Origin of the sequence: Rhodopirellula sp. JB055 (assembly GCF_043100905.1) — a bacterium.
GTDB lineage: Bacteria > Planctomycetota > Planctomycetia > Pirellulales > Pirellulaceae > Rhodopirellula.
In genome coordinates this window covers 1-44876 of sequence record NZ_JBICHO010000162.1, presented here as the reverse complement: position 1 = coordinate 44876, position 44876 = coordinate 1, and the positions used below count along the sequence as shown (strand labels likewise).

Here is a 44876-nt window from a genome sequence, read left to right as displayed (position 1 = left end):
CAAACCCACCAGCACGCCAATGATCGCAATCACGACCAACAGCTCCACCAAGGTGAACCCCTTTCCAATTCGTCGCTCGCTGCCACGCTCGCCAGCTTCCATCGACCCCCACTGCGATTCAACTCGTCCCATCAAAACTCTCCAACGCAACAACTTAGCCGCCACTAAGTTTCAAGACAAAAAAAGACAGAGGGTGCATGACCAACCATCCAGCATGACTGCATCGATGATCCGCCCCGTCCACAATCCTCTTGTTAGCAAGTGCTAACTTGTTTAGGACAGGCTACATCCTGACCCTGAATGGAACAAGTGGGTTTCTTGATCGGTTTCCGTTGTTAGAATGTTTCTTCCCTTGTTTTTCACAATCAGACGGTTTGAAAGGGCCCAATTTGCCATCCCAATCACATCAACGCACACGATCCGATCACGCCAGCGAAGTGGCGGAAGATTATGTCGAAGCCATCGCAGAGGCCGTTTCAAACAATGGAATTTGCCGAGCAGTTGATCTGGTGCGTCACTTTGATGTCACGCATGCAACGGTGAACAACACCATCAGCCGTCTGCAACGCGATGGGTTGGTGACGACGGAACCCTATCAACCCATCTCGCTGACCCCGCGGGGAAAGCGAATGGCCACCAAGGCCCGCAACCGGCACGAGATCGTGCAATCGTTTCTTCTGCGACTCGGTGTCAGTGAAACCACCGCAGCAGTCGACAGCGAAGGAATGGAACACCACGTCAGTGACGAAACACTTCAAGCGATGAAACGCATCCTGAGGGAAGGACTTCCCGCGGCAGAATAAGCACGCCTCGCACCCGCTCAGTCTTCTTCTGGCGATGGCTTGTCCGACGGCGAAACCACCACGTCGGTGAGCAACAATCCGGCGACGATGGAAACCGCGGTCAGCATCATCGTGACGGTCAGTCGAATGCCGCGGGGCAGGTCTTCTTGCACCATGATCTGCGACAACCCCGAGAAGCCTAAACTGCCAGGAACCAGAAGAAGCAACGCCGGCAACAACATCACCGCCGTTGGGATCCCCAAACGATTGGACGCAAAGTGGCTGGTCACACCAGCAACGAACGATGCAATGCCAACCGAAGCGAAAGGCCCGAACGTGGTCCCCGCCAAACGTAGCGCGCCGTAACCGACCAAGGTCGATGCGAGCAACCAAGGGATATCGCGATAGCGAGTTCGAAACGTTACAGCGACGCACAATCCGATGGGCACCAACACCAATGCCGATGCGAAGATGTCAGGCGAATGCAAAGGCAACGAGGGTGGGACCGGACGAAACGCCTGCACCAAACCGTACCCCATCGACACACCAAATACGATCGTCAACAGCGTCGTCATTGCCCCAGCAAAACGTGCTGAACCGGAAGCCCAATTCTGTGTCGCCAGTTCGTTGATGCTGATCGTCAGATGCAATCCTGGAACCAGCAAAATCAACGCGGACAAAGAAGCCACCTCAAAATTCCCCGGTCCGACAAACGCTTGAACACCACAAGCGATGGAACTGGCCACAAACCCCGCGACCAGATTGATCAAGTGGGCTTGATGACGCTGGTGATTCATCCATGCCACCACGATCCCCACGATCAATCCAATCACGCCCGCGGCCAGCACAACGGTTCCATCGCCTCCCACCAAAACACTGATGCAAGCCGCAACGCCGCCCTGCGCAGCGATCTGAATAGCAGGTCCGTACCCGTCTCCCATTTCGTTGATGAGTGCCAATCGATCCCAGGCTTCAGCAACCCCCACCTGCTCGTCCTGGATTGCACGCTGCAATTCAAACAGCGCAGCGTAGCGCCCCAAGTCCGTGTCACTTGGATAGACACGAAGCAACCGAGTCTCGCTGCCACCGAAGGTCACAAACAGCGCTGTGGGCGTCGAAAAAAAGCTTGCTTCGTGCCCCAGGGAAGCCGCCACCTGCTCCATCTCCCAGTCCAACTCGTACGCTGGGGATCCGCAGGCATGCAAGCTTCTCGCCAGTTCCATAATGAGTTCGACAGAGGAAACTCGTGACAACGCTTTGGACCTGCAATGGACGGATGACCAAGAAGCACCCCACCGAAACGAGGCTGTTTTTCGCAGGGCATTAAAACAGGCCGTCCAACGCCTGAACAGCGTCGAGCATACGAGTGAGCCTGACCTTCCCCCTTCCAACCCGCAACGGCCGCAAATCCCCTTTAACCGCCAAGGTCATTGCTCCCCCAGTCGAGGCGGCGTATTTCTCAACAGCGAACTCTCATTCTGCACGTCTGTCACGTGATTCCGATGTAGCGTTTGACAGCCTCATGGCACAGAGGCGTTTTACACTACTATTCCAGCATTGTTCGCGGGGCACGTGACATGTTAACTCAAGAACCACACTCTGGTCAGATCCAGCGTATGGACCTGCAGAAGGTCCATCCAACGACCAGAACAATTCCGCCTTTCCTTTATCGGGTCGCAATCCTGTGGGGATTCATCCTGGCAGCTTTGTTCTTCGCGTTGATTTCTTATGGCAACACGGCGGGTCCTTCTGATCCGCCCCCAGAGACCGCCTTCACCAAACAAGTGGACGGCGTGTCCGAAATCAACACCTCCTCTGGTTGGGAATTGATGATGGCGGTTCATCCCAAATGTCCCTGCACCGTGGCGTCCGTCAACGAACTGCAACATCTGCTCGATCAATTTGGCGACCAACTGAAATGCCGCTTCCTGGTCTACCATCCCGCTGACACCGATGCAGCCTGGATCGAAGACGGCATCACTCCCCGTCTCTCTGAGATCCCTCAAGCGTCCATTGAACCCGATGAAACAGGGAAAACGGCGTTGGCACTGGGCATGCAAACGTCCGGTGCGGTGGTGGTCTTCGATTCCCAAGGGATCCCTTGTTTCCACGGCGGAATCACCGTTTCCCGCAACCACGAAGGCGACAACCTGGGCGTACGAGCGATTTCCATGTTGCTTCAGGGAAAGTCTCCTCCCATCACATCAACGCCGGTTTTCGGTTGTCGGCTGTAATCTCCACACCAGATTGTCATGTCAACACATGAACTCGAAACGAACACTCCTGTAAAGAGTGCGCAAGTCCTCTTTGAGGAGTATTTGCAATCACGCCAAATCAACGCGGACCGTGCTCTCGCGGTGGTTCTCGCGTTGCAGTGGGCCTTTGTCACGGGATGCGCCATTTGGATTTCGCCGTACACCTGGATCGGTTCCCAACGTCTGATCCACATGCACGTCTGGACTGCCATCGCTGGCGGTGGACTGCTGACTGTCTTCCCGATGTTCCTGGCTCTGTATTTTCCTGGTCAACGAATGACTCGGATGATCATGGCCATCGCTCAAATGCAGTTTTCGGCGTTGTTGATCCACATGATGGGCGGCCGAATCGAGTCTCACTTTCATATCTTTGGTTCACTCGCCTTTCTGGCGTTTTACAAAGACCCTTGGGTTTTCCTCCCCGCGGTTTCTACGATCAGTTTGGACCACTTGATCCGCAGTTTTTTCTGGCCCGAGTCCGTGTTTGGCATCCTTTCGCCATCGCCACTCCGAGCTCTTGAACACACTGGTTGGGTTGCCTTTGAAACCGCGTTTCTGATCCTGGGTGTCCGTCAGAACAGACGTTCGCTGTGGCAACTGGCCAAGGTGCAGTCCTCTCTCACCCAACAACGTGATTTACTAGAAGAACGGGTTCGCAGCCGAACCTCTGAGATCGAACAACAACGCCGCATCCAGGACACCATCCTGCAACGCATCCCCGCCGCCGTCTTCTGGCGTGACAACGAGGGCTATTTCCTGGGATGCAACGAAATGTTCAGCGACTTCTTCGGTTTGAAGTCGCCCAATGAGATCATTGGCAAACGAATGACCGACATCATTCCGTCGAACGATCAAACCCACAATCGATTGTCCAGCTTCTGCGATTCTCCCGATGAGAATGTGGAACTGGTCAACATCGAAGAAACCCTGCACAACTATGCCGGGGAAAGTCGGGTCGTGCTGGCGGGCGCCACGTCGCTTCATGACCACGAACACAATTGTTTTGGAACACTCGGAAGTTTCCTTGATATCACTGATCTGAAGCACGCCGAGTCTCGCGGGAAATCACTCGCCAATCTGATTCAAGAGTCGCCCAATGAGCTCTATATCTTCGATGCCGAAACCTTGCGTTTGGTAGAAGCCAACCGCGGATTCCTACGCAGCATTGGCCTCGAACAAGAAGATCTCACTCACTGCTCTCCTCAAGACTTCCTGCGGGGCATTTCGAATCATGATCTGCGGCAGCGGATCATGATTGCCATGGCGGATCCCAGCGAACGGTGTGCCTTCAACGCTGTTCACGTAAGAAAAGACGGAACGGAGTTCCCTGTCCACGTTGACATCCACCGATCGACCTTCGAAGCCAGGCCCGTGTATGTCGCCTTCGCGACGGATTTGAGCGACACGCAAGCCATGGAACGCCAGTTGGCTCAAGCGCAAAAACTGGAGTCCATGGGCCAACTCGCCGCGGGGATCGCGCACGAAATCAACACGCCCATGCAATGTGTCAGCGGAAATGTTGAATTCCTCACAATGAGTTACGAGCGACTCTTCCAGTTCACCGACGGACTGTTTGAACTGCTCAAGAACCCTTCGTTGAACACGATCGACGTTCCATCGCAATTGGAAACGTTGACCAAACAGCATCGCTATGACGTGCTGCGTGAACAAACCCCCGATGCCGTCGAAGAAGCATCGCAAGCAGTGATGCGTGTGATCGAAATCGTCCGAGCCATGAAAGCCATGTCGCATCCCGGTCGGCAAGAGATGAACGACACCGACGTGAACACGCTCATTCAGCAAGCCGCAATCATCAGTCGCAACCGATACAAATACGTTGCTGAATTGGAACTGGATCTGGCATCGGACCTTCCGCAAATCCCAGCCTTTGGAGCGGAACTCAGCCAAGTCTTCATCAACCTGATCGTCAACGCCGCGGATGCCATCGCAGAACGCAAGGCCAACGAACCGGAACTCGAAGGCAAGATCTTGGTCACTTCCGCACGAAAAGACAACCAAGTGGAATTCCGAGTCACCGACAACGGAACCGGCATGTCAGCCGACATACGAACCAAAGTCTTCAACCAGTTCTTCACGACCAAAGATGTTGGCAAGGGAACCGGAATGGGACTCTCACTCACTTACAACATTGTCACAACAAAACACAACGGCACCGTTCGTGTGGAGTCCGAACCAAACGTCGGAAGCAGTTTTATAGTGAGCCTGCCGATGGACTCCAGCCAGTCACTCGCTGACAACTCCGACGCAGAACGACCGGACACGTGTTGCGTCCCAGCTCTTCTTTAAGTTCCTTGACCTCTCTTTCTTCCCGATTCAAAGGGCAAATCCTCTTATGAATAATCGCATCTTACTCGTCGATGACGACTACAGCCTGTTGAACACACTCAAACGCAATCTGTCGTTTGACTTCGAGGTCTCGACTTGCGAATCCGGCCCCGAGGCACTGGCGTGCATCCGAAGCTCAGAACCATTCTCCGTGATCATGGTCGACATGCGGATGCCAGGCATGGAAGGCATTGAAGTCATCCAAAAGGCACGTGAAATCTCGCCAAACAGCGTGTACATCATGCTCACTGGAAACCAAGACCTCACCACGGCAATGGAGGCAGTCAACGACGGGCAAGTATTCCGTTTTCTGAACAAGCCTTGCCAGATGAGCGACATCAAAGCCGCCATCAATGCCGGGATCAAACAACACGACTTGATCACCAGCAAAGAAGAACTGCTCAAGAAGACCTTCTCCGGTGCAATCAGCGTTCTGGTGGAGATCATCGAATACGTGGACGACCCCTTGGTCGACACCGACGACATCCTCCAATCTGCCAAAGAGATGCTCGCCGATTCTGGCGAGGATTCCGACTGGCGAGTGCCATTGACCTCTCGTTTGATGGTCGCGGGCATTCCACTGCTGAACACCGACCAACGAGAAACGCTGGCAAAGGCTTCCATCACATCGGACGATCATCGCAAGATTGTCAAAGAAGTCTTTTCCATTTCCAGCCAATTGATTAAGCAAATCCCGCGACTGGAACCAATCTCTGAATTGCTCGACCGAATGGGAAGCGCCGACATCACGACCGAGCAGTGCACCACCGCTGACGACAAGATCGCCCAATCGATTCTGCTCAGCTATTACCAAAGCATGCTGAAACGCCGTGGCGAAACTGCCGATATCGCACTGTCCGAAATCGAAGATCGCTTCCCCGATCTCGACCAAAATTTCAGCGAGCATGTTCGTCAAGCGACGGATGCTCAACCCAAATCGACGATCGAAAGCATCCCTACGTCAGAACTTTTAACCGGCATGATGGTCGCCGAAGACGTTCGCATGCCAAATGGCCTGCTACTGATTGCTTCTGGCCGCAAGCTTTCGCCGCCAATGGTAACGCGACTTCGCAATCTGATCGGGCTGGAAACCGTCGCGGTCGAAATTCCATCCAAGCAATCACCAGAGCTTGCCGCGACATGATTCTCGCGTTCTTGTTTCTTCCACGCCAAAACTCCCGACGGCTGCCCCGTCGTGAACCAAATGCGTCGCTCCCATCCGAAAACGAAAGCGTCACCCACCACTGAAATTCACCTTCATCTAGTGATTTCCAACGTCCGATCGATCTCCATTGGCCCCAGCTCGACCGTCTCACCATCCGGCCACCGAACCGTCACGTTTTGAACTTCTTCGTGCTGCCCCAGTCCAAACGTCAGCGGTAACTCCACCTGTGAGAGATAACTCCTCGTGGGCATCACTTGCTTGGTCAACACCTCACCGCCCACGGTGACATCCACCCAAGCCCCAATCGCATCTCGGTTGCACTTCACACCGTCGCCCACCAATTTCAAACGCAACCAATGGTGCCCGGTTTGTTGATCGTTGCGTAGCAATCGCGGCGCTCGCCCCACCGATGTGATCAACAGATCCAAATCTCCATCCGAATCGATGTCGGCATAAGACGCCCCGCGGCCCACCATAGGCACAACAAAATCGTCGCCCAATTGCTCCGCCCCCACGGGAACAAACTCCGTCTCAAACTCCGGACCAGCATTCCAAAACATTTGCGGCGGCTGCTCATAATGCTGGCTGGGTTGCACTCGATTGATGTCCTCTTCCAAGTGCCCATTTGCACAGAACAAATCCAATCGGCCGTCCAAGTCATAGTCGACATACGTCAAACCAAACGTCAGCAGCAATCGCGTGCTCGGGCCGAGTCCGGTTGAAACCGCTTCATCGTAAAACTGCATCCGCCCGGCTTTGGTCACGTACAATGCCGTCATCTCGTTGGAAAAGTTCCCAATCGCAACCGCCATGCTGGAACGCTCTCGAAAGGAGGTCACATCGATCCCCATGGCCCCACGAGCGTTGCCACTGGAATCAAACGCGATCCCACAAATGGCTCCCATCTCGGTGAATTTCCCTTCCCCATTGTTCCGCAGCAAGCAATTCTGAACCGTGTCGTTGGCCACCACCACGTCCATGTGACCGTCTTGATCAAAATCACATAGTGCCAACCCCAGCGACTTTGACTGCGGCACATTGGTCGACACGTTTCGGATCTGAATGCCAGACTCTTCGGATACATCGGTGAATTGCCCTTCGCCCTCGTTGCGATACAAGTACGAGAAGGTGCCTTCGAAGTTTTGCGGTCGCCCATAGGCCCGACCGCCGCCGACGAGCTGAAACCCCTGCGACTCATCGTATTCGCGACTCCAAACGACATAGTTGCAAACGAACAGATCCAGATCGCCGTCGTTGTCATAGTCAAACCAGCCCGAACTGGTGCTCCAGCGATCTTCCGCGCCGCTCACACCGGCAGATTCGGTCACGTCCTCAAATTTCCCCTCGCCGAGATTCCGAAACAAACGATTCTTGCCAACGGCGGAGATGAAAACATCCACCAATCCGTCTTGGTCATAGTCTCCGACCGCGACGCCCATTCCATACATCTCGACATCCAATCCAGATCCTTTCGACACATCAACGAAGGTGCCTCCTTCGTTTCGGTACAGGACCGACGTGTTGCCCCGACCACTTGGTTCGTCCCAAGGCCAATCCTTCGAGTTGATCAACAGCAGATCCTGATCCCCATCGCCATCGAAGTCAAAGAACGCACTCCCGCCGCCCATCGTTTCGGGCAGCAGTTTGTCGCCCGTCGCACCATTGTTGTGGACGAATGAAATTCCCGCTTCTTGTGTGATATCCGTGAACGGGGTTTTGGGAAGCACCACCTCGGGTTGCTCTCGAATGGCAACCTGTGCCAACTCTGACTCACGCACCGGCGGCGCCTGCTCGGGACGAGTCAGAACGTATGCCGCGACACCGCCCACCAACACGATTGCCACTAACGCGAGCAACGACGCTCGCATCGCGCGACCAATATCAGCTTCGTCACGCAATTCCTCTTCATCCACTTCGCTTGAATGTGGGTCACTCGACATCATTCTTCTCCTTCGGGGGCAGGGCTGGCGACTGCGGCGGTGTCTTCTGTGAAGGATGCGACCGGCAATTCGCGATGCAATGAGTACTTCACCACGGCTTCGGCCGCATGATTCGCAGCGGGATACTTTTCTCGAGCCAAACGAATCGCACGCCCTTGGGCATTGTCGTCCGGTTTGTAAATCTGGTGCAGTTTCCGATGTTTCTCTGCCGACTCCTGATCGCCCAAGCGTTCATAGAGCAACTGCAAATTGTGATGCGCCGACACGTTCTCAGGATCGATCTGCAACGTCTTTTGGTACTGGCTAACCGAGTCCTCCAAGTACGCCAGACTCTCTTCTGGTCGGCGTTGGCGTTCGCGAATATTCCCCAGGTCGAACAGCGTTCGCCCGAGTTGATTGATCACCTCGATATCCAAGCTGAAATCAAAACCGCGGCGTTGCATGTCTTCCGTGCTGTCTTCCAACACGCTTCGCAAGTTCTGCTCGGCCTCTTCCAAGCGCCCCTGTTGCGAATTGATAACGCCTGACAACCACGCCCACGTCCAACGCGGAAACCCTTCCGTTTCGCGATACGCGTCGGCGCGCTGCAAGGCCTCGACCGCTTCATCCAAACGGCCTTCCGTGTTCAAAACACGAGCCAAGTTCAGCGGCCCGTCGTATCGATCCAGTTTTTCCACTTCACGAAACGCATCCTCGGCCTGGCGAAGTTCCGCCTTGCCTTTCAACAGCAAACCGATGCCATAGTCATTCCAACGTTGCCAGGTCGGGATGTCCCGCGATGGGTTCTCAACGTCGTCGCTCACACCTGCAACAGGGAACACGACGGTATCAACCGCCATCGTGGTGATGGGCATTTCGTTCTCGTATTGCTGACCGGGAATGTGCCCCCGAATTTGAATCCCGTGTTCCTCGTTGACTCGGGCCACGAAGTCCATGTACTCCGAATCAAACTTCCGATACAGCAACTTCAACTCCACGCGAATCGGTTCTGTGACATCGTCCGGCACATTCAATTCGTAGTGAACCGTCTGGCCAGCGCCAGGTGGAATTTGGTGGTTGTACAGTGGCGTGAAGATGTCTTCCGCGTTGCGTCGATTGATCCGGTTCCCGTCTTTGTCCAGCATGAACACGTTGATGAAGTGCGACCAAGGATCGACTTCATTCTGTTTGCTTTCATCGATCAATCCGCTGTGACCGATCAACCGGTCGCCACTGGTCACTTTGAGTTGCAACCAGATTTCGTTGCTATCCACGGTTCCCTGCGAGAAAAGGTGCCCCATCTTCATGGTTCGGACCACCGTTTCCAAAAGGTACTTTTCACCTCGCTGAAGCGTTGGCACTTTGGGACGCAATGGCGCGGTCAACTCACCATCAATCTCACCACCTTCGCGAATGCCGAAGATGTCCACACGCATCACGTCCTGCAAATACTCTTGATGCGCCGCGATCACTTCGTCTCGGTCACGCAACCAAGCGATTCCAGTGTTGGCTGACGGGAACATGTGATCGTGCACACTCAGTTCCTTCGCATCGCCAAACATCTTTGCACCAAAGTCATCCGATGCCACCAACGGCATGTGACACTCATTGCAATTGTCGACCGCTTTGGGTGGGTAGTAAAAACTCCTCGCACCGTGTCCCGAAACGCCACTGAACAAATACGGGTCGTAGTGGTTCTGGCCCCGCAAGAATTCTTTGTACCCCGTCAATGCGGCCGGCAGATGCACTTTGTGACAAGTCGAACAGAACTCAGCCGTCTTGTGAAATGGCTTCAAAAAAGTCTTCTTGTGGAACGACGGTTTCGCTTTCACCAATTGATTGTTGATCCACTGAAGCGCCGCGTTGTCACTGTTGGCAAACGGGTAGTGCAGTGGTTCTTCGATCGTGTAATCCGCGTTGCCGCGTACACTGTTCACGTTTGTGATCGCATGACAAACCGTGCAAGTGATCCCCGCTTTTGCAGTCGGGTGATTTGTCATGTCAAAGTTCGGATCGTCAAACGCACCCGAGAAAAATGGCACGGGATCGTGGCATCCCGCACACCAACGCGACGCTTGAACCGAACCATCTCGTTCCAGTGATTTCTTGCGTGTGTCGCTGACACTGGCGAAGTACGGCGCGTTGTTGAACGAACTGAATCGGTGAACGCTGTCCTGCCAATCTTTGTGAATGTCGGCATGGCACTTCAAACAGTACTCGTCGTTCATCAACGCATCGGACGGAATAAAGTTGCCGCTCGATGTCCTCGCCAACGAAGGCTCGAAGTACTGCGTTCCGGAATCGGGGCCGATCGCGTTCCACTGTCGAGGATCCTGCATCTGCAAAATCACCATGACGGCAATGGATGCCACCGCGACGCCGGCAAAGCTCATCCCAATTCGCCATTTGATGCGTGGCCCGGCCAAACGATGCAGCCAATAGAGCCAAATCGCCGAAAGCGGAAACGCAACGTGCAACCAGTAAACCGTGTTCCGAGCGAGCGGTTGCTTTAAGTCAAAACCACCGATCCGAACCAACAAAATGCCTGTCACGAGGATGCCCAAGGCAACCGCAAACAAGGCATAGCCGATTCGCACCGCACGTCGGTTACGGCGGTCCTTGGTGTTCCACATGTGGATGAAACCAAAGACGACAACGGGCAACACCAACAACAATCCCATCACCAAATGAGCGAGGAACATGTATTGGTAGAAGTAATCCTGATACGTCTGATTCTGAAACCACTCCAGGAACGTGAACGTCGCCAGGTATCCGGAGTTCGCCAGCAGCAACGCGAAAAGAACAAAAATGACGTACAGCAGCCTCTTCAGCCGCGGCCCGACCGCGCGAACATACTTCTTGCGAGGCTTCGGCACAGCCGCACCGGATTGTGCAACAGATGACATGAGTCGATTCCAATGAACGGTCAGTTTGCAAACTTGGTGAGCACCCGCGTCATCAAACGAGACGGGGGTGCATCGATCGGATAGCAGCCTGTCGCCACCATCCGAAAACCTTCGTTCACCCACACAAAAGAGTCGCGCAGGCGGCATGGAACAAGCTCTTTTCCAACACGTCGACACCACAGCAGAAACACGCTGTGACAATCAGCCCCGCATCGACACGCTGCACCTCCCAGAACGGAGGCGACGCACATGCAGGCAGACCAACACGAAAGAATGACTCGTTCAAGCCAAAGGAAAATCCGCCTGCGGAGGGCGATCGATCTCAACCGCAACGCCCCGTGGAAGATCAACATCATCTTCCCATCCTCGACACTGGAATCTTCCGCCGCAAAACCTTTGCGACCACGCTTGCCAAACCGCATCGTGATGCGGGCGTTCAGCGGAAGGAATCATCGGTGCTGGGATCGGGAAAATCGGCAGTTGCCCACACAACGGACCATCACAAGGCTTCTTTGGAACCGAATGGCTGGGCAAATTCAAACCGGCCAGCTCTCGCGCTGACAGAGGTCGCCCGGCATTGTCCGCGGAGGCCAACTTTTGCTGCCCACGCTGAGCTGAATCGCCCTCTCTGATTCGCATGGAAGGCTGTTGAACGGCTGACTCAGAAACGCTGCCGGAGTGCTGCAACCAATCCCCGCAACTCGCATCGACTGAACGCGGCGTCAAAACGCCCGCCAGTAGAACAGCGACCACGGATGAAAAGAGAACACGCGACATCTTTTTTTCAGTCGATCCAACTGAGATTTGTGCACCTTAAGAGAAGCATTGCTCGACCGAGAGCGGAGGCGCACACCCCTATGAGCCTAGGCAGGCTCAGCCCCCGAGTCAATCAAGCAAGGGTAGTTTCCGCACCAAAGCAGACAGTTTGTTTCAAAAGGAGGCCCCAATGATCAGGCGGCTTCTCGATCCATTTTGATCCGCCGAGAGTGTTCCATTTTGTCGTTTTCGAGTCCATTTTCTTCCCGGCAGTCTCAATCTGGCAGACGCAAAAAGAGTGAAGCCTGTTACGATGGATGCAGGTTGCAGACAAAATTGGATTGACATGAAACTGACCACCCAAACCGACTACGCGCTGCGGACGTTGATGTACTTGGCAACGAGAGAAACTCGTGCCAACGTCGCTGGCGTGGCCTCGCTGTTCAACATTTCGGTCAACCACGTCGCCAAAGTGGTCAACCTGCTCGCTCGCGAAGGCTACGTACGGAGCATCCGCGGAGTTGGCGGCGGCATCGAACTGGCAGTTCGCCCCGAGGACGTCACCATTGGTCAGGTCATCCAAACAATTGAAAACGACACGCATCTTCTGCCCTGTGTCGGGACCGACCAAAGCTGTGCGATTCACTCGTTTTGCAAACTCAGCGGCGTGCTGGCCAACGCGGAACGCATCCAGATGGATTACCTGAACAGCGTTACACTGGCGGATGTCGTCCCTGCACGCCGCCAATTGGATCAGATCGATACCAAATGAGCTGACAGCGGGCACGCCACTCGCCTTTTACTCCCCTGACAGCCTGTCGCCACCGCCCTCTGCGGAGCATCAGAGCCCGCTATCCGGCTCTTTCGCGGCCTTCGGCTCCCTTCGCAATTCTCGGCGGATAATACTCGACAAAATATATTTCACTAATAATCTATTCAGCAGTGAAACGAAGTCCGTGCAAGCGAATTGCCATGAATCTGCAACAAGAACTGAATCGCCCCAAACCGTTTCGCTGCCTGGATCAAGAAGTGTTGTTGAATTTGCTCCGGATCGGTGACCAGCTCGACAACCGTTTTTCGCGACTTTTTCGTGAGCACGGGCTGACGCTGTCACGGTTCAACATCCTGCGAAGTCTGGCGTTGGCAGAACGGTCGCTCACCTGCGGCGAAATTGGCGAACAGATGATCCAAGTTGTGCCTGCGGTGACATCGCTCGTGGATCACCTTTGCTCGCAAGAGTTGGTCGAACGGAACCGCTGCACCGAAGACCGTCGCGTGGTGCGAGTGACAATCACGCCGAAGGGCAAACAACTGGTGGAAGACACGATGCAGCCGTTGAAGGAGATGGAAGATCGGATCCTGAAGCAACTCAGCGAGGCGGACAAAACCCGTCTTTTGCAATTGCTCAATCAAACTCGTGAATCGATCTCGCACGTCGACGACTGACCTCGCTCGAACTTCTCACTCCCCCGCCCAACCTGCCGCTCTGCCTCGACTGCGCACAGGCGGCCCCCTCTCGAACCTCCCTCCCAATCTTGGACCTCAATCAAACATGACTCCTCCTCACAATCTCAACTTCCTCGGAAAGCTCGCCTTAGGAGCCGGCGTCAGTGGAATGTTGCTTGTTGTCGCTGGGTGCAACCAATCGCCGAGCGGGCCACCTGCGATGCCTCAGCCAACGGTGACAGTGGCGCAGCCCGTTTCGAAAAAGATCGTTGAATGGGACGCCTACAGCGGCCGCCTGGAAGCGGTCGACTTGGTGGAAGTTCGTGCTCGCGTGGGTGGTTACTTGCAATCGGTCCATTTTGACGAGGGACAAATCGTCGAAAAGAACGATCTGCTTTTCATCATCGACCCCCGCCCCTTCGAAGCGGAACTGGCAGCCTCGCAAGCCAAACTTCAACAGGCCGAATCGCAGTTGAACCAAGCCAAGGCGATGACCGAAGTCGCCCGTGCCAATCTGTTGCAATCCGAAGCTCAATTGAACTTGGCCGACGTTCGTTACAAGCGGACCCAGCGATTGGTGGAACGCAATGCTTCTTCCCAAGACGAACTGGACGACCGCGAGGCTGAGTTTTTGAAAGCCAAGGCGGACATCGAAGGCGTCCGAGCGAGCTTGAATTCGGCCGAAGCAGCCATCGCCACCGCACAAGCCGAAATTGAAGTCGCCAAAGCCGGCGTTGAAACAGCGGAACTCAACCTTCAGTACACTCGCATTCGCGCACCAATCACCGGCCGGATCAGCCAGAAATATGTGACCGAAGGCAACCTGATCGCAGGCGGATCGGCCACCTCTTCGCTGCTGACCACCATCGCTTCGGTGCAGCCGATCTACTGTGTGTTCGATGCCACCGAACAAGACGTGCTGAAATACACTCGCTTGGCTCAATCCGGCGAACGGGCAAGTTCACGTGTGGCAAAGAACCCCGTGTATCTCGGCTTGGTCGACGAAGAGGGTTTCATGCACAAAGGCCACATGGACTTTGTCGACAACCGCTTTGATGTCGACACTGCCAGCATGCGTGCCCGTAGCGTGTTCGCCAACGAAGACGGACTGTTGCTGCCCGGCATGTTCGCTCGCATTCGAATTCCTGGCAGCGCCTCTCACAACGCGGTGCTGATCCCTGACTCCGCGATTGGCACCGACCAATCGTCCCAGTACGTGTACGTGGTCGTGGACGGAAAAATCGAACGAAGAACCATCAAGAGCGGTCCCATCATCGATGGCTTGCGAGTCATCCGCGAAGGCCTGGACGGCACGGAACTGTTGGTCACAGAAGGATTGATGCAGGCTCGCCCGGGCGCGGAAGTGAAGACCATCGACGGGACCATCGAAGTTGTCGAAGACGGGCTGCCAGACGAGTATCAGCCCGTTTTTAAAGAAGAATGGATCTCGCCCGCAACGACGGCGGTACCAGTCGCTGATCGCATGACGGAGGTGAAGCGATGAAGTTCCCACACTTCTTCATTGAACGCCCCATCTTTGCCTCGGTGCTGTCGTTCCTGATTGTGCTGGTCGGCGGGATCGTGTATTTCACGCTGCCTGTTTCCCAGTATCCCAGCGTCGCACCGCCAACGGTTTTGGTTCGCGCCAGCTACCCGGGGGCAACGCCCGAAGTCATCGCCGACACCGTGGCGACGCCAATCGAACAAGAGATGAATGGCGTCGACGACATGCTCTACATGGAATCGTCCTCCAGTTCGGACGGCACCATGCAGTTGACCGTGACGTTCAAGCTGGGCACCGACCTCGATGACGCCCAAGTGTTGGTGCAGAACCGAGTCGCGATCGCGGAATCTCGCTTGCCCGAGCAAGTCCGCCAGATCGGTGTCACGACGACCAAGCAAATCCCCGACATGTTGATGGTGGTTCACCTGAACTCACCCGATAACAGTCGCGATCAGCTCTACATCAGCAACTACGCGTTTCTGCGAGTTCGTGATGCCCTGATGCGATTGGATGGAGTCGGTGAAATCCGCATCGCTGGCGGCAACGAATACGCCATGCGAATCTGGTTGGACATCGAAAAGATGACCCACGTCGATTTGACCGCGGGCGAGATAGTCGAGGCGATTCGAGCCCAAAACATCCAGGTCGCTGCCGGTGTGATTGGCCAACCACCGACGGACGAAACCGGTGACTTCCAAATCAACGTCACCACTCAAGGACGCTTGATTCGCGAAGACGAGTTCGGCGACATCATTGTCAAACGAGGCGATGAGGGACGGATCACGCGTCTTCGTGATGTCGCCCGAATTGAATTGGGTGCACAGGACTACTCGCGCCAGAGCTATCTCGATGGCAAGCCCGCCGTCGCGGTGCTGGTCTATCAACGCCCCGGCACCAACGCGGTCGACACGGCCGCGCAGGTCAAGCAGGTGATGAGCGAGATGAGTGAGGAATTCCCGGAGGGACTCGGATACGAAATCGCTTACAACCCAACGGACTACGTCGAAGACTCGATTTCCGAAGTGTTTGAAACGCTTTTCATCACAACGATCTTTGTTGTTTTGACCGTGTTTCTGTTTTTGCACGGCTGGCGTCCGACGATCATCCCCGTGATCGCGATTCCCATTTCGTTGATCGGCACCTTTGCCGTGATGCAGTTCCTTGGCGTGACGTTGAACACGTTGTCGCTGTTTGGATTGGTGCTGGCGATTGGGATCGTGGTCGACGATGCAATTGTGGTGGTCGAAAATGTCGAACGCTTGATCGCCGAAGGACTGACCGCTCGCGAGGCGACTCACAAGGCGATGGACGAGGTTGGCTCCGCGTTGATTGCGACCACCTTGGTGTTGATCGCCGTGTTTGTGCCCACCGTATTTGTCCCAGGGATCAGTGGCCAGTTCTACCAACAGTTTGCTCTGACCATTTCGATCTCCACCGCGATTTCCACGTTTGTTTCGCTGACACTCAGCCCGGCGCTCTGTGCCTTGTTGCTGCGTCCTAAAAACGCACCGAAGAATCGGATGGGCCGGTTCATCGACTTTCTGTTCGGATGGTTCTTTCGTTTGTTCAATCGAACGTTTGATGCCACCAGCAACATCTACGCTTCTGTCATCGGGCAGTTGGTCAAGAGAACGGGGATCGCGTTGGTGCTATACGCATGCCTGTTGGTTTTGACGGGATTCAGTTTCAACATGGTGCCTACCGGATTCATTCCGGACCAGGACCAAGGCTATGTGATTGTTGCCATCAACTTGCCCGACGGTGCCTCTCTGGCGCGAACCGACTGTGTGGTCCGGCGCGTGGCAGAGATCGGGAAAGAGATCGATGGTGTCAAACACGCGGTTGGAATTGCGGGGCTCTCTGGAGCGACGTTCACGATCAAACCCAACTCCGCGGTGACATTCTTGCCTTTGGAGGACGCCAAAGAACGAGCCAAACGGGGGCGTGGGGTCAACGCGATCGTCGCGGACATGCGGCGAGAAGTGGCGGCTATCAACGAGGCTCAAATCTTGATCATCCCACCACCCCCGATTCGCGGGATTGGTCGTGGGGGCGGTTTCAAGATGTATGTCCAAGACCGCAGCGGTGCAGGCCTGGACTCACTCAACGCCGTCGCCCAAACCATGCTGGCTGAAGCGAACCAGCAACCCGGAGTCACGCAGGTGTTTTCGAACCTGCGAATGAATGTGCCGCAGATCTATGCGGACGTGGACCGGACGAAGGCGCAAATGCTGGATATCCCCGTCAACCGCGTCTTCGAAGCCTTGCAGGTCTATCTCGGGTCGGTCTACATCAACGACTTCAACTTCCTGGGACGGACTTACCGTGTCACCGCGCAAGCGGAGCCGAAGTTCCGAGACGATGCCGCCGACATTTCCAGGATTCGAACTCGTAGCGACCGGGGAGCTTCGGTAGCACTCGGTTCGGTCGTTAACATCACCAGGACCGCCGGTCCAGACCGTTTGGTCCGCTTCAACCTGTTCCCGGCAGCGGACCTCAACGGCACCACCGTCCCAGGTTTCAGCACCGGGCAGTCCTTGGCGACCATGGAACAATTGGCGGACCTGAACCTGCCTCCCGGATTTGGTTATGAATGGACCGAAATCGCCTTCCAGGAAAAACAGGCGGGCAACACGATTGTCTTCCTGTTCCCACTGGCGGTTCTATTCGTGTTCTTGGCACTCGCCGCGCAATATGAAAGCTGGTTACTGCCTCTGGCGATCATCTTGATTGTGCCTCTGTGTTTGCTGTTCGCGCTGACCGGGGTTTGGTTTCGCGGGATGGACAACAACGTTCTGACGCAGATCGGATTCATCGTGTTGATTGGCCTGGCTTGCAAGAACGCGATTTTGATCGTCGAATTCGCGAAAGCGGAAGAGGATGCTGGCAAGAATCGCTTTGATGCTGCCATCGCGGCTTGCCGGTTGCGGTTGCGTCCGATTCTGATGACGGCATTTTCGTTCATCCTGGGTGTGGTGCCGTTGTTGGTAGCCACAGGTGCAGGATTCGAGATGCGACGCGTGCTTGGAACCGCGGTGTTCGCCGGCATGTTGGGAGTCACGATCTTTGGTTTGTTCCTGACGCCAGTGTTCTATGTTTTGCTGCGGCGTTTCGCCAAACGCCCGAAACCGGAGACAACTCCTGAAGGCACTTGATGGCTGGGTTCAACCAAGCCCAACCTTTCCTCCTGCATCTGGCTTTTCTTGAAAGCCAGCCAGTCACCGGAAGGCTCGCGTCGCCACCGTCAAATTTGTTGACAGTGCGGCGCGGGCTTTCCGGTTTTTTGTTTGGTTTCGTAGACTAGTCACTCGGCAGGAGCCGGACCAACCGATTCCAATCACCTCGATCCGTTCACTTCAACTCAACTTGCTCACCCAACCATGTTCAGCATTGAAACCCTGATCCTGCTCGCCGGGAGTTTGCTGCTACTGGGGATTGCGTCGAATAAATTTTCGGCGCGAATGGGTGTCCCCGTCCTGGTGATCTTCCTTGCCATTGGCATGCTGGCGGGATCCGAAGGCATCGGCGGAATCGAATTTGAGAACTACACGCTGGCTCACGGTTTCGCCACCGCGGCATTGTGTTTGATCCTGTTCAACGGTGGGATTGGAACGCCCTACACAGCGTTTCAACTGGCATGGAAGCCGGCGTCATTGCTGGCCACGGTGGGCGTGGTGGTGACTGCGGTGATCACCGGTTGGGCGGCGTCTTGGTTCCTCGGCCTGAGTTGGACACAAGGGTTACTGCTGGGCAGTATTGTGGGTTCGACCGATGCATCGGTTGTGTTTTCGGTGCTTCGAGGAGGTGGCGTCAACATCCGCCCAAGATTGGCCAACACGTTGGAAGTCGAAAGCGGGTCCAACGACCCCATGGCGATTTTCTTGACCGTCGGTTTGATTGAGGTTCTGACCGGCCAAACACCCTTTGGGTTTGGGTTGGTCACGCTGTTTCTCAATCAAGCCGTCGTCGGCACTGGGATGGGATTGGCAGTGGGCTGGATCGGTGCGTGGTTGTTGCAGCACATCCGCTTGGAGGCAGCGGGCTTGTACCCCGTGATGGCGACCGCTCTGGGTCTGTTCTCCTTTGGCATGGCCTCTGAACTCGGCGGAAGTGGGTTCCTGGCGGTTTATTTGACCGGGGTGGTAATTGGCAATCGACGCCCCGTCTTCCTGCGAGGCATTGTTTTGTTCCACGACGCTTTGGCGTGGATGTGCCAGATCCTGATGTTCACGGCGCTTGGAATTTTGTCCTTTCCCAGTCGGCTGTGGGATGTCGCCATTCCAGCTCTCTTGATCTCGTCGGTGCTGATTTTTATCGCCCGCCCCATCGCAGTGTTCCTGTGTGGACTCCCCTTCCAATTCACGATTCGCGAATTGTCGTTTTTGTCTTGGGTGGGGTTGAAAGGAGCGGTGCCCATTACGCTGGCAACCTTCCCGATGATGGCAGGACTTCCAGCGGCCTCTGTCATCTTTGACACCGTGTTCTTCGTCGTATTGATCTCCGCACTCGTGCAGGGGTGGACCCTGCCTGCGGTGGCCCGCGCGCTGAATCTGGAAGTCCCCAAGAACCAGAAGACGCCGGTCACGCTGGAGATCAGCTCGCTACAAAATGTCGACGGGGACATTGTGGACTACTACATCGATCAAGATTCGCGGGCGTCGGGCTGCATGATCAAAGACTTGGCCCTTCCCGATGGAGTGGTCATTGCGTTGATCGTTCGCGACGAGCAAACCGTATTGCCTCAAGGTCGATCCGAATTGAAGCAGGGCGACCATGTGGTGGTTGTGCTACGTCCGAGCATTCGGGCGATGGTTGATCGCGTCTTTGCTCCCACGAAGGCTCACACGAAAGAATTGCCTCAGGAACTGGAGTTCCCCTTGCGAGGTTCGATCAAAGTCCGTGAACTGGCGCAATTTTATGAGTTGAAACTGGCAGATGATGGCAATCTCACGATCGATGAGTTGCTAAGATTGCATTTGGGCGAAGACGAGATGAAGGTTGGTGCATCGATCCAAATTGACCAGATTGTTCTTCATTTACGCGAACTATCTTCCGATGGAACAGTTCAGTATGTGGGCATGACAATCCTTCCAGAACCGGAGCGAACGCCCGATTCGTCCTTGTCCGCAACCGGCTTGCCACTAGAATAAATTGTCCATTTGGGAGAGTCGTGTGGCTCGCCATCACACTTGTTATCGTCCAATCCAAACTGCAGTTTGTACATTTCTCCAAATCAAATTGAGATGGGTCGCGGCAGCCGCATGATGTCAATCATGATGCTGTGTTTGCTGGCGTTCCCAACCCTGGGGATTTCCACAACTGTCTCCCGCTCGCTGCTGGGCAATGGCCGGCAAACCGAAACGGAGGAAATCGAAGAACGCGTCCCGTGCTCTTCGCACCGGCGTGTTCAGCAACTTCGGTCAACTCAGGGTGGATTTGTTCTCTCTCGAGAACCTTTGGCGGACCAAAATCAGGTCCTTCGGACACGGCCCATTCTTTCAGCAATCGACGGTCACCGAATCGCGAACGGACTGCTTGCGCCAATGCGGTGCTAGGCCACCGGTACGTCCTACCGTTTCGTCTCTGAACTTTTGCGAAGCACCTCCCGCCGGAACATCGTGTTCGGCGGGCCCCGTTGGCACATCAGATCCCAACGGTTGCCCCGTGGCATGATCCGCGAAGACCGAAGTGATCCATCGCTGCGCGGGTGCTGCGTCCAAGTTCGACTGTCTTGATTCGCCTCTTTCACTTGCATCACGACGTTTTCGTTTTGCGAAGGATTTTCCATGTCGACATCCGAAGTCCCCAAACCGACCACTCTTTACACTCCCACTTCCGTCATCCAAGACCTGATCTCGGGCTTGGTGGTTTTTCTCGTCGCGCTGCCTCTTTGCTTGGGCATCGCTTTGGCATCCGGTGCCGATCTCTTTTCCGGGTTACTCGCTGGAATCGTCGGCGGTCTGGTGGTCGCTGCGATCAGTGGATCGCACACCAGCGTCAGCGGGCCCGCGGCAGGCTTGACCGCGATTGTCGCCGCTCAAATCGCGACACTCGGTTCCTTTGAAGCATTCCTGTTGGCTGTGCTGATTGCTGGCGTCATCCAAATTATCTTCGGGATTGCCCGGGGCGGTGCTTTGTCCGCCTTTTTTCCCTCCAGCGTGATCAAAGGGTTGCTGGTCGCGATCGGGGTGATCCTGATTCTGAAACAGATCCCTCACATCTTCGGTCACGACACCGACCCCGAAGGTGAGATGTCGTTCATCCAGCCCGACCAGGAGAACACGTTCTCTGAATTGCTCACCATCTTCGCTGGTGAAATTCATATGGGGGCGATGGTGATCGGCTTTCTCTCCGTCGCCATTCTTTTGATTTGGGATCGAATCCCAACGCTCAAAAAGTCCTTGGTTCCGGCTCCGCTGATCGTTGTGATCGTCGGCGTTCTATTGAACATGGGATTCACCAACATGGGGCAAGACTGGTTGGTCAGCGGTTCGCACTTGGTTCAGATCCCGATCGCACAAAGCTTCTCGGAGTTCTTTGGATTCCTCAGACTGCCTGACTTCAGCCGAACATTTGATCCAGCGATTTACATTGCGGCTGTTACGATCGCCGTGGTGGCCTCTTTGGAAACGCTGCTGAACTTGGAAGCGGTCGACAAGCTCGACAAAGCCAAGCGGAACTCGCCTCCCAGTCGCGAATTGATCGCACAGGGGTGCGGCAACATGGTTTGTGGTTTGATTGGCGGACTTCCTGTGACCTCGGTCGTCGTTCGTGGTTCGGTCAACGTTGCGTCGGGTTCGAAAACGAAACTGTCGGCCATATTCCATGGTGCGTTGCTGTTGATCAGTGTCACTTTCTTGCCAACGTTGATGAATAGAATCCCGCTTTCGGCCTTGGCCGCGATCCTGCTGGTAACCGGTTTTAAACTGGCCAGCCCCACGATTTTCAAACAGATGTGGAAGGAAGGACGCTACCAGTTCACCCCCTTCATCGTCACCGTCGTCGCGATCGTCGTGACGGACCTGTTGATCGGAATCTTGATCGGTTTGGCGATCAGCATTTTGTTCATCCTCAACAGTAATTTGCGTCGTCCAATTCGTCGCATTGTGGAAACGCAAGTCGATGGCGACGTCACTCACATCGAGCTTTCCAACCAAGTCAGCTTCCTCAACCGAGCGGCGTTGGACCGAGTGCTCAACGAAACTCAGCCGGGAAGCAAATTGGTGATTGATGCGTCAGGATCCGACTACATCGATCCTGATGTGTTGAGTCTGCTCCGGGATTTCAAGACAAACATTGCTCCGACCCGCGATATCTCCGTCAACCTCAAAGGGTTCCGGCAAAAGTACCAACTGAGCGACGCCAAGCAATTTGCAGACTTCACTTCCCGCGAATTGCAAGCCAAGGTCACCTCGGACCAAGTGATCAAGATTTTGCATGACGGGAATCAGCGGTTCGCCAGCGGCACTCGGTTGAATCGTGACTTGGGGCAACAAGTCAACGCAACTGCGGCGGGTCAAAATCCGCTGGCCGCTATCCTGAGTTGCATCGATTCACGCGTTCCAACGGAATTGGTCTTTGACCTTGGGGTCGGTGACATCTTCAGCGTCCGCGTGGCGGGCAACATCGTCGGCACCAAGTCGCTGGGTAGCCTGGAATACGCCGTTGGAGTTGCCGGTGTCAAATTGGTCGCCGTCCTCGGGCACACTCGTTGTGGTGCAGTGACCTCGTCGGTCGAGTTGATCGCCGCCCACAAAGATGCCGAAGCCACTACGGGTTGCCAGCACCTGCAGTCGATCGTCGATGAAATCGCACCCTGCGTTCCCGGCGATGCGTCGGAAAAAATCGGACATCTGTCCGAAGAAGCTCAAGAACAGTATGTGGACAAGGTGGCCGAAGCCAATGTCATGCACACTGTCGACGAAATCGTCAAACGCAGCCGCATCATTCGCGAAGCGGTGGAAGACGGACGTGTGAAGGTGATCGGTGCGTTGTATGATGTGAAGACCGGCCACACGAAGTTCCTCGGGGACAGTGGTTCGGGACTCTCAACAGAGTCAACCTCGAATCCTCCAGCAGAAGTGACTGGGTAACGTTTCGAGCGAACGTGTCCACACGATCTGTTCGCATGAAAAACCAGGGCGTGAACCCAGCGTTCACGCCCATTCATCTCCCCCCAAGCGTCCTCTCATGTCGACTCCCTTCAGTGAAGAACGCGTCGAACAAATTTCGCGGCATCTCAAACTGCTGACGTTTCTGTTCGTGATCGTTCCGATTGTGCTGCTGGTGATTTTCATCGAGTTTCGATTTCGCGCGATCGAAGAAAATTTCCCGCCTCAATCTCCCAGCGTTCGTGACGAAGCGAGAGTCGAACTGGACACCATGCCATGGCATCCGGTCACGGGGCAACGACTCTACGTCCCTGCCTATTCGCATGTTTATCACCAAAAGGGTGATCCGTATCTGCTGACGGTCACACTGAACATTCGCAACACCGACGTTGATCATGAAATCGTGATCACGTCCGTGCGCTACTTTGACACCAGCGGAAAAGAGATTCGATCGTTGCTGCAGAAACCATTGCAACTCGCTCCACTCGCGGCCACCGAATTTGTCATTCAACGCGATGACAAAATGGGAGGCAGCGGTGCCAGCTTCCTTGTCGAATGGCAAGCCGGTACGGAAGTGAACCAACCCATCGTGGAGACCGTGATGGTCGACACCAGCAACTCGCAAGGCATTTCGTTCACGGCCTCGGCAGTCGCCATCAGCGAGACGTTGCCGGCGACTGATGCAGAGGATTGATTCCCTCTGACAAAAGAACGAGGCCAAACGACCGCTTGTCTGTCCCGTCAACCTTCTTCACTGCCAACCTTCTTCACTGCCAACCTGATTCACTAAGCGGATCCTTGGTTTATGATGATGAGCCCCATCTACAAGGCCATCCATGAATCGTTGCTTGCCCCCAATGCCATTCGCGTACCTCGTCGCAATCACAGTTGCTTTCACCGCGTCTCCCGTTCTAGCGGATGCTCCCTCGTCGATTTCGAAACCAGTTCGGGTGATCTTGGACACCGACATGTCGGGCGACTGCGACGACGCGGGCGCGTTGGCTCTGTTGCACGCCTTGGCTGATCGCGGTGAATGCGAAATCCTGGCCGTGGTCACCAATCGCCGTGACCTGACCAACGCATCGGCCGCGGCAGTCGATGCGATCAATACCTACTACGGCCGAGGTGACATCCCGATCGGCACGGACAAAAGGGGGCCGACGGCGTTCCAACGAACCAGTCCGTACACGACGGCGTTGCGAGATAATTTCCAGCACGACACACCACCGGATTCAGAAGCCCAAGATGCCATCGACGTATACCGAAAAATCTTGACAGACGCAGCCGATCACAGCGTCACGATTTGCAGTGTGGGAGCGTTTTCCAACCAGGCGGATTTTATCCGCCAAGAACCGGCACTGGTTCGCAACAAAGTTCAACGCTTGGTTGTGATGGGGGGGCACTTTCCGAAATCCAACCGTCCCGAAACCAACGTCATCACTCACATCGAAGCAGCCCAAACGGTGGCCGAGCACTGGCCGGGTGAAATCATTTGGCATGGTTTCGAAGTCGGCAAGCAGTTGGTGACTGGCGCCAGGCTGAAGGCGACTCCCAAGAACAACCCCGTTCGCCGGGCGTACGAACTGCGGCCAATGCCGGGCAACAAAATGTCGATCGACGAAGGCAAACCAAGCTACGACCAAGCTGCTGCACTGTTCGCCGTTCGCGGCGCGGATTCTACGTTCTGGAAGGTCGTCCGAGGGGGGCGCGTCGAGATTGACGACCGAGGAATCACCGCGTGGACAAAAGCGTCCTCTGACACACAAGCAACGGCTCACGCTTACGTCAAAATCAACGGAGCGCCCAAGCATCTGGCTCGCAAGATCGAAGACTTGATGGTTGCTCCCCCCAAGCGTGCAAGCGGAGCCGACGATCCTGCTCAGTGAGTCGATCGTCCTTTCGCTATCGAAAATTTGGATCTCAAATGGATCAAAAGAACCAACGTCTCACGATTCAGCTCGAAACCCAGTTCGCTTGATCCTTTCATCGCCACGGATCCAAATTCGTTCTGGGGGCGGCGGGTGTGAACACCGAACCATGAAGTTTTGATGAACTTCCGCGAGTGATTCGCCGCGTTCCGCTCGTTTGGTTTCGTCATTCACCTGCGAAAACACTCCCTTTTCTTCACTCCGCGTGTAAGGTCGTTTGAAACACAATCGCCGGAGACGGTTGATGGAATTGAATTCGCCTTTCATAACGTAACCAGCCCGCAGCAGGCGATTCAGGAACGAGCGGATTGCGAATCCACCGGGCGTCCTCCTCCTTTCGAGCCACCGCTCTGCACACCACACGGTTTCCCGCCATGATTTTATCCAATGAGAGCGCCGTGGAGCACGCTCTGGATGAAGCTTCGCCCAATCAAATGACCTCCGTGGGCAACCACTTTCAGATCCTGCAGTGGATCGCCATCGTCGCTTTGGGGTACCTGTTGATCTGCGCCGTGGGATTGATCGGCACGGGTTTCCAGACAGCAACCGGAAGCGAAGCCAACGAGAGGTTGTCGTTTGCCACCAATCCGTTTGCGGGTTTGGTCGTTGGCACGGTCGCAACGGCATTGATCCAATCCTCCTCGACGGTCACGTCCATCATCGTTGGGTTGGTTGCAGGCGGTCTGCCAGTCTCCGTGGCGGTTCCGATGATCATGGGAGCCAACGTTGGCACCTCCATCACCAACACCATTGTTTCACTTGGTCACGTTCGCGAGAAGAAGGAGTTTGCTCGCGCGTTTGCCGCTGCGACCGTCCATGATTTTTTCAACCTTTTGTCGGTGGTGATCTTCTTGCCGCTGGAAATGATGTTCGGTGTGCTGGAGCGAATCGGCGGCGTGCTGGCCAGCATTTTCGTGGTGGCCGACGCGTCCTTGGGCAGCGTGAACTTCGTCAGTGCCTCCACATCGCCGGTGGTCAACGGTGCCAAACGCTCGGTCGAAAGTTTGTCCGATGGAGTGGCCGGAATGATCCTCATCGCCATTGGGATCATGGTGATTTTCATGACCATCCATCTTGCCGGCAAACTACTGAAACGATTGATGGTCGGTCGCGCCAAAGACATCATGCGAGCAGCCATCGGAAAAGGACCTGTTGCGGGAATCGCATCGGGGACCCTCGTCACCATCTTGGTTCAATCATCGTCGACCACCACCTCCTTGATGGTGCCGTTGGCTGGCTCCGGTGCCTTCGGGCTGAAGCAGATCTATCGGTTCACGTTGGGTGCCAATATCGGCACCTGCGTCACAGCACTTTTGGCAGCAACTGGCGTTGAGAGCCACCAATCAGCGGCCTTGCAGATCGCCTTCATTCATCTGACTTACAACTTGCTCGGCGTCTTGGTGATCTACGGCCTTCCGTTTCTACGCTACCAACCGGTTCGCGCCGCCGAATGGATGAGTGCCACGGCCTCAGAGAACAAACTGATCGCGTTGGCTTACATCGTCGGGGTTTTCTTCCTCATCCCAGGACTATGTCTGGGCATCTCCAGCAACTTTTAACCACAACCCAGTGACCGATTTCCAAAACTATTCAACGCATACAATCCGCAACCTGATTGAGGACACGGAAACGACGCTGGGGCAACTGAAAGCGGAATTGCAACGTCGAGAAGAAGCCAAACAAAAACTCGAAATCAAGAATCTCGAAACACACCTGAAGAGCGCAGAGTTTTCTTTGCGATCGATTCGCGAATTTTTTGCCCTCCTCGTTGACGATCACCGAAATGAGAAATAGACCCGTGTCTGGAGACTCCCTTCCCACTGACTACGACCGCATTCGCGACGACATCCTGGATTCCATCGACGAAGAGATCGAAGCTGAAATCGGCGATGCGTTGATGGAACAGGCCACCGAACCGCGCACCGATCAGCGTGAGCCGCTAGGTCGCCACGAGTACTTTCGAAATCGGCTGAAACTGAAACGGGAACTGGTCAAACTTCAAGACTGGGTGGTTGCAAACAAAGTCAAAATCGCTGTCCTGTTCGAAGGCCGTGATGCAGCCGGCAAAGGCGGGGCAATCAAACGCATCACCCAGCGGTTGAATCCTCGCGTTTGTCGCGTCGTCGCGCTCCCCGCCCCCAATGAACGCGAAAAGACGCAGTGGTATTTCCAGCGTTACACGCCGCACCTTCCCGCAGGGGGTGAAATCGTGCTGTTCGATCGCAGTTGGTACAACCGCGCTGGCGTCGAGCGCGTGATGGGTTTCTGCACCGACGAAGAGTACGAGCAATTCTTTCAAACCGTTCCGGACTTCGAACGGATGATCGTCGCTTCAGGAACGATCCTCTTGAAGTACTGGTTCTCAATCACAGACGACGAGCAGGAATTCCGTTTTCAATGCCGAATCAACGATCCACTCAAGCAGTGGAAGCTCAGTCCAATGGATCTCGAATCGCGTCGACGTTGGGAGCAATACACCAAAGCCAAGGAGGTGATGCTGGAACGATCCAACATTCCGGAAGCTCCGTGGTGGGTTGTCGAAGGAAACGAAAAGAAGCGAGCTCGACTGAACTGCATCCACCACTTGCTCTCGCAGATTCCTTACGGGGAAGTCGAGCAAGACTCCGTGGAACTTCCTGACCGACTTCACAGCGACGAATACAAACGCAACGAGATCCCCCAAGAAGTCATCGTGCCGATGATTTACTGAAGCTCGAACCGATCTCGGATGAAACCGATTCGAGCCAGATGCAGTGGGCTCTCAAGAGAATGACGACTGGCTTTCAGGCCGGTCCGCATGCTCAAACTCTCAACCACACGCTGCTAAGGAGTCGGTTGCGACTCTTCCCCACAACCGCCAAAGAGAATCGAGATTCTGCGTCCGATTCTGGAAATGCCGCCCTGCCCGTGCTTGAGCAGATCGGCAGGAATGATCGGGTAGAACCTCACGATAGGCGAGTCTCTCTGAGACTCGCAAATGACAGCGTCTCGGAGAGACGCCGCGACGCGATCAAGCTCAATGACTCCCGCTCACGTGCCTAGTATTCACCCTGAATCACTTCGCGACCGGCTCGCGTTCCGAGTGCACGCCAGATCGACAACTCGACTGAATCGGTGACCGAAGAAACACTCCCATCAACCCTGGCGACTTGCACCAATCCAACGTGATAACTGCGAGAGGTGATCATGGCGTAGGTCGGGTTTCCACTTTGACCGTTCTTGCCTTCTTGCCATGAACTAAAATCCATCTGTTCGTACACTTGCCCACCGGTCTCAAATTCGACGTCGCTGTTGGGTGGCAAAGTCACAGTGAATCCAGTGTGGTGACAGCGACCATCCGGCCATTCGGTGTGCCCCGTGTTTTTGAACTGAGCCCCGCTGGCGACGATCAATTCGGCTTGATTTTGATCGGCCGGGATCATCGTGTCTGATGGGCCGCCGTTGCGTTGGTAAGGCGTCCAAGCTTTCACTTCGCCAGTCAACAGCGTGTGACTGCTTCCGTCCAAGCAATCCCGAAAACTGTAGAACTGGTTGGGAGCGAACATTCCATCACCCGCTTGCTTCGTCGTGGGATCAAACACAAACCACTGACCAAAGTTGAACCCATACGTGGTGGGATACAGTGTGGGCCGGCCGTCGGTGAACGTTCGTTCTTGGTCCGTTCCGGGATCACTTGGGCAGGCGTAGGTTGGAATCTTCAAGCCGTCGATGGCAGATTGGTTGTCCCACGCCAGTGACAGATCAATGTTCTCGTACACATTGCCTTGTTCTAGGAACGGCAAAATTCGTCCGTGCACCCCCCAAGACCCATTGTTGCCGGTGGAGGTCACGCTCAAATCAACGAGAGCGGAGGGAGGGAACTTTTTGTAGGCACTTTGATAGTTGTGTACCGACAACGCGATCTGCTTCAGATTGTTGCTGCACTGCATCCGTCGAGCTGCCTCGCGGGCGGATTGCACAGCGGGCAACAACAACCCAACCAACACGCCGATGATGGCGATCACCACCAACAGCTCAACCAAGGTGAAAGCGGAGCGAGAGTCAGCAGCGGAACGATTTTTCATTCAGAGATTCCTTCGTGAGGGGGCATAGTTTCTGTGGTTCACAGATCTCAAAGACGCCGAGCCTCCATGGCCCCCGGGTGGTCAATGCAAGCAAGTCAATCAGGCTGTGAAGCAGAATTGTTGATGCACTCGCTGTGCCGACCCCTCAAAATGAGCAAACCCATCCCCATCATGTTCTGAATGATCCGATTCGGCCCATCGCCCGGCGGGTCTTTCACCACCGGCGGCGAATTTTCCGTCCCGGACATCCAAATAGAATGAGTCCCGTGACATCTCCTCCCCTCCGATCGCTGCGACTTCGTCTGCTCACGCCCATCATCGCCACGGCGCTCTTGGCCGCGGTGCTGGTGGCCGTCGCCTCCTATTGGCTGGGCACCCAGCGAGCGATGAAAGATCTGGAACAGCGTTTTTCGGCCATCCAATCGACACTGTCGGAATCCAACTTCCCGCTCAATTCGATGGTCCTGGAATCTCTCGCGGATCTGACCCGAACGCAACTGATCGGACTGAGCTCCAGCGGTCACGTCACATCGTCCACACTGAATTTAGACGAAGCCGCTCGAGCATCCTTCAAAGCACACCTGCAGGACCAGCAACCACTGCCTGCGACAATCGTTCCCAACGACGACGGGAACCGGTTCCGAGTGTTCGCCTTTCAAACCGTCGGCAGCCAACTTCGACAGGACCGGGTCACGGCCGTCGTGGTTCTGTTTGAAGACGAACAGTTCAACGTCAATCGCCGGCAAGCGGCAATCCTTCCGCTAGCAACGGGGTTGTCAACGATCGTTGCACTCAGTTCGTTGACGTTCTGGCTGACATCCCGGTTGATTCGCCGAATCAGCAAACTGCAAAGACGCGTCGAAGCGGTGGCCAATGGAGACTTCGATTCAGCGGTCTCAGACGAAGCATCCAATGAAGAGGTGCCCGATGAGATTGGTCGCCTCGGCGGCGCAGTGGATTCCATGGCACATCAGCTCAAACAACTTTGGAATCAAATCAACCGCCAGCAAAGCGAAAAGCTCTTGCACCAAATCGCGGGTGGCATGGCTCATCAGTTGCGTAACAGCTTGACCGGCGCTCGCATGGCCGTCGAACTGCACGCGCAAGAATGCCAGGCGACCGACGACGAAGGCATCCGGGTTGCCATCCATCAAATTGAATTGTCTGAAGATTATGTCCGACGTCTGTTGCTGGTTGCCTCCGGTCGCCAAGATGAAGACCGACCGACCGAGGTGCAAACCTGTTTCGACGACGTGCGCACCAGCCTTTCTCCCATTGCGAAACATTTGCGAGTGAACATGCGATGGGATTTGGACGATGACCTTCGTCAACGCCGAATCCAAGATGGCCCGACTTGGGTCGCTGCCGTGACCAATTTGATCCACAACGCCATTCAGGCAGGTGACGAAGTCGACGTTTCCCTTCAACCACTGGACGAAAATCTCCTGCGTGTCACTGTCACCGACAATGGCGACGGCATTCCGGAACAGGTTGCTGGCAATCTCTTCGAACCTTTTGTGACCTCCAAGCCTGAAGGCATGGGATTGGGGCTCCCCGTCGTTCAACGCTCTGCCGAGTACTTGGGCGGATCGGTGCGATGGCGCCGTGAAAACGAACGAACCATTTTTGAGTTGGACACGCAATTGCTTTGCTCGCGAGATCAACAGGACGAACCATAGTTTTTGACATGACCACAGCACACACCATCCTCGTTGTCGACGACGAACCATCCATTTGCTGGGCACTTGAAAAAATGCTCACCAGCGAAGGGCATGAGGTCATCACGGGATCCAGCGCCGAAGAAGGATTGAGACTGGCGGGTCAGAACGATGTCTCCATGGTGATCCTGGACGTTCGTCTTCCCAAAGAAGATGGCATCACGGCGTTGCCTAAGTTTTTGGAAGCAACAGACAACGCTCCGGTCATCATCATCACCGCCTTTGGCGACCTAGAAACCGCAGTGGCGGCGGTCAAGAACGGCGCGACCGACTACCTGACCAAACCGTTCAAGCTCGAAGATGCCCTGCGTACCTGCCGCACTGCGTTACAGAAATCTTCCCGGCGAACGGCCCCCGCAGCGACTCAGCCAATGGACATCGATCCGTCGGTGCTGGTCGGCACGTCGCCAGCGATGCAACAAGTGTTTCGGCAAATCGCCTTGGTCGCCGACAGCGATCTGTCCGTACTGATCACGGGCGAAACCGGCACCGGTAAAGAACTTGTCGCCGCTGCGATTCATCGCCACAGCCGCCGCGCCGACGGCCCCTACATCCCGATCGCCCCGGTAGCACTCAACCCTGATCTGATTGAAAGCGAACTATTCGGCCACGTCAAAGGAGCCTTCACAGGCGCCAGCGACGACCGAGCCGGATTGTTCGAACGAGCCGAAGGAGGAACCGTGCTACTGGATGAAATCGGTGACCTGCCATTGGGCACGCAAGTCAAACTGCTGCGAGTTCTGGAACAAGGGCAGTATTGCCGCGTGGGCGACGTCAAACCACGAACCGCCAACGTTCGCATCCTCGCCGCCACGAACAGCGACCTGCACGAAGACGTCGCCACCAACGCTTTTCGAGAAGACTTGTTTCATCGTTTGACCGGCGTGCAAATTCATCTTCCACCGCTGCGAGATCGCGTGGAAGACATTGGCCCACTTTGCCGCCACTTCCTTTCAGCGATGAAGTACGCGGACATCGATTCAGCAGTGGACGATGAGCTGCTGGAACAACTTCATTCACGTCCCTGGCACGGCAACATTCGTGAACTGAAGAACGCAGTGGGGCACGCCGCCGTGGTCGCTCGAGGCCGCAAGCTCACGATCGCAGATTTCCCCGATCCCAAACCCGGGCGAGACATGCAAACAACGTCGCCGGTTCTGGCGTTGGAAAAGTCCGTTCGAGTCTGGTCAGAGACTGCGATCGAGACCAAGCCTGACTCGGTGACGCTGCACAGCGATTTCCTGGCCGCGACGGAACCCACTCTGCTTCGAACAGTGATGAAGCACACAGGAGGCAACCGAGCCAAAGCCGCAGAGATGCTGGGCATCCACCGCGGCACCCTTCGCGATCGCATCAAGGCCTATGGCATCGACGACCAATGAACGAAGTCAGTGCCCCGAAGCACAGACAAGACTCGCCGTCTCGCTCATCCTTGGGCGCCTCGTCCGGCTTGTAGCAATCCCAGCGGTTCGGCCCGACCGATTCGCACGACGGGCCACAATCCGGCTAGCAAACACAACCCAATCGTCATCGCGAATCCGATCGATAGGTGGGACCAAGGGATGATGAAGTTCGGTGGTCCGGCAAACCAACCGACGTACTGAGCCATCCCGACGCCGCACCAGCCCGCGATCAATCCAAAGATCAGACTCAGCACACAGGCACCAATCGCGATCAAGATCGTTTCGGCAAGCACCAACCGCACAAGCTGCCCGCGAGTCACACCGATCGAACGCATGACGCCAAACTCCCATGTCCGTGATCGCACCGACGCGATGACCGTGTTGGCAATCGCCAACGACATGATTGCCAGCGTGATCAACGGCAGATAGCTCATTCCCCAAATCATGTCGTCGGCCCGAATCTTGATTGCTTTGCGAACATTCTCTGAGGCAGTCATTCGAGCAAACGGGCGGTAGGCTTTCACACTTCCCAAACCACTTGCGACAAAGGTCTCACCTGACTTTTGTTCGGCGATCGATTGCAAATCCGATTCCATCGACGACAAGTCCGCATCGTCTTCCAAATCCATCCAAACGAATTCCGTCCGGTGGAGATGAAAGTCTCGCTGCACGTCTTCGCGACCAGCAAACACCACCGTGGCAGTCCGGACAAAGTGTCGCCTCACGCCCGAAAACTTCGTCACCCAGTGCCAACCGGGCAGCGACACAACACCAGCGATTCGATACGTCACTCGCTCACTTTCAGCGGTCGGCGGAGTGAAGCTCAACTCGTCACCGACGCTCAATCCTGTGCTCATTTGAAAGTCTTCGGAGATCAAACACGAGCCACCGGATTGCAACGCTTCCATCGCAGAAACTCGATCACCCTTCACAAACCCAAAGGTCAAAAACGGATTCTCATCGGCAAACGCCATCGCCGGATCGATCCCAAACAAGACGGCATTGTCGCGTTGCACACGGGAAGGTTGCTCGGCATCACCCCAATCGAAACGAGCCTGCTCAACCGCCAGCGGCATCACGCGATCCGCTCGAACGCCCGACACATCTCGAACATCGTCGATCCCTTCGTCATCCAATCCAACCGGATGGAATGCGACCAAAGCATCGGGCAACCATGTCCCTGGGGTGAACGGCTTCAACATGGAATATCCCCAGGTTTGAGTCGAGGCATACAGTCCCAAGCCAATTGACAGTGCCAACGTCGCCCCAACAGTCCGCCACAAATTGGTGGACAACTGAGTCTTCATCATTCGAGTGTCCAACCCCAACGCGTGAGTCACCCAGGGGCCGATCACCGTTTCACAAAACACGACGATGGCGGGTGCCAGACAAATCATGCCCGCCAACAAAGTCGGGTATGTCAGGAATCCATACGCCCACGCTCGCCATGCATCTGGCATGGGGAGCGCAAACACGAGCAGGGGAGTCAGAGCAGAGAGCAGGGCACCGATGACGCCGAACACCACCCAGGAATGCATTCCGGGAGTGGAGATTTTGGACGTCATCGCTTCCAGTGGCTCGATCCGAGTCGCTCGCCAAGCCGGAACAATCGCGGCCCCGAGTGCACCGACCAACACCGTCACCCCGGACAACACGATGCATCCCCATCCCAGCACCGCGCTCGTGCCAAACCAACCTGGCACCAACCAACTGCCCACGGCCAACATCGCGTAGCCCGCCAACAATCCGCCGCCCCAACCAATCAGGGCAAGCAACAGGCTTTCCATTGCAACGATGGTTGCGATCTGGCCTCGCGTCAACGCGACCGCTCGCAACATCGCGAATTCGCGTGTGCGTTCACTGACGCCCATGCTGAGGGTTGAGAAGATGATGAAGATCGCCGCCAACGTCGCCATGCCCGTCGCCGCCCACGCCTGAGCTTGCTGGCCCGACACGGTTCGAGTTTGTTCCATCCCCGCCCGCACAGTGTCAAAGTCAACCAACAACATCGCGGGCCGCCCACTGGTCAGTCGTTCTTCCCAAACTTCGCGAAACTGATGCACCGTGACCGTGTCACGAATCGCGATCTGCAACACCTGAGGCTTGGAGGCATATCCATTGATCCATTCTGCCAGTTCGGGACGAACATAAATCGCATTGGCGGCGATCCCCTGTGAAAAATTCTTGGGCATTCCCAACACAGTTTGGGTCGTTTCACTCGGCGATTCGTCTGCCTTCGGTTGGGGACGCTGCGGTCTGCCTGGTCGTTTGCCGGACGGCGGTCCCCCACGGCCTCGCGGTATCAAAGAAGGTGCCTGCGGGGCTTGTTCGACAATGCCCACAACCTTCAGTTGAACTTCATTGGCCAACGAAATCAGTTTCAAGTCATCGCCCACCGACAACTTCTTTTCTTTCGCAACCAATTCGCCAATCACAATTTCTTTTGCTTCGCCGTCTTCGCTCAACCAACGACCGTCCAGCAATTCATAGGGAGGCTCGACCGCCGGTGTGCTGACCAAAGTCGGGTCCAGCGGCGGTGCACCGTTCACCGGCGGACGCTCGCCCACGACGATATCCAGCGATGACTTCTCATCCTCCGAGACGGTCCGGACCGGATTGACAGTGACGCGAGACTGGCTGACTGGATTGACCTCCAACACTCCCGCGTCGCTTTTCAGTTCCTCCACCAAAGAAGCTTCAATGGGTGGTGCCTCCGTACCGGGTGGACCGGGCTTGGGCATGATCAGCAGGTCGTAGCGTCCAAGGTACTTTTCACTGTCTTCATCAAACTGAGACACCAGTGCGTCGTAACCGCTGACAACCCAAACCACGGCACAAGTCGACGCGATGATCCCCAAGGTGGTGATGACAGAACGTCCAGGATTCAAACGCATCTGGGCGCCGACGAACTGGAGCAAAAAGCGGAATGGATTCATGAAGGCTGCGGATTCTGGGTGGCGAATCGAAAGGATGGGTCCGACAGTTGCAATTGTCAGTTGCAACCGACGATTGCAATCATTGGACCAATGCTTGTTCGTTCGCGAAACGCGAACATTCGAGGCGCCGTGTCACTTGGCGTCGGTGAAATTTTCGCCAGAGACGGTGAATCTACCGTCGCCACCTTGAGTTCCATTGCAACCTCCATTCGCTTGGATGGTTCGCATCCTTTGAATCAAGCGTTTACGTCGATCTTGTGGCCGCAACGCTTTGGATACCACACCCTGAGGAATCATCCTTCCGTGCCTTCGATCAACATCACACCGCCGCTTCAAATCGACCAAGTTCGCAAGACTTATCATCAAGGCGATTCCACCGTGCACGCGTTGGATGGAGTCAACTTGACCGTCCGTCCAGGCGAATTCGTGGCGATCATGGGTGCGTCGGGATCGGGCAAAAGCACGCTGCTGCATGCGATGGCGGGCCTGATCCAAGTCGACTCGGGACAAGTGTTCGTGTCCGGGCAAGATCTCTCGCAGTTGGGCGACGTCGCGCTCACCAAGTTCCGGCAAAAGAACTTGGGGATCGTCTTCCAAGCCTACAACTTGATTCCGGCTTTGACCGCCGAAGAGAACATTCGCCTCCCTGCAACCGACGCTGGCAACTTGGACGACCGCGTCGAACGCCTGCTCGATCGGCTTGGGATGAGCGAGCGACGTTCGCATCGCCCCATGGCTCTTTCCGGCGGCGAGCAACAACGCATTGCGATTGCGAGAGCCCTGATTTGCGACCCAGCCATTCTGTTGGCCGATGAACCCACCGGCAGCTTGGATTCGGTCACCGGAACGCAGATTTGCCAGCTTCTTCGTGGCCTCGTCGATGAAGAACAACGCAGCGTCGTGGTCGTGACCCACGAACCCCACGTCGCGATGTGGGCGGACCGCGTGGTGGTCATGAAGGACGGCACCAACCTGGCCGAATTTGAAACGTCGGGCACGCGAGACCCGCAAATCATCGCGAATCGCTATCAAGAATCACTCGGTGCGGAGACGGTGCATTGAAAGTCATTCGGCTGGCCTTGGCGTTTCTTCGCGAACGCACCACTCGCACAACCCTGACCACGGTCGCCATCGCCGCGGCCGTTTGCATGGTGATCTGGGTTTCCAGCAGCTACGAAGCGCTGCACAAAACGTATGACGAGTTCAGCAACCTGGCTCTGGGCCGCTACGAACTGGCCATCGCTCCCATCAGCGGAGACGAACACGATTTCGTGACGCCCGATGTCTTGCAACCGCTACGCGACGACCCCGCCGTCGTCGCCGTCGATCCGATGTGGGCAAAACGTATCGCCATTGAAAATTCAAACCTGCCGCCCGCAGTTCAATCGACCTCCCTGGGTCCCGGAGACGGGCCACGCGGATTGCTGCCCAACCTGATGTTCATGGCCACGGATGCTCCCGAAGCTCCCTTCGATCTGTCGAAAGGAAATTGGATCGTTTCTGACGCCACCTCCCCTCAAGTTGTCTTGCGAGCTGACGTGGCGGAACTTCGTCAATTGCATCTCGGCGACTGGCTGACGGTCGAACGCCCACGTCCTGGAGCCGACGGGCAAGACACGTTGGCGCTCAAGATCGTCGGCCTGCTCGATGCACCCCCCACTCCCAAATTGGGCGTGGGATCGATCCCCATGCTGACGCCGAGTTTTGGGGAAGCGTTCGTCAACGTCGAATTGGCGGAGGACATTCTCAGCGAACCGTTTCAAATCAGCTTGCTCGGTGTCTCCGTCCAAGACCAAGCCGACATCACGAAGTTTCGATTCGGATGGGCGCCGCGGTTGAACCGCTATGAAACGCCCCTTCAGTTTCAAGAAGCCTACGAAATCGAAGAAGCACTCGACCAAGCGTCCGAGGCCGAGAACGTCAAACTGCAATCCTACGCCGCCACCGGCGTGGCCATGTTGGTTGCGATGCTGGTGACGTTTTGCTCGCTCAGCATGGGTGTGACCGAACGAACCCGACAATACGCCGTCCTGCGAGCGATCGCTTTCACCAAACGGCAAATCCTTTCCCTGATCGTGGTCGAGGGGTTGGTGCTCGGTGCGATGGGCTTGGTCGCTGGCATCGTTGTGGGATGGGGACTGCTGCAAATCGTGGAAGTGATGTTTGGCGAATTGCTGCACCATGGCATCCTACTGGGCAGCCGAAACTTGGGCCTCGCGGTGCTGGCGTCCTTGGGCGGGGCCTTCCTCGCGTCGCTGCTACCGGCATATCGCAGCACTCGCGTCAAACCGCTCGATGCAGTCGCACCACTTCATCAAACATCGATCTCGCAACGTCCCGGTTGGCTGCGATTGCTGGTGGGAATCACGCTGATTGCAATCAATCCTGTGCTGACGTTTGTCTTCCCGCCCAGCGAAAGCAGTGTGGGTCTGGCGATGGGAATTGGATTCCTCTGTTCCAGCATTGGTTTCTTCGTGATCGCACCCTCCATCGTCGTTTGGGTCGATCGTCACGTCGGCCCGACCTTCGCCCGATGGTTTCGGATCGACCCCAAGCTGCTGGCCAGCCAGATCACCAGCCACCTGTGGCGATCCGTCGGCGCCGCCATTGCGATGGCGTTTGGGTTGGGGCTGTTTGTCGGGATTCAGGTTTGGGGATTCACCATGTTGGAATCCTTCATTCCAGGAAAATGGACTCCCGACGCCGTCGTGATGTTGAATCCGGGACTGGTTCCGGAGGCAGCACGAAAGCTTGCCAACCATCCCGATGTGGACCCCCAGCGTTGCTTGCCAATGGTGGTGGAACAGCCTCGATTGGTCGAAGATCTCACCGGGAGCGCCGAACGTCCGTCCGTCATTCGCCAGGACAACGTGGTGATGATTGGACTGGATCCCGAACCAGCCCTGGTTGGAGAACATCCGCTGCTGCGACTGGAATGGGTCGCCGGCAACCCTCGCCATGCTGTGAAGCAAATGCAAGAAGGCGGGGCCTGCATCGTCCCTGATCATTTCATCGAAGAAACAGGACTCCAGCTAGGCGATTCGATCTCCGTCTCTCCGCCGCGGAACGCTGACAATCATGTCAGCTATGTGATCGCCGGCGTCGTCCAACTTCCTGGATGGCATTGGCAGACGAAGTTCACTGGCCTGCGAACTCGAACGCACCGCGCCGCCGCTCTGGTCATCGCGGATTACGATTCGGTCGCATCGGACTTTGACTTGCCGACCGCTTCCCACGTGTGGTTCTCGTACGCGAGCGATGATGCCGACGTCGATAGCATCCAAGCCTTCGCCAAGAATCTGGTCGAGCAATCCATCGCCGATGAACCGGTCGATCCGGAAACGCCATCAAGCGATGCCACCGAGGACGAACTTGCCAAAGTCGTTCCCGTGGATGGAATTCGCCATCGCCTGGACGTCACCGCGCGTCGATGGATTTGGGTCATCAGCTACATCCCATTGGTTTCGCTGCTGATTTCCTGCCTGGGCGTGCTGAACGTGATGCTGGCGTCCGTTCGATCTCGACGTTGGGAATTTGGCGTGTTGCGATCAATCGGCTTCACCAGCTCGGACCTCACCCGCGCGATCTTGATCGAAGGGTTGCTGATCGCATTTGTGGCCGGCGTGCTCAGCCTTGGCTTTGGCGTCTTGAGCGGATGGTGCGGCAGCGGGATGGCTCAGTACATGAGTTTCTTTGGCGGACTGCATCCACCGCTCGTGATCCCGTGGCTGCCGATCATGGGTGGCTTTTTGTTGGTGCTGTTACTCGGCGTTGGCATCGCCGCTTGGCCGGCCATCTCCATCGGCAAATCGCGACCGATGGAGCTGCTTCAATCTGGAAACGACTTCAGTTGAGCCGCTTGCCTGGAGAGTTCCCAAGCAATTCAATCAACCCATCGGCGATCGCGTATCGCCAGTGGAAATAGCCGTGCCCGCCAACGAATTCGCTGTAGTGAACGTCATAACCTTTCGCCCGCAAGCAATCGCGAAAATGACGGTTGTCGGGCAAGATTCGACTCGCAGTCTCGAAGGTCCCCGCCTGCAAGACAAAACGAACGGGCTTTTGATCCGCCCGAACATACTCACGGATCAACCAATTGGGTTCGCCAGAATCGACTGCGCCAAACTCGCCTCCCGGAGACCACCAGTACGATCCCGATTGACTCAACACGTTGCCAAACACATCGGACGCCTTCAGCGCCGCATAGGACGACGCCAACCCGCCATAGCTTGCCCCGACCAACACCGTGTTTTCGCGATCAGCATCGATCGATTGATCGCGCACCAAGGGCAGCAACTCGTCGGTTAAAAAACGAACGAAATCATCGTTGCAGGGAAGCTCCACCGAACGAGTCTTGGGGCTGGGATTGCTGACCAAAACCGCCGCGGTCGAAGGAATCTTTTTCGCGGTAGTCAAGTTGTCCAGGATGGTGGGCAGATTGACCTCGTCCAAGTATCGGTCTCCATCAAACACCACCAACAACGCGTTGCCAGCAGCATTCGGTTCGTATCCAGCAGGCCTGTAAAAATGAACGTCGCGTTGGTTCTGCAGGATCTCGCTTTGGATGGTCTGCGTTTCCACGGTTCCGGCGGGTGTTTGCCTTGACGGTTTCAACCATGGAACGACGGGAGCATCGGGCAATTCAACCACGGAACTTCCATCGAACGGATCCACCGGGTCGGAAGGTTCGAACTTTGGGTTGAATGGATCTCGCTGGGCCGTCGCAAGAATCGCGCGCCGACGATCGCGAAAACTGCCTTCGAAGACGGGAACGTCGGGCGCCAATCGATAATTGATCCGTGCCTTTCGCGAAACGACATAACTGCGAAACCAAACGTCGCTGCCCCCAAGACGCTGCATCTCGTCATGATCCCCCGAAGGAGCACCGAAGATCCGAACGTTGTGCTCGGCACCGCGCCATAGAAAGGTGACCAACGCTTGATCGTCACGGAGCGTTTTTTCGGAATCGTTGTCTTCCACCAATGGGGAACCATTCCGAGCGATGGAGTCCCAGAAGTCTTTGGTGTCACCGCCATCTCGAAGCTTCACCAGCAACGCCGCCAACGTGGGGCTCTCGATTCGATCGACCGGTTGGAACTGCTCGGTGATAGGAATGATCGAATCAATTCGCAGTTCATAGGTTTGATCAGTGGCCCCAAACACCTGCAATTTAGCGGGCACGTGTTCGCCGACAACAAACATGAACGTCGCCATCGCTCCGTCACCGTTCGTAAGCCGTCGAAACCGTTCTCCTCGGGAGTCGACCAACCAAAGCTTGAGTCCTTCCCCTCGAAACGCTCCACGCACGAAAGCACCTGGGTTTGCGTTCACATGCAAGATTGAGCGAGCCGCTGAGTTTTCTTTTTGAGAGGCAACGACTCCGCGGTGTACCGATCCCTCCATCAACTCGACGCTTGGCACTTCGTCCGCACACAACGGTGTCGACGCCAACCCCATCCATCCCGTCAGAAGAGCAACCGCGAGGAAGGTCAATCGTTTCGTTCGTTGAATCATATCGGCCTCAAGCTTGATGAATCCTTCAATGGGTAACGTCGATGGCGGGCTCGCCATCACCACCGCCCATCACGATGGAATTTCGTCCACCGGCGACGGCTATTTCGCCACGAGCCCGGCAATGCCAAATACTGGCAATCGTCCGGCACAAACTGGCATCAGGTGTGGCATCCCACGAATAGTGGTCGATAGCGTGATCTCTCGCCGCACAGTGTCAATGCACCCTGCGGCTGCGATGACGATGGCACACGTCGTGCATGGTTGGGCATGCCTCCCTTGATTCACTCCCCTCATACGACCGTCTTTGATGTCACCCATCACGCCCCCCATTTCTAAGCCAGCAACGTCTCAACCAACCACCGCAACCGTTCAGTCCATCTCCAAGACGTATCACCAGGGCAGTCGTTCCGTTGACGCGCTGCGCGATGTCAGCCTAGATGTCGAAGAAGGAACTTTCGTCGCCATCATGGGAGCCAGCGGGTCGGGGAAGAGCACCTTGCTGCACCTGATGAGCGGGCTGACTCGCCCCACCACGGGCTCCGTTCTGATTGAAGGTCAGAACATCGCTGAGCTGTCGGACTATGAGCTCACCTGCTTTCGCCGACGGCGAATCGGCTTGGTGTTTCAAGCGTTCAACCTGGTGCCATCGCTCTCGGCCAGGGACAACATCCTGTTCCCGCTCTACGCGGCAGGAGAAAGCTTGGCCAACGAATCCGATCTGCAGGAACTCGCTTTGCAATTGGGAATCGAAGATCGTCTGCACCACCGGCCCGATGCACTCAGCGGTGGTGAGCAGCAACGTGTCGCGATCGCACGTTCACTGATCACCAATCCAGCCATCGTTTTCGCTGACGAACCCACCGGGAGCCTGGATTCCGTGACGGGTGACTCGATCTGCAAACTGCTGCGAGATCTTTGTGACCAACAACAACGAACCATCGTGATGGTCACTCACGAACCCAGCGTTGCGATTTGGGCGGACAAAGTCGTCGTTCTCAAAGACGGCCAAATTGTGAACCAGTTCCCGACCAATGAGTGCACTGATGCACAGAACCTTGCCGCTCGGTACCAGCAAATCGTTTCAACCGGTGCCCAAAAACAGGTCCATTCGGCCTGATTCAAATTGACACAGGGTCGCTGTTTCCCGGTGAGAAAGCAGTGTTTCGCCTTGAAAAAGCTCAAATTTCGCCCCGCTTCACATTTTGCCCCTTGTAACGTTCCGGATCAATCAGCACCATATTGCGACTGACTCGCAATAACAGATTCGTCGACGCAGCCAGCCACAGGTTCACACCTTCCAGCAAGCCACGTTCGTTTCGCTTCTTGATCAAATTCACCGCCGTGGTGAGTCCCGATTTGCTGAAGTAGATCCGTACCTCGTGTGCCTTTTGACTGGATTGTCTGATGTCCCGTTCGACTCTCGTTGCTACTTCGATGCCCATCGAATCGATCTCCATCGAAACGAATCAAGCTGACTTTTCGCGCCCCGTCGCTCGCCACAAAGGTTTCACTTTGGTGGAATTGTTGGTGGTCATCGCAATCATCGGCGTCCTGGTTGGTTTGCTCTTGCCCGCGGTTCAAGCCGCTCGTGAAGCTGCCCGCTCGATGCAGTGCAGCAACAACCTCAAGCAGCTTGGACTCGGTCTTCATAACTACGCCTCGACGTACAATGGTGCCTTCCCCAACAATGGCTACAGTTGGCCCGGCGGATACCCGAGTGACTACTCACCGTTTGCCAAGATCTTGCCATTCCTTGAGCAAGCGCAGCTGCAAGATCTGATTGATTTCGAAATCTACATGGGGCACCCGGCGCTCGCAGATTTACCCGCAGGCTTGCATGAAGCGGCTGGCACGCGAGTCCCAACCTATGAGTGCCCCAGCGACGTCAACGCCGAGGTGCACATGTTGACGATGCCATCGGGAGCCAGCATTCCGATCGCGGGCACCAGCTACGCAATGAACCAAGGCAGCGGCCTGGATGGTGTATTTCACCCCAGCGTCGGCGAACCGGATGGCCTTTGTTGGACCGATGCGAAAGTCAAGTTCCGTGACATCTTGGACGGAACCAGCCACACCATCGTCTTTGCAGAAACCCTCATCGGTGGAGGGCTCGACTCGGACACACCGACGCCCACCATGGACCCACAGTTCGCTCGTGCGGGCTCATCCGAAATCAGCACCGCAGTCGCTGATCTCGCGGACACCGGAGATATCGCCAACATTCAGTCATACATCACCAGCTGGAACGGCGACCGCAATCACTATTGGTTGCGAGGCACCGTGCCCAACGGCCCACTTATCAACGGCCGCTTGTCACCCAACAGCAATATCCCTGACTTGGTACGCGGTTCTTCGAAAATCACCGCCGCTCGCAGCAACCACGCGGGGTTGGTCAAAGTCGCTTTGGCCGACGGTAGTGTGCAAGCCGTCACCGACTCAATCGATTTGCAAATCTGGCATGCGAGCTGGACGCGAATGGGTCGCGAAGTGGAAACGATTTCCCAGAATCGCTGATGCGATTCCAACAACTCAACTCAATCGCACATCAATCGTTCAAACGTCGCTGAGTCGCACATTGCTCATCGCAATCGTCGCTCAACTTTTTTCTATCTTCACAATTACGAAGCCAGCCATGAACCTCGGTTCAATCGCCAGCCACGTTCGCCTCGCACAAGCATGTGCCCCTCCTAGGAGAACCTAAATGACTCACCACACCGACACTGGTTCAACGCCAATCGACCATCAATCGGCGGAAACGTTCGCGATCTCACAGCCGCGGCGCGGATTCACTTTGGTCGAACTGTTGGTCGTCATCGCGATCATCGGCGTGCTGGTTGGCTTGCTGCTGCCCGCCGTTCAAGCCGCACGTGAGGCCGCCCGGTCGATGCAGTGCAGCAACAACCTCAAACAAATCGGACTGGCCACCCACAACTACGCGTCCACCTACGCCGGTGCGTTCCCCAACAATGGATTCAGTGGCCCGACTTATCCAAACGACTTCTCGCCTCACGCGAAAATCTTGCCGTTCTTGGAGCAATCCCAACTGCAAGATCTGATCGACTTCAGCATCCCGATGGGACACCCTGCCACCCAAGACTTGCCCGTCGAATTGCGTGAGGCCGCCCAGACGCGAGTCTCAGCGTTCGAATGCCCCAGCGATGTCAATGCGGTTCTACACGGATTGACGATGCCATCGGGCGATTCCATTCAAATCGCGGGAACCAGCTACAGCATGAACCAGGGCAGCGGCCAAGATGGTGTCTTCCACCCTGGCAATGGCACTCCATCAGACGGCATGTGCTGGGTCAACGCCAAGCTGAAATTCCGTGACATTCTCGACGGAACCTCCCACACCATCCTGTTCGCTGAAACAGGCATTGGATCCGGACTCGATGTCGCCAGTGTTTCGCCCAAAATGGATCTTCGATCCCATCGTGCGTCGGTCAGCTCCATCGCCACGGCAGTTTTGGATGCGGCAGCTCAGAATCAGTACCCGCCTGTTGAAGCGGTTACAAACAGTTGGGATGGAAGCCGCAACCACTACTGGCTTCGCGGGTCGGTGCCGGATGGAGCCGTCATGAACGGCTACTTGCCACCGAACAGTCAAATTCCCGATCTCAGCTTTCGTTCGGCAAAAATCACCGGTCCTCGTAGCTATCATACCGGGCTCGTCAAAGTCCTGATGGCCGACGGCAGCGTTCAAGCGGTGACCGATTCGGTCGAACAAGAAATCTGGCACGCGAGCTGGACACGAATGGGACGCGAAGTCGAAACCATTTCGTCCAACTGAGTTCTCGCAGGCCTTTCACACCCGATGAGCACCCCGACCGCCGAAACGACTGCGACGCCCACCATTCGAAAGACCGGATTCTCATCCGCAGTGTTGCGGATGGTGGTGTTGTGGCACTGGACCAGCTCGGCAGTTTGCTTGATCGGGATGTTGGGGTTTGCGATCACCGGCATCACGCTGAACCACGCTTCCCAAATTGAAACCGAACCGCAACGCGATTCGGTCATCGATGATTTACCGCCGGAGTTCGTGAGCTTGCTTGCGAACTCGACGGAAGAAGAGTCAGCCTCCTTGCCGCCAGAATTGGCCGAGTGGCTGACCGAGCAGACCGGC

The 44876-nt window shown here is 55.8% G+C and carries 31 protein-coding genes; 23 read left to right on the top strand and 8 right to left on the bottom strand.

Annotation, left to right across the window (positions count from 1 at the left end):
* Nucleotides 1-132 (bottom strand): type IV pilin protein (locus tag ACF8AM_RS06790; protein ID WP_392554898.1); only part of this gene is annotated, 132 nt, incomplete at its 3' end.
* Between the two features lie 257 nt (nucleotides 133-389).
* Between ACF8AM_RS06790 and mntR the strand changes: the two genes are divergently transcribed.
* A complete protein-coding gene (gene mntR, locus ACF8AM_RS06785; protein WP_392554894.1) occupies nucleotides 390-803 on the top strand; it encodes a manganese-binding transcriptional regulator MntR in 414 nt (137 codons plus the stop codon).
* 17 nt (nucleotides 804-820) lie between these two features.
* Here mntR and ACF8AM_RS06780 read toward each other — a convergent pair whose 3' ends face one another.
* Nucleotides 821-2005, bottom strand: a complete 1185-nt coding sequence (locus ACF8AM_RS06780) for a threonine/serine exporter family protein (protein WP_392554893.1) — start codon at nucleotides 2003-2005, stop codon at nucleotides 821-823.
* A gap of 354 nt (nucleotides 2006-2359) precedes the next feature.
* On the opposite strand from ACF8AM_RS06780, the gene ACF8AM_RS06775 reads away from it, so the two are divergent.
* The 3 genes from ACF8AM_RS06775 to ACF8AM_RS06765 are packed head-to-tail and all read left to right on the top strand — an operon-like array spanning nucleotide 2360 to nucleotide 6527.
* Nucleotides 2360-3016 carry a RedB gene (locus ACF8AM_RS06775; RefSeq protein WP_392554892.1) on the top strand — a complete coding sequence of 219 codons (657 nt, stop codon included), beginning with the start codon at nucleotides 2360-2362 and terminating at the stop codon, nucleotides 3014-3016.
* An 18-nt stretch (nucleotides 3017-3034) separates the two neighbouring features.
* Complete coding sequence (locus ACF8AM_RS06770) at nucleotides 3035-5344, top strand: ATP-binding protein (RefSeq protein ID WP_392554891.1); 2310 nt, start codon at nucleotides 3035-3037, stop codon at nucleotides 5342-5344.
* Between the two features lie 46 nt (nucleotides 5345-5390).
* Nucleotides 5391-6527, top strand: coding sequence for a response regulator (locus ACF8AM_RS06765; protein ID WP_392554890.1), 1137 nt, complete (start codon nucleotides 5391-5393; stop codon nucleotides 6525-6527).
* A gap of 113 nt (nucleotides 6528-6640) precedes the next feature.
* Here ACF8AM_RS06765 and ACF8AM_RS06760 read toward each other — a convergent pair whose 3' ends face one another.
* A complete protein-coding gene (locus ACF8AM_RS06760) occupies nucleotides 6641-8488 on the bottom strand; it encodes a CRTAC1 family protein (RefSeq protein ID WP_392554897.1) in 1848 nt (615 codons plus the stop codon).
* Nucleotides 8488-11373 carry a multiheme c-type cytochrome gene (locus ACF8AM_RS06755; protein WP_392554889.1) on the bottom strand — a complete coding sequence of 962 codons (2886 nt, stop codon included), beginning with the start codon at nucleotides 11371-11373 and terminating at the stop codon, nucleotides 8488-8490. The genes ACF8AM_RS06760 and ACF8AM_RS06755 overlap by 1 nt, the downstream gene beginning before the upstream one ends.
* A gap of 1102 nt (nucleotides 11374-12475) precedes the next feature.
* Between ACF8AM_RS06755 and ACF8AM_RS06750 the strand changes: the two genes are divergently transcribed.
* The 11 genes from ACF8AM_RS06750 (at nucleotide 12476) to ppk2 (ending at nucleotide 27828) form a co-directional block, all read left to right on the top strand.
* Nucleotides 12476-12901 carry an RrF2 family transcriptional regulator gene (locus ACF8AM_RS06750; protein WP_392554888.1) on the top strand — a complete coding sequence of 142 codons (426 nt, stop codon included), beginning with the start codon at nucleotides 12476-12478 and terminating at the stop codon, nucleotides 12899-12901.
* A 200-nt stretch (nucleotides 12902-13101) separates the two neighbouring features.
* Nucleotides 13102-13575, top strand: coding sequence for a MarR family winged helix-turn-helix transcriptional regulator (locus ACF8AM_RS06745; protein ID WP_392554887.1), 474 nt, complete (start codon nucleotides 13102-13104; stop codon nucleotides 13573-13575).
* 106 nt (nucleotides 13576-13681) lie between these two features.
* A complete protein-coding gene (locus ACF8AM_RS06740) occupies nucleotides 13682-15079 on the top strand; it encodes an efflux RND transporter periplasmic adaptor subunit (RefSeq protein WP_392554886.1) in 1398 nt (465 codons plus the stop codon).
* Entirely contained in the window at nucleotides 15076-18234 is a 3159-nt protein-coding gene (locus ACF8AM_RS06735; RefSeq protein WP_392554885.1) for an efflux RND transporter permease subunit, read from the top strand. Before ACF8AM_RS06740 ends, ACF8AM_RS06735 begins: the two co-directional genes overlap by 4 nt.
* A 225-nt stretch (nucleotides 18235-18459) precedes the next feature.
* The gene (locus tag ACF8AM_RS06730) at nucleotides 18460-20229 is read left to right on the top strand and encodes a potassium/proton antiporter (protein ID WP_392554884.1); all 1770 of its coding nucleotides are present in this window, start codon (nucleotides 18460-18462) and stop codon (nucleotides 20227-20229) included.
* A 636-nt stretch (nucleotides 20230-20865) separates the two neighbouring features.
* Nucleotides 20866-23172 carry a SulP family inorganic anion transporter gene (locus ACF8AM_RS06725; protein ID WP_392554883.1) on the top strand — a complete coding sequence of 769 codons (2307 nt, stop codon included), beginning with the start codon at nucleotides 20866-20868 and terminating at the stop codon, nucleotides 23170-23172.
* Between the two features lie 97 nt (nucleotides 23173-23269).
* The gene (locus ACF8AM_RS06720) at nucleotides 23270-23884 is read left to right on the top strand and encodes a DUF3124 domain-containing protein (protein WP_392554882.1); all 615 of its coding nucleotides are present in this window, start codon (nucleotides 23270-23272) and stop codon (nucleotides 23882-23884) included.
* Between the two features lie 142 nt (nucleotides 23885-24026).
* Nucleotides 24027-25076, top strand: a complete 1050-nt coding sequence (locus ACF8AM_RS06715) for a nucleoside hydrolase (protein ID WP_392554881.1) — start codon at nucleotides 24027-24029, stop codon at nucleotides 25074-25076.
* A 440-nt stretch (nucleotides 25077-25516) separates the two neighbouring features.
* On the top strand, nucleotides 25517-26677 hold the full coding sequence (locus ACF8AM_RS06710; RefSeq protein WP_392554896.1) for a Na/Pi symporter: 1161 nt from the start codon (nucleotides 25517-25519) through the stop codon (nucleotides 26675-26677).
* 10 nt (nucleotides 26678-26687) lie between these two features.
* Nucleotides 26688-26912, top strand: a complete 225-nt coding sequence (locus tag ACF8AM_RS06705; RefSeq protein ID WP_392554880.1) for a hypothetical protein — start codon at nucleotides 26688-26690, stop codon at nucleotides 26910-26912.
* Nucleotides 26902-27828 (top strand): polyphosphate kinase 2, encoded by a 927-nt coding sequence (gene ppk2, locus ACF8AM_RS06700; protein ID WP_392554879.1) that lies wholly within the window; start codon nucleotides 26902-26904, stop codon nucleotides 27826-27828. Before ACF8AM_RS06705 ends, ppk2 begins: the two co-directional genes overlap by 11 nt.
* 328 nt (nucleotides 27829-28156) lie before the next feature.
* Here ppk2 and ACF8AM_RS06695 read toward each other — a convergent pair whose 3' ends face one another.
* Nucleotides 28157-29182 (bottom strand): DUF1559 domain-containing protein, encoded by a 1026-nt coding sequence (locus tag ACF8AM_RS06695; RefSeq protein WP_392554878.1) that lies wholly within the window; start codon nucleotides 29180-29182, stop codon nucleotides 28157-28159.
* A gap of 257 nt (nucleotides 29183-29439) precedes the next feature.
* Between ACF8AM_RS06695 and ACF8AM_RS06690 the strand changes: the two genes are divergently transcribed.
* Both ACF8AM_RS06690 and ACF8AM_RS06685 read left to right on the top strand, forming a co-directional pair.
* Entirely contained in the window at nucleotides 29440-30861 is a 1422-nt protein-coding gene (locus ACF8AM_RS06690; RefSeq protein ID WP_392554877.1) for an ATP-binding protein, read from the top strand.
* 8 nt (nucleotides 30862-30869) lie between these two features.
* A complete protein-coding gene (locus tag ACF8AM_RS06685; RefSeq protein ID WP_392554876.1) occupies nucleotides 30870-32282 on the top strand; it encodes a sigma-54-dependent transcriptional regulator in 1413 nt (470 codons plus the stop codon).
* A gap of 44 nt (nucleotides 32283-32326) precedes the next feature.
* Here the strand turns inward: ACF8AM_RS06685 and ACF8AM_RS06680 are convergent, their stop codons facing one another.
* Nucleotides 32327-35239 carry an FtsX-like permease family protein gene (locus ACF8AM_RS06680; RefSeq protein WP_392554875.1) on the bottom strand — a complete coding sequence of 971 codons (2913 nt, stop codon included), beginning with the start codon at nucleotides 35237-35239 and terminating at the stop codon, nucleotides 32327-32329.
* 303 nt (nucleotides 35240-35542) lie between these two features.
* Between ACF8AM_RS06680 and ACF8AM_RS06675 the strand changes: the two genes are divergently transcribed.
* Both ACF8AM_RS06675 and ACF8AM_RS06670 read left to right on the top strand, forming a co-directional pair.
* Entirely contained in the window at nucleotides 35543-36301 is a 759-nt protein-coding gene (locus ACF8AM_RS06675) for an ABC transporter ATP-binding protein (RefSeq protein ID WP_392554895.1), read from the top strand.
* Nucleotides 36298-39093, top strand: a complete 2796-nt coding sequence (locus ACF8AM_RS06670; protein WP_392554874.1) for an FtsX-like permease family protein — start codon at nucleotides 36298-36300, stop codon at nucleotides 39091-39093. The genes ACF8AM_RS06675 and ACF8AM_RS06670 overlap by 4 nt, the downstream gene beginning before the upstream one ends.
* Here the strand turns inward: ACF8AM_RS06670 and ACF8AM_RS06665 are convergent.
* Nucleotides 39086-40753, bottom strand: coding sequence for an enterochelin esterase domain-containing protein (locus tag ACF8AM_RS06665; RefSeq protein ID WP_392554873.1), 1668 nt, complete (start codon nucleotides 40751-40753; stop codon nucleotides 39086-39088). The genes ACF8AM_RS06670 and ACF8AM_RS06665 overlap by 8 nt on opposite strands.
* Nucleotides 40754-41060: 307 nt before the next feature.
* Between ACF8AM_RS06665 and ACF8AM_RS06660 the strand changes: the two genes are divergently transcribed.
* Nucleotides 41061-41870 carry an ABC transporter ATP-binding protein gene (locus tag ACF8AM_RS06660; protein WP_392554872.1) on the top strand — a complete coding sequence of 270 codons (810 nt, stop codon included), beginning with the start codon at nucleotides 41061-41063 and terminating at the stop codon, nucleotides 41868-41870.
* A gap of 61 nt (nucleotides 41871-41931) precedes the next feature.
* Here ACF8AM_RS06660 and ACF8AM_RS06655 read toward each other — a convergent pair whose 3' ends face one another.
* The gene (locus ACF8AM_RS06655; RefSeq protein WP_392554871.1) at nucleotides 41932-42195 is read right to left on the bottom strand and encodes a hypothetical protein; all 264 of its coding nucleotides are present in this window, start codon (nucleotides 42193-42195) and stop codon (nucleotides 41932-41934) included.
* On the opposite strand from ACF8AM_RS06655, the gene ACF8AM_RS06650 reads away from it, so the two are divergent.
* The 3 genes from ACF8AM_RS06650 to ACF8AM_RS06640 form a co-directional block, all read left to right on the top strand.
* Nucleotides 42188-43267 (top strand): DUF1559 domain-containing protein, encoded by a 1080-nt coding sequence (locus tag ACF8AM_RS06650; RefSeq protein ID WP_392554870.1) that lies wholly within the window; start codon nucleotides 42188-42190, stop codon nucleotides 43265-43267. The genes ACF8AM_RS06655 and ACF8AM_RS06650 overlap by 8 nt on opposite strands.
* Before the next feature lie 187 nt (nucleotides 43268-43454).
* Nucleotides 43455-44543 carry a DUF1559 domain-containing protein gene (locus tag ACF8AM_RS06645; protein WP_392554869.1) on the top strand — a complete coding sequence of 363 codons (1089 nt, stop codon included), beginning with the start codon at nucleotides 43455-43457 and terminating at the stop codon, nucleotides 44541-44543.
* 24 nt (nucleotides 44544-44567) lie between these two features.
* The coding region (locus tag ACF8AM_RS06640) for a PepSY-associated TM helix domain-containing protein (RefSeq protein ID WP_392554868.1) at nucleotides 44568-44876 on the top strand (309 nt) is incomplete at its 3' end.

Coding starts and splice junctions, on each gene's coding strand:
- ACF8AM_RS06780 (WP_392554893.1), bottom strand. CDS start 2,005: ATGGAACTGGCGAGAAGCTTGCATGCCTGCGGATCCCCAGCGTACGAG.
- ACF8AM_RS06775 (WP_392554892.1), top strand. CDS start 2,360: ATGTTAACTCAAGAACCACACTCTGGTCAGATCCAGCGTATGGACCTG.
- ACF8AM_RS06770 (WP_392554891.1), top strand. CDS start 3,035: ATGTCAACACATGAACTCGAAACGAACACTCCTGTAAAGAGTGCGCAA.
- ACF8AM_RS06765 (WP_392554890.1), top strand. CDS start 5,391: ATGAATAATCGCATCTTACTCGTCGATGACGACTACAGCCTGTTGAAC.
- ACF8AM_RS06760 (WP_392554897.1), bottom strand. CDS start 8,488: ATGTCGAGTGACCCACATTCAAGCGAAGTGGATGAAGAGGAATTGCGT.
- ACF8AM_RS06755 (WP_392554889.1), bottom strand. CDS start 11,373: ATGTCATCTGTTGCACAATCCGGTGCGGCTGTGCCGAAGCCTCGCAAG.
- ACF8AM_RS06750 (WP_392554888.1), top strand. CDS start 12,476: ATGAAACTGACCACCCAAACCGACTACGCGCTGCGGACGTTGATGTAC.
- ACF8AM_RS06745 (WP_392554887.1), top strand. CDS start 13,102: ATGAATCTGCAACAAGAACTGAATCGCCCCAAACCGTTTCGCTGCCTG.
- ACF8AM_RS06740 (WP_392554886.1), top strand. CDS start 13,682: ATGACTCCTCCTCACAATCTCAACTTCCTCGGAAAGCTCGCCTTAGGA.
- ACF8AM_RS06735 (WP_392554885.1), top strand. CDS start 15,076: ATGAAGTTCCCACACTTCTTCATTGAACGCCCCATCTTTGCCTCGGTG.
- ACF8AM_RS06730 (WP_392554884.1), top strand. CDS start 18,460: ATGTTCAGCATTGAAACCCTGATCCTGCTCGCCGGGAGTTTGCTGCTA.
- ACF8AM_RS06725 (WP_392554883.1), top strand. CDS start 20,866: ATGTCGACATCCGAAGTCCCCAAACCGACCACTCTTTACACTCCCACT.
- ACF8AM_RS06720 (WP_392554882.1), top strand. CDS start 23,270: ATGTCGACTCCCTTCAGTGAAGAACGCGTCGAACAAATTTCGCGGCAT.
- ACF8AM_RS06715 (WP_392554881.1), top strand. CDS start 24,027: ATGAATCGTTGCTTGCCCCCAATGCCATTCGCGTACCTCGTCGCAATC.
- ppk2 (WP_392554879.1), top strand. CDS start 26,902: ATGAGAAATAGACCCGTGTCTGGAGACTCCCTTCCCACTGACTACGAC.
- ACF8AM_RS06695 (WP_392554878.1), bottom strand. CDS start 29,182: ATGAAAAATCGTTCCGCTGCTGACTCTCGCTCCGCTTTCACCTTGGTT.
- ACF8AM_RS06690 (WP_392554877.1), top strand. CDS start 29,440: ATGAGTCCCGTGACATCTCCTCCCCTCCGATCGCTGCGACTTCGTCTG.
- ACF8AM_RS06685 (WP_392554876.1), top strand. CDS start 30,870: ATGACCACAGCACACACCATCCTCGTTGTCGACGACGAACCATCCATT.
- ACF8AM_RS06680 (WP_392554875.1), bottom strand. CDS start 35,239: ATGAATCCATTCCGCTTTTTGCTCCAGTTCGTCGGCGCCCAGATGCGT.
- ACF8AM_RS06665 (WP_392554873.1), bottom strand. CDS start 40,753: ATGATTCAACGAACGAAACGATTGACCTTCCTCGCGGTTGCTCTTCTG.
- ACF8AM_RS06660 (WP_392554872.1), top strand. CDS start 41,061: ATGTCACCCATCACGCCCCCCATTTCTAAGCCAGCAACGTCTCAACCA.
- ACF8AM_RS06650 (WP_392554870.1), top strand. CDS start 42,188: ATGCCCATCGAATCGATCTCCATCGAAACGAATCAAGCTGACTTTTCG.
- ACF8AM_RS06655 (WP_392554871.1), bottom strand. CDS start 42,195: ATGGGCATCGAAGTAGCAACGAGAGTCGAACGGGACATCAGACAATCC.
- ACF8AM_RS06645 (WP_392554869.1), top strand. CDS start 43,455: ATGACTCACCACACCGACACTGGTTCAACGCCAATCGACCATCAATCG.